The following is a 49742-nucleotide window of genomic DNA, read 5'->3' on the forward strand; positions in this document are numbered from 1 at the left end:
GTGGCCACGTTTTCGGGCGCGGCTTCCTTGGCAGCAGCTTCAACGGAGTCTCCTGAAGTCCTGCGCCAACGCGTCACCTCGAAAGGCGGCACCACCTACGCGGCCCTCACCGCCATGGAGGCCTCTGGCATGAAAGCCTCGTTTGTGAAGGCCATGCAAGCGGCCGAAGCGCGTGCGCGCGAACTGGGTGATGAGTTCGGCAAAGCCTGAGCCATGCTGCCCATCTGCGCCGCCAGATGGCTGCGCAGTCTTAGATATATGAGAGCGCGATACCCGCGAACACACTGAACCCGAGCCAATGGTTGAGTCGGAAAGCTTTGAAGCAACCCTCGCGGGTGCGGCCCCGAATCAGGGCGAAATGCCAGCCCACCTGCAAGGCAGCACCCCCCAAGCCCAGCCAGAACCACTGACCGCGCGTGGCTGCCTCCAGCAAAGCGGCCCAAATTGCCAAATACGCCCCATAAAAGCCCATGATGGCCGCCACATCCCAGCGGCCCAGCGTGATGGCCGAGGTCTTCATGCCGATGTTCAGGTCATCGTCGCGGTCCACCATCGCGTATTCGGTGTCGTAGGCCAACACCCAAAACAGGTTGCCAAGCAACAAACCCCAAGCCAATAGCGGCACCTCGCCCTGCACCGCCGCAAATGCCATCGGGATGCCAAAGCTGAAAGCCACGCCGAGCACAGCCTGTGGCATGGACACAAAACGCTTGGCATACGGGTAGACCAGCGTCACCGCCAGCGCCGCAAATGACCAGGCGATGGTGGCCGCATTGGTGGTCAACACCAGGCCAAACGCACACAGCGCCAGCACCACGCCCACGGCGAGCGCCTCTTTCACACCCAAGCGCCCACTGGTCACCGGGCGGTTGGCCGTGCGCTTGACGTGTTTGTCAAAGTCGCGATCGGCCACATCGTTGACGCAGCAACCGGCGCTGCGCATCAAAATGGTGCCCAGGGTGAACACCGCGATCAGGTGCCAGCCGGGAAAGCCGTCCGCGGCCACCCACAGCGCCGCCAAAGACGGCCAAAGCAACAGCAGCCAACCCGCAGGCCGGTTCCAGCGGATCAAATCCAGATACAACTTGAGCTTTGTGGTCACCCGGGGGCCTCAAGACAAACGGGTCACACCAGGCAAGGGGCAGGCATAAATCGCATTGCGCATGGCGGCAATCGCCTCATAGCGGGTGTAGCTGCGCCGCCAGGCCAGCACCACTCGGCGCGTGGGCGGCTTGCCGCCCGCAGGGTCCACGATGGGCAAGTAACGCACAGGCGAGTCATGGCGCCCGCCCGAGCGCTTGTGCACCGGCTTGAGGTCAGGCACCGACAAACGCGGCACCAGCGTCACACCCATGCCCGCCGCCACCATATGCTTGATGGTCTCCAGCGACGAGCCCTCAAAGGTCTTTCGGATGCCATCGGTCTGGCTGGCGTAGCGTGCAAACTCGGGACAGACCTCCAGCACATGGTCTCTGAAGCAATGGCCCGTGCCCAGCAGCAGCATGGTCTCGTTTTTCAGCTGATCGGGCGTGATGGAAGGCTGTGAGGCCAAGGGGTGGTTCAGCGGCAAAGCGGCCATGAAGGTTTCGTCGTAAAGCGGCGCAATGGCCAGACCCGACTCAGGGAAGGGCTCGGCCAAGATCGCGCAATCGATCTCGCCCGTGCGCAGCATCTCGAGCAGCCGCACGGTGAAGTTCTCTTGCAACATCAGCGGCATTTGCGGGATGTCGGTGATGATCTGCCGCACCAGATCGGGCAGCAAATAGGGGCCAATCGTGTAGATCACGCCCAACCGCATGGTGGCCGCCAGCGGGTCTTTGCCCCGCTTGGCGATCTCCTTGATCTCTGAGGCCTGCTCCAGCACGCTTTGCGCCTGGCGCACGATCTCTTCACCCAACAGCGTCACCGAAACCTCGCTGGCGCTGCGCTCAAAAAGCTTGACCTCCAGCTCTTCTTCCAGCTTCTTGATGGCCAGCGACAGCGTGGGCTGCGACACGAAGCACGCCTCGGCCGCCTTGCCAAAGTGCTTTTCGCGGGCCACAGCCACGATGTATTTGAGTTCGGTCAGGGTCATGGTCGGTATTGGAACATCAAGCCTTCAGATACTCGGATTTTCCACCCAGCCATCGGCCAATGTGGCGCTCGGCCAGCTGCGGGTGCCGGTCCAGCATGAGCGGGGCCAGCGCACGCGCCCAGTCCAGCAAGTGCGCGTCGGTCTCCAAGTCGGCAAAGCGCAGCAAAGGCGCGCCCGACTGGCGCGCCCCCAAAAACTCGCCCGGCCCGCGAATTTCCAGATCGCGCCGGGCAATCTCGAAGCCATCGTTGGTCTCCACCATGGCCCGCAGGCGCTCGCGGGCGGTTTCGCTGAGGCGCCCGCCTTCGGGCGTGCCGTACAGCAACACGCAAGCCGACGCCGCCGCGCCACGGCCTACACGGCCGCGCAGCTGGTGCAGCTGGCTCAGGCCAAAACGCTCGGCATGCTCGATCACCATCAGCGAGGCATTGGGCACATCCACCCCCACCTCGATCACCGTGGTGCTGACCAGCACGCCCATCTGCCCGCTGGTGAACAAATCCATCACCGCCTTCTTCTCGGCCACCGGCATGCGCGAATGCAGCAAGCCCACCATCACGCCCGGCAGCGCTTCGCTCAGGTCGGTGTGGGTTTGCGTGGCATTGGTCAGGTCCAGCGCTTCGCTTTCTTCGATCAACGGACACACCCAATACACCTGCCGCCCCTCTTGCAACTGCGCCCCAATGCGCGAGACCACTTCATGGCGGCGGTGGTCCGACACCACGCGGGTCACGATGGGCGTGCGCCCGGGGGGCAATTCGTCAATGACCGACACATCCAGATCGGCGTAATAGCTCATGGCCAGCGTGCGCGGAATGGGCGTGGCCGTCATCATCAGCATGTGCGGCTCCATGCCGGGGGCCTGCATCTTGCCGCGCAAGGCCAAGCGCTGCGCCACGCCAAAGCGGTGCTGCTCGTCAATGACCGCCAGCCCCAGGTTCTTGAACTTGACGTGTTCTTGAATCACCGCGTGCGTGCCCACCACCAGCGCGGCCTCGCCCGACTCGATCAGCGCCAGCATGGCGGCGCGCTCTTTCTTCTTTTGGCTGCCTATCAACCAGGCCACCTTCACGCCCAGCGGCTCCAGCCAGCCAACCAGCTTGGCAAAGTGCTGGGTGGCCAAAATTTCGGTCGGGGCCATCAGAGCGCATTGCCAACCCGCGTCAATCGCCACCATCGCCGCCAGCGCGGCCACCACCGTTTTGCCCGCGCCCACATCGCCTTGCAACAGTCGGTGCATGGGCACATGGCGCGCCAGGTCCTGGGCAATTTCGCGGCCCACGCGCTGCTGGGCATTCGTCAAGGCAAATGGCAAGGCTTTGAGCAACTGGTCGTGCAAAGCGCCGCGCTTCATCTTCAAAGCCGGGGCCCGCAACAAATCGCGCTCGCGCTTGGCGGTCAGCTGCGACAACTGTTGCGCCAGCAGCTCCTCACATTTGAGGCGCACCCAAGCCGGGTGGCTGCGGTCCTCTAGGGCGGCCAGCGACACATCGGGCGTGGGGTGGTGCAAAAACCGCAGCGCATCCCGCAGCGACCAAGCCCCACGCGGGTCGGGCCAAGCGATGCCCGCAGGCATGGTTTCGCTCAGGTCGGCATGGTTCAGGCCCGTGATCACGGCACGCCGCAAATACGCCTGCGCCAGCCCGGCCACCGTGGAATACACCGGGGTCAGCGCCTCGGCCAAATGCCCGCCCGCCGCCTTGAAAGTGGGGTGCATCATGGTCAGGCCCATGAAGCCGCCACGCACCTCGCCACGCGCCCGGATGCGGTTGCCCACCGCCAGCGCCTTTTGGTGCGACGGGTAAAAACTGAAAAACCGCATCACGCAGGTGTCTGAGCCATCGTCCACTGTCACCAAAAGCTGACGGCGCGGCCGCATCGTGATCTCGCAAGCCGTCACCGTCGCCTCGATCTGCGCCGTGTCGCCCTCGCGCGCATCGCGCAATTTGACGATGCGGGTCTCATCCTCGTAGCGCAGTGGCAGGTGCAGCGCCAAATCAATGTCGCGCTTCAGGCCCAGCTTGATCAGCGCTTTTTGGGGGGCGCTGAGGGTTTTGGCGGGCGTTTTGACGGCCGCTGGAACGGGCTGGTTTGGCATGGCGTGATTGTGCCGTGACACGGGCCATGCAGCAGCAGGTTTTCAAACGTATGCTTCGGGCACAATCGCCGTTTTCATTTCCACGGGCCTGTCAAGCCCAAGCACCATGTCCTCTTCCGCCTCCCCTCGCGCCTTCACGCTCAACGATTTCGACTTTGAGCTGCCCCCCGAACTGATTGCCCAACACCCTGCTGCCGAGCGCAGCGCCTCGCGCCTACTGGACGGCGCGCCCGGGGCGATCACCGACCGGATTTTTCGCGATCTGCCGGGCCTGCTCAACCCGGGCGACTTGCTGGTGTTCAACGACACCAAGGTGGTCAAGGCCCGCATCTTTGGCGAGAAGGCCAGCGGCGGCAAGCTGGAGCTGCTGATCGAGCGCGTGCTGCAGGGCCACCAGGTGGTGGCGCACATGAAGGTGAGCAAAAAACCTTTGGTGGGCGGCAAGATGCATCTGGCAGGCGGCGCGCGCCACGGTGGTTTTGATGCCGTGCTGCTGGGCCGCTGGCCCGATGAAAACGGGCAACTTTTCCATTTGCAGCTGAGCGACGAGCCGCACGCCTTGATGGAAAAGCACGGCGTGGTACCGCTGCCCCCGTATATTGAGCGCCCTGCGGGCTCGGGTGACCATGCCGACACCGAAGAAGACCAACAGCGTTACCAGACCGTGTTTGCGCGTGCACCCGGCGCGGTGGCGGCGCCCACGGCGGCGCTGCATTTTGACGAGGGGGTGTTGTCAGCCCTGGCGGCGCGTGGCGTGCAGACCGCCAGCGTCACGCTGCATGTCGGCGCGGGCACCTTCCAGCCGGTCAAGACCGAGAACATTGCCGAGCACACCATGCACAGCGAGTGGTACGAGGTGCCCGAAGCCACGCAGCAAGCCATTGCGGCCTGCAAGGCACGCGGTGGCCAGGTGGTGGCGGTGGGCACCACCACCGTGCGCACGCTGGAGTCGTGGGCCAAGTTTGGCCAGGCCAGCGGCGACACCGAGATTTTCATCACGCCGGGCTTTGAGTTCAAAGTGGTGGACCGCCTGATCACCAACTTCCACCTGCCCAAAAGCACGCTGATGATGCTGGTGAGCGCCTTTGCGGGTTACGAGCACATCATGGGCCTTTACCGGCACGCGATGGCGCAGAAGTACCGGTTTTTCAGCTACGGGGATTCGATGCTGCTGACGCGCACAGCGCCAGCATCTCAGGCCAGCTGAAGAAACACCCGCCCACCCTCCACCTTGACCGGCCAAGTCTTGGCCGGTTCGGTGGCGGGGCCACAGGCCACCGAGCCGTCACGCAGGCTGAACTGGGCCTGGTGAAAGGGGCATTCCACATGGTCGCCTTCGACAAATCCGTCGCACAGCTTGGCGTTGCCGTGGGTGCACAGGTTGTGGATGGCGAAGACTTCACCTTCCACGCTGAACAGGGCAATGTCTTGGCCCTCGGGGGCGACGGCGATGCCTGCGCCTTCAAACAAATCGGCCTCGGCGGCCACGTCAGTCCAGTGGGTCATGCTCATATCGGGTAAATGATGGCGTTGGGGATCATTTCGCTGTCGTACACGCACAGGCGCTCGGCGAACTTCAAGCCCTCTGGGGTGGGCACGATGGTGTCGATGTAGCGCCCCACATTGAACACGGTGCTTTCTTTGTCCAGCTTGGTGCGGAACACCGCGTAATTGGCTTCGCTGTGGATGATGCCGTTCTCGACCCGGCGCACCAGGGGGGCGCCCACCACATGGCGTTGGTAATACGGGTCGTGGTACAGCGTTTCCTGAATGCCGTAGACGCGGTCTTTCAACATGCCTTTGCTGGTGAACGACAAGGTGCACAGCGGAAAGCCGCGCTCATGGTTTTCTCGCGGGATGAGTTTGTAAACGCATTGCTCGGTAAAGAATTCGGGCCACAAATCCCATTGGCCGCTGTCCACGGCCAGGGCGTAATCGGCGTACAGGCGGCCCAGGGCCATGTGGGTTTCAAAACTCACCATGGGGATCGTGCTCATGGGGTTCATGCCTCCATCACTTTGCGCCAGTATTCGTACATGCCCCGAATCAGGGTCTCGGTCACCATGTGATCGGTCTCGCCCACATCGCGCCCACCCAGCTCCACCAGCATGCGGTGCTCGGGTTTGGTCTCGAAGGCTTGCTGCGAAAACTCGATCACCTCGCCGTCGTCTGCGCTCACAAAACCTGCAGGGCCAAACAGGTTGGACTGGCGAAGGCGGCGCTCGGTCATCTCGGGGGTGTCGTCTTCAAAGCCGAAGTGTGTCCACACAAAGTCAAACGCGCCATGCCCGTCGGGCTGGATGTGGCGGGTGGACACGCTGTTGACCTGCTGCTGAAAAATCACGCTGGGGAACAGCGTCATCATCACGGCCGTGGGCATCTGGTCTTCCATCTGCCACCAGCCCTCGGGCACGATGTCCAGAAAGCTGGCGTCGTGCAGCTTCATGCTTTCTTTGAAGCTGCTCACTTGTGTGACCTGCGAGGCCTGGCCCGTGGCCTGGCCCGCGCTGCCCCGGGTCGAGATCATGGCGGCGTGGCGGTGGTGCGCGTCCATGCGCAGCTCGCTCTTGTTGTCTGCGCGCCAAAGGCCAAAGGTCACAAACCAGGTGTGCAGCAAGCCGGGGTGATAAGGGTCTTTGATGTTTTCCTGCATCAGCTTCCAGTTGCCCGGGATGCGCTGGCGGTTGTAGCCCAGTACCACCAGCTTGCGGCCGTTGAACAGGCGGTCAAAGTATTTCAGAATGGTCGGGCCCATGAAGTCTTCGAGCGACTCCACGTTGTGGTCAAACGCCGCGAACACCACACCACCCCGGGTGGCGACTTTCAGGGCCGTGAGGCCGTGGTCTTTGGGGTCAAAGTCGGCGGGCATGCCGCCGTTGACTTTGCCGTCTTGGCGCACCCCGCGCCGAAACGGCACGCCCTGCAAATCGCCCTTGAGGCTGTAGCTCCACTGGTGATAAGGGCAGACAAACTCTTTTTTGTTGCCATGGCGTTCGCGGCAAAACTGCATGCCCCGGTGGGCGCAGACGTTTTCCACCACATGGATTCGTCCGTCGGTGGCCCGCGTCATGATGACCGAACGCTCGCCCACCACGGTGCGCTTGAAGTCCCCGGGGTTGGGCACTTCGGCCTCCAGGCCTACATAACTCCAGTGGCTGTTGTAAAAGAAGCGTTCCAGCTCCTTCTTGTGCAGCGCCTCGTCGGTGTACACGGCAAACGGGACGCGGCTGGTACCGGGCGTTTCCCAGTGGATGGGGTGTTCGGTCATGGTGAGCCCTCAAATTTCTTGATGCGGATCATGCGCAAAGCTTTGAATTTCGTAAATCGAATTTCAAAGATAATCATTATTCAAATTTCAAATACCACCGAAGATGGACCTCGCCCGCCTCGACTTGAACCTGCTGCTGGTGTTTCACCACCTGCTGCGCGAAAAACGCGTCTCGGCGGTGGCCACGGTGCTGGGCATGAGCCAGCCCGCCGTGAGCAGCGCATTGGGCCGGCTGCGCACCAGTCTGGACGACGACTTGTTTTTGCGCACCCAGGGCGGCATGGTGCCCACGCCCTATGCCTTGCAGCTGGCCGAGCCGGTGGCCGCAGCGCTCGACGGCCTGCAGCAAGCGCTGCAGGTGCGTGCTTCTTTTGACCCGACCACCAGCGCGCGCCGCTTCAGCTTGGCCATGACCGACGTGGGCGAGATGTATTTCCTGCCTGTGTTGATGGACGCACTGGCCCAAAGCGCACCCGGCGTCACGCTGAACGTGGTGGCGGTGACCAGCGCCAGCCTGGGCGATGACATGGCCACGGGCCGCACTGACCTGGCGCTGGGCCTGCTGCCGCAGTTGCAAGCAGGCTTCTTTCAGCAAGCGCTGTTTCGCCAGCCCTATGTCTGCCTGATGCGCGAAGGCCACCCACTGGCCAATGCGCCCAGCTTGGCACTCGCCGACTTTGCCGCTGCCGAGCATGTGCGGGTGATCGCTGCGGGCACGGGGCACGGACGGATCGACGAGGCCATTGCCGGAGCGCTGGAGCAAGAGAGCTTGCAAAGACGCATTCGCCTGACGGTGCCGAACTACGTGGCCTTGGGCGATGTGCTGGGACATTCCGATCTGATCGCCACCGTACCCGAGCGCTTTGCACAGCGCGTGACCCGCCCATTTGCGCTCACCACCCGGCCTTTGCCGCTGACGGTGGAAGGCAGCGTGATTCACCAGTTTTGGCACGCCCGCCTGCACAAAGACCCGGGGCACCAGTGGTTACGAGTGCTGGTGGCGCAATGCTTTGGTGATGGCAGCAAGGCCAGCGCAGAACAAATGGCCTGAGTTTTTTTGCAGAATCGCTCACAGGGTGAGCTCCTACAATTCAGGCCTTAGCTTTAGGCCTTACATGCTCCAATTCGACCTGCTCAAAACCGACCCGTCCAGCCATGCCCGCCGCGGCACATTGACCCTGAACCACGGCGTGGTGCAAACGCCCATCTTCATGCCCGTCGGAACCTACGGCACCGTCAAAGGCGTGATGCCCCGCAGCCTGCACGAAATGGGCGCGCAGATCATTTTGGGCAACACCTTTCACCTGTGGATGCGGCCGGGCCTGGACATCATGAAAGGCTTTGGGGGCCTGCACCCGTTTGAAAAATGGGACAAACCGATCCTCACCGACTCGGGCGGGTTTCAGGTCTGGTCGCTGGGCGAGATGCGCAAGATCACCGAAGAGGGCGTGACCTTTGCCAGCCCTGTGAACGGCGACAAGCTGTTCATGTCGCCGGAAGTGAGCATGCAGATCCAGACCGTCCTGAACTCGGACATCGTGATGCAGCTCGACGAGTGCACGCCTTACGAGACCAAAGGGCATCTCACGACCGAGGCCGAAGCCCGCAAGTCGATGGAGATGAGCCGCCGCTGGGCCGTGCGCTCCAAAGACGAGTTTGCGCGGCTGGAAAACCCCAACGCCCTGTTCGGCATCGTGCAAGGTGGCATGTTTGAAAACCTGCGCCAGGAATCGCTCGACGCACTGGTCGAGATGGATTTCCCCGGTTACGCGGTGGGCGGCGTGAGCGTGGGCGAGCCCAAAGACCTGATGCTGCAAATCATGGCCCACACGCCGCACCGCTTGCCTGCGCACAAACCGCGCTACCTGATGGGCGTGGGCACGCCCGAGGATTTGGTGCAGGGCGTGGCCGATGGGGTGGACATGTTCGACTGCGTGATGCCCACCCGCAACGCCCGCAACGGCACGGTGTTCACCCGCTTTGGCGACCTGAAACTGCGCAACGCCCGCCACAAAAATGACCCGCAACCACTCGACACCAGCTGCACCTGCCATGCTTGTGCAGGCGCATCCGGCGTGTCGTGGGACCAAGGCGGACGCGATGGGTTCAGCCGCGCTTACATGCACCACCTGGACCGCTGCGGCGAAATGCTCGGCCCCATGTTGACCACCATCCACAACCTGCACTACTACCTGAACCTGATGAGCGAAGTCCGCGCATCGCTCGAGGTTGGTCAGTTTTCAGCGTTCCGGGCGCAGTTCAAAACAGATCGGGCGCGGGGGGTCTGAGCCTCACACCCCATCCAGGCCCTGGCGGGTGGCGTCGGCTTGTTGCCGAATTTGCGCCTTGTCGTCTTCGCCCATCTTGCCCACGTGTTTGACCATGAGCGCGGTGCGCGGGTTGCCCGCAAAGTCTTTTTCGTGGCGAATCAAAAAGTCCCAGTACAACGTGGTCATGGGGCAGGCACTGGGGCCCGTGCGCACTTCAGGTTGGTAACAGCAGCCTTTGCAGTAATTGCTCATGCGGCTGATGTACTGGCCGCTGGCCACATAGGGTTTGCTGGTGAAACGCCCGCCGTTGGCGTGCAGGGCCATGCCCAGGGTGTTGGGCGTTTCCACCCACTCCACCGCGTCAATGTACATGGCGCGGTACCAAGCACTCACTTGCTGCGGTGACAAGCCGGCCAGCACCGCAAACTGCCCGGTGACCATGAGCCGCTGGATGTGGTGCGCATACCCGTGTTGCAGGCTTTGGCCGATGGTGGCTTGCATGCAGGCCATCTGGGTGTCCCCCGTCCAGTACCACTGGGGCAAATCGCGGGTGTGGCCGTAGTGGTTGGCCTCGGCCATGTGCGGCATGTCCAGCCAATACACGCCGCGAATGAACTCACGCCAGCCCAGCACTTGGCGAATAAAGCCCTCGACGCTGGCCAGCGGCAAGCCGCGTGCGTGGTATGCCTGCTCGGCCGCCACCACCACCTCACGCGGGTTGAGCAGGTGCAGGTTCAGGCTGCTGCCCACCAGGGCGTGCCAGCCAAAGGGCAGCGTGGTCCACATGGCGTCTTGCCATGCGCCAAAGTTCTCAAGGCGTTGGTCCACAAAATGCTGCAGTGCCACGAGCGCGTCTTCGCGGGTGACGGGCCAAGCAAAAGTGTCAAGCGTCCCGGGGTGCTCGGCAAAGCGTGTGTTGACCAGGTCGATCACATCTTGCGTGACGCGGTCGGGCGCAAAGCGGGCCGGCGGCGGCACCGTACCGGGGCCTTTGGCGCCAAAGCCTTTGCGGTTCTCGGCATCAAAATTCCATTGCCCGCCAATCGGCTCTTTGCCCTCCATCAAGATGCCGTGGCGTTTGCGCATCTCGCGGTAAAAGAACTCTAGGCGCAGCTCTTTCTTGTCGCCCGCCCACTTGGCAAATTGGGCACGACTGCACAAAAAGTGCGTGTCAGCCACCCAGCGCAACAGCACTTGGGCCTGCTCGGCAACGTCTTCGATGAGCCGTTCCATGCGCCAAGCCCCTGCCTCCATCACCACCAGCGCTTTGGGGCGTTGCTCTTGCAGCGCATGGGCCAAGCGACCGGCAAAGTCAGCGGGCAAGGCCTTGTCGTCGACCCTCATATAAGTACAGGGCATTTTGCGGCGGTGCGCTTCATTGGCAAAGTGCCGCATGCCCGACAAAAAAATGGCAATCCGCGCTTTGTGGTTCCAGACTTCGCCCGCTTCGCTGTCGGCTTCGATCATCAACAAGCGGTCTTGGTCAGGGTCAAAGTCGGTCAAGGCCGGGTTGTCCCAACCGAGCTGGTCGCCCAATACCAAGATCAGGTGACGTGTCATGAGGCGGCTTTCTTGCGCGGAGTGGGTGTAGGTGCGGAGGTTGATGAAACAGGACTCGCGTTGGCTGACTTGGGTTTGTCGGCCCGGCAGCGGTCGCTGCAGTACAGCACTTGGTCCCAGTTTTTGGCCCAGCTCTTGCGCCAGCTCATGGCGCGGCCGCAAACCACACAGGGTTTTTGCGGCAACTCCTGTTTGTTCCCCTTAAAACCAGAGGGTTTGGGCATCCATTTTTCCAATCGCGTTAGGCTGGCGTGACAATAAGGCCAAACAAGTTTAAACTGATCAGTCACAAAATGGAATTAAAAGTGCAAATGAATCACTCATGGGTCAAACAATGGGGCAGCAACCTCTTGCTGGCGCTGGTGGCAGCCGCGCTGGGCCTGGGCATGGAGGCCGCTTTGGCCAGCCCCAACACCGCCTCAAGCACCGAAAAAGTCGCGTGCCCGGCCATCTTGAACCACACATTTGACCGGCTCCAAGACGAAAAGCCCCAATCGCTGTGCCAGTACGCGGGCAAAGTGGTGTTGGTGGTCAACACCGCCAGTTTTTGCGGTTTCACCTCCCAATACAAGGGGCTTGAAAACCTGAACACCCAATACAAAGACCAAGGTTTGGTGGTTTTGGGCTTTCCGTCGAATGATTTTTCACAAGAAAAAGGCAGCAACAAAGAGATTGCCGCCTTTTGTGAAAGCACCTTCGGCGTGAAGTTTCCGATGTTCACCAAAACCCAGGTCACCGGCGATGGCGCGGCACCCTTTTTTAAACAGCTGACCGCGCAAACCGGCCAAAAGCCCCGCTGGAACTTTCACAAATACCTGATTGGCCGCGACGGCAAGGTGATTGACCAGTACAGCAGCATGACCGGCCCTGAGAGCAGGACCTTGGTATCGGCCATCGATAAAGCCCTGAAAGCCAAGCCATGAACCCCACACCGAAGCCACGCATGAAATTGGCGATTGTGGGCTCGGGCATTTCCGGCCTGGCCGTGGCCCACACCCTGAAAGACCACGCCGACATCACTGTGTTTGAGGCGGGCGACTATTTCGGTGGCCACACCCACACCGTGGACATCACGCTGCCCAAGCCGCAAGGCATGGTCACGCATGGCGTGGACACGGGTTTTTTGGTGTTCAACGAGCGCACCTACCCCAACCTGATCAACCTGTTTGCCGAGCTGCAGGTCGAGACCGCCCCGTCCGACATGTCGTTTTCAGTCAAAGTGCCGGGCGCGCTGAATGGCCGCACGCTGGAGTGGAGCGGCACCGATCTGAACAGCGTGTTCGCGCAGCGCGGCAACCTGCTCAACCCGCGTTTTTGGCGCATGTTGCTGGATGTGATGCGCTTCAACGCTCTGTGCACCCGCATTGCCAAAGAACAGCGCGAAAAAGAGCTGCAGCAGCCGCTTTCAGACTTTTTGCGCACGCACAAATTCAGCGAGCCGTTTCGTGATTGGTATTTCCTGCCCATGCTGGGCTGCATCTGGAGTTGCCCGACTGATCAAATGCTGCAGTTTCCGGTGGCGACCATGATCCGGTTCTGCCACAACCACGGCCTGATCCAAGTGACCAACCGCCCGCAGTGGTTCAGCGTGGTGGGCGGTGCCCGAAACTATGTCGAGAGAATTTTGGCGGGCGTGCACGACAAACGCCTGAATACGCCCGTGCGACTGATCGAGCGCGACGCGCATGGCGTGCGAGTCATCACCGATGGCCATGCCGAGCGCTTTGACCAGGTGGTCATCGCCACCCACACCGACCAGGCACTGGGCCTGCTGCGTGAGGCATCTGGCGAAGAGCGCAGCCTGCTGGGGGCCATTCGCTACCAAGACAACCGCGCCGTACTGCACACCGATGCCAGCGTGCTGCCTGCCAACCCCAAGACCTGGGCCGCTTGGAACTACGAGCGCGCCACCAGCAGCGAACGCGAATCCTCTCGGGTGTGTTTGCACTATTTGCTCAACCGTTTGCAACGCATCCCGTTTGAGCAGCCCGTGGTGGTCTCACTCAACCCAGTGCAACCGATCGACCCGTCCACCATCGTGGGCGAATACGACTATGCACACCCGGTGTTTGATTTGGCCGCCATCGAGGCACAAAAGCGCTTGCCCCTGTTGCAAGGCCAGCAGCACACCTGGTATGCCGGCGCCTGGACGGGTTATGGCTTCCACGAAGACGGCCTGAAATCGGGTCTGCAAGTGGGTCGCGCCTTGCTCAAAATCATCCACGAACAGGCCGGGCCTGTTCAGGACAAACTGGCCGCATGACGCCCACACCGGTCCAGGCCAACAATGCCCTCATCGGCTGGGGACAGGTGCGCCACACGCGCCGCCGCCCGGCTCACCACGCTTTCGCCTACACCACCGCGTTTTTGATGCTGCCCATGCGCAGTGTGCAAACCGGTCGTTGCCACACGGCATTGGCCATCAACCGCCGCGCCTGGTTTGCCTTTCACGATGCCGACCACGGCGATGGGCGTCCAGCAGAGACCGGCGGCGCCTTGGCTTGGCTCGATGCCTTGCTGACCAAAGAAGGCATCATGGATGCCACAGGCGAAGTTTGGCTACAGGCTTTTCCCCGCGTGCTGGGCCATGCCTTCAAGCCCGTGAGCTTTTGGTACGCGCACCGCGCCGATGGCGCTTTGGCCGCCATCGTGGCCGAAGTGAACAACACCTTTGGTGAACGCCACTGTTATCTGTTGCCCGAGCCGCAATACGGCCAAACGATCTTGGCCAACAAAGTTTTTCACGTCTCGCCCTTTTGCGATGTGCAAGGCGAGTACCGCTTTCGTTTCATGCGCACACAGCACAACGGACAAGACCGCATCGTGGCGCGTGTGGACCATGGCGATACAGATGGCCCTTTGATCGACACCAGCTGGAGCGGCGTGCTCGAGCCCGCCACTGCAGCCGCTTTGCGACGCGTGATGTGGCGCTTTCCGCTGCTGACCTTTGGCGTGGTGGCCCGCATCCACTGGCATGCGCTCTTGCTGTGGCTGAAAAAAGTACCGTTTTGGCGCAAGCCCGAACCGCCCCGCGATTTTGTGACCCGTTGAAGACTGGACCCCACCGGATGCCACCCTCCATGAAGACTGCCGACCACGCCCAAGCCTTGGGCCTCCGAACCGCCACCATTTCGCACGCCAGCCTGCCCAAAGCCGCTGCACGCTTGCTGCGCCTGTTGACGCGCCTGAAGATTGGCACGCTCACGGTGCACGCGCCCGACGGCAATCTTCAGGTCTTTGGCACGCACGAGGCCCCGTTTGCGGCTCTGCACATCCACCGTTGGGAGATGTGCGCCGAGGTGCTGAAATCGGGCGACATTGGTTTTGCCGAGGGCTACATGGCCGGCGACTGGACCACGCCCGACCTGGCCGCCCTGCTGCGCCTGACCATTGCCAACCGCGACCACATCGAGAGCGCGATTTATGGCCACTGGCTAGGGCGTTTGTTCTACCGCGTCAAGCACTTGCTCAACCGCAACAACCGCACCAACAGCCGCAAAAACATCCACGCCCACTACGACTTGGGCAATGCGTTTTACGAGCTGTGGCTGGACGGCACGATGAACTACTCCTCGGCCTGGTTCGAAGGCGACCACAGCCAAAACATGGCCGACGCCCAAAAAGCCAAGGTGCACCGCGCCTTGCGCATGGTCAATGCCAAGCCTGGCGACCGTGTGCTGGAAATCGGCTGCGGCTGGGGCGCCTTGGCCGAAGCGGCCACCACCGAGTTTGGCGCGCACATCACGGGGGTGACCTTGTCCACTGAGCAGCTGGCTTTTGCCAATGCCCGCATGCAATCGCATGGTGTGCAGCAACGCGCCGATTTGCGTTTGCAGGACTACCGCGACATCCAAGATGGGCCTTACGACGCGGTTTGCTCGATCGAGATGATCGAGGCGGTCGGCCAAGCGTACTGGCCCACCTATTTTCAAACCATCAGCCGAATGCTCAAGCCCGGTGGCCGTGCCTGCGTGCAGAGCATCACGATCGATGACCGATTTTTTGAGCGCTACTTGCAATCGACCGACTTCATCCAGCAATACATCTTTCCGGGGGGTTGCTTGCCCAGCCCGAGCGAGTTCCGCAAACAGGCGCAAGCGGCGGGGCTGCAGGTGGTGGACGAGCTGAACTTCGGCCCCGATTACGCCGAGACCCTGCGCCGCTGGCGCGAAAGTTTCATGTCCCAACTCGACACCGTGCGGACCCTGAAATTTGACGACCGCTTCATCCGCTTGTGGTCCTTTTATTTGGCGTACTGCGAAGCTGCATTCGATGAGGCCAACATCGACGTGGTGCAGTTCACCTTGGCCAAACCCGGGTAATGACCATGCACACCTCATTGACAAGCCGCGCCATGTCCTGGCTGCTGCAGCAAGGCTGGCGACACGGATTTTTTCTGGTCTTGTGGGGTGGCCTGTTGAGCGCAACGCAAGCGCAAAGCACCAATGTGACCAGCCCCAACGCCGGCTTCAGCCGCCCCGAAGTGGCGGGCTTGGGCGGGGTGGTGCCCACCGCGCCGGTGCGCCTGCGGGTATGGGGGTTTGAGGTGTACGACGCCAGGTTGTGGACACCCCGGGGTTTTCGGCACAGTCAGGCCATGCAACAAGCCTTTGCCCTGGAGCTGCAATACCTGCGCAAACTGGAAGGCTCAGCCATCGCCAGCCGTTCGATCGACGAAATGCGGCGCGTGGGCAGCTTCACCGATGCACAAGCACAAGCTTGGCTGGCGGCCATGCGCGAGCTGTTTCCCAATGTGAGCGCGGGTGACCGCATCACAGGCGTCAATCTGCCGGGTGAAGGGGCCGAATTTTGGGTCAATGGCCAACGCGTTGGCGCCGTCAAGGACGTCAATTTCGCACGTTTGTTTTTCGGCATCTGGCTCGATGAACGCACCTCTGAACCCAAGATGCGTGCGCAACTGTTGCAAGGCCTGCAACCATGAATGACATGGCCCCGGTGACCCCCAGCGCTGTGCAGCGCAAGACCTCGGCAGCTTATGGCGTGCTGGGCTTGCCTTTGGCGTTTGTGGCTTTGCCGGTTTATGTGCATTTGCCCAACCTGTATGCCCAGCAGTACGGCGTGCCTCTGGCGGCACTGGGTGCGGTGCTTTTGCTCAGCCGCAGCATCGATGCGGTGGTGGACCCTTGGTTGGGCCGCTTTGGCGACCGTTTGTACCGCCACTCTTGGCAAGCGGTCTGGGTGGCTGCCTTGCTGCTGGCCACGGTGGTGGCGCTGGGCTTTGCGGCACTGTTTTTTCCACCGGCTGCGTCTTTGTCGCCTGCTGGCTTGTTGTGGTGGGTGGGCTGCGCCTTGACGCTCAGCCATTTGGCCTACAGCGGTCTGGGCATCTTGCACCAGGCTTGGGCAGCGCGGCAAGGTGGCGGTGGCATCGCACAAAGCCGCTGGGTGGCGTGGCGCGAAGGTTTTGCTTTGGTGGGCGTGTTGCTGGCTTCGGCCCTGCCCGCCATCTGGGGCTGGGAGCTGACCACCGCATTGCTGGTGGTGATGTTGGCGCTGGGTTTGTTCACTTGGCAGCGCACCGCCCAAAAAGCAGAGCCAGCGATAGCCACGCTGGCCACCGGCCATGAAGCCAGTAGCCTTTGGCAACCTTGGAAGCACGCCGGTTTTCGTCGTCTTTTGTTGGTGTTCATGCTCAATGGCTTGGCGAGCGCTGTGCCCGCCACGTTGGTGCTGTTTTTCGTGCAAGACCTGTTGCAAGCACCCAAGGCCATGGAGCCGCTGTTTTTGGGCTTGTACTTTACCGCCGGGGCGCTGTCGTTTCCGCTGTGGCTCAAGGTGATTGACCGCATGGGCCTGTTGCGCACTTGGGCCACCGGCATGGCTTTGTCGGTGCTGGCTTTTGTGAGTGTCATCACGCTGGGCGCAGGCGATACCACCGGATTTTTGGTGGTGTGTGCCTTGTCGGGCATGGCGCTGGGCGCTGACCTCACGGTGCCCGGGGCTTTGCTCAACCAATTGATTGACCGCTGTGGCGAGCGCGGTCGCACAGATGGCGCTTTCATGGGCTGGTGGAATCTGGCCACCAAGCTCAATCTGGCTTTGGCCGCCGGGCTGTCGCTGCCTTTACTGGGTCTGTGGGGCTATGCGCCAGGCCAGCAAGATGCCGATGCCGTGATGGCGCTGGGCCTCGCTTATGGCTTGCTGCCCTGTGTGCTCAAGCTGTTGGCAGGGCTGGCTTTATACGCCAGCTTGATGCGTCAACCTGATTTGATTTTGGGGCCCGCACGGGCCCTCCCTTCGGCATGAGCCGCTTTGAATGTAGACAACGGGAGTTCTCCATGCGCCATCCAAACGCCATGATCCACCGCCGCACGGCTTTGACTCGCCTGGGCGCTTTGTCCGTGGTGGCAAGCACGCCCTTTTTGGCCAGCTGCGCCGGACCCCAAGTGCAAAACTACGCCCAGGAAAAACCTGTCCTAGATTTGCGCACTTATTTCACCGGCACCATCGACGCTTGGGGTGTGTTCACCGACCGCAGTGGCCAAGTGGTCAAACGCTTCACCGTGGTCATGGATTGCAGCTGGAATGGCGACGAGGGCGTGCTGGATGAAGCCTTTGTGTACTCAGACGGCACAACGCAGCGCCGCATCTGGAAGCTCAAAGCCGGACCCAACGGCACCTACACCGGCCGTGCCGACGATGTGGTGGGCGAGGCCCGGGGCCAAGTCAGTGGCAACGCGTTTCGCTGGGGCTATACCCTGGCATTGCCTGTCGATGGTCGGGTGTGGAACGTCGATTTTGACGACTGGATGTTCTTGATGGATGACCGCGTCATGCTCAACAAAGCGACCATGAGCAAATGGGGCGTGAAGCTGGGCGAGGTCACTTTGTCCTTCACGCGGCGCACGCCTTTGGCGGCCAAGCCGGGTTGATGCGCATGAATCCCAACCCCTCCAACACCGGACTGAACGCCATGGACGCGGTGCTGACGAGCGCCTCGCTGCAAACAGATATGGCCATACCCAAAGTCGGACCCCAAACGACAGGTGTCGCGCCATCGCAAGCCAAACCAGCGCCACGCAGCTGGCTGCAACTGAACACGCCCATGGCCGCTTGGCAAGGCCGCCGCGTCTGGTTGGTCGGCGCCTCCACTGGCATTGGCCTGGCTTGTGCCCAAGCACTGCGCATGGCAGGTGCCCACGTGATCGTCTCGGCTCGCAATCCACAAGGTGTGCTGGACTGGGCCAGGCAAGATGCGCATGTGCAGTGGCGTGCGCTCGATGTGAGCGACCCAGATCAAGTACAAGCCACCGCCAAAGCCCTGCAAGCCGAAGGACCGCTGGACCTGGTGGTCTATGCCGCAGGCTATTACCGCGCCCAACGCGCGACAGCCCTCGATCTGGACGACTTGCTGCAACACGACAAGGTCAACTACCAAGGCGCTTTGCAAGTCCTCGATGCGGTGCTGCCCGGCATGCTGGCACGCCAAAGCGGGCACATCAGTTTGCTCAGCAGTGTGGCCGGTTGGCGTGGCCTGCCTAATGGCTTAGCCTATGGCCCGACCAAGGCGGCCCTCACGCACTTGGCCGAGACCCTGTACATGGACTTGCAAGACCAAGGCATTGGCGTGAGCGTCGTCAACCCTGGCTTTGTGGCCACGCCGCTCACAGCACAAAACCAATTCACCATGCCCGCCTTGATCAGCCCAGAGCAAGCGGCCCAAGACATGCTCAAGGGCTGGGCCCAGGGCCAGTTCGACATCCACTTTCCCAAACGCTTCACGCTGTGGCTCAAGTTGCTGCGCTTGCTGCCTTACCGTTTGTATTTTCCGCTGGTGCGTAAATTCACCGGGCTGTGAATCCGAATTGAAAGCTGACCATGGACACCCGACAAGCCACGCAAGACCTGGCCACATTTTTTGAAACGCTGACGCCGCAAAGCATCTCGCGCTTGGGTGAGATTTACGCCCCCGAGGCCAGCTTCAAAGACCCGTTCAATGAAGTCCGGGGCTTGTCTGCCATCGAGGGCATTTTTCAGCACATGTATGTGGCGCTGGACAAGCCCCACTTTGTCGTCACGCATCAGGTGGTGGATGGGGATCAAGCCTTTTTGACCTGGGAGTTTCGCTTTCACTTCAAACGTTTTGACACCCAAACCCTGCAAGCCGTTCGGGGCGCCAGCCACGTGGTGTTCAACGGGCAAGGCTTGGTCACTTTGCACCGCGACTACTGGGACGCGGCCGAAGAGCTGTACGAAAAATTACCCGTAGTGGGCGGCTTGATGCGTTGGCTCAAAAAACGCGCCAACACCTGAGCCCTGGCCAAAGGCCAGTGGCATCAGAATTCAAAGCCACCTTGTCTGCGCACTGGTTTGGATGAGCTGCCGCTCAACAGAACTGATTTATCTCCTGTGCATCCAGTGCGTTTTAAATTGAACCCACTCAAAAATTTGAAGGGGCCCTATTGCTGGCTTTATTCCAACTTGATGCCTGCTTCTTTGACGACTTTGCCCCATTTCTCCATTTCAGAGACCATGAGTTGAGACATCGCGGCAGGGGTAGACAAACTGACTTCAACACCCGCGTCGAACATGGCTTTTTGTGTTTCGGGGGTGTTCATGATTTTGGCCACATCGCTGTTCAAACGATTGACGATGCTGGCAGGCGTTCCAGCAGGCGCCAACAGCGCCAGCCAAATGGTGGCATCAAAACCGGCCACACCCGCCTCTTGCATGGTGGGCACATTGGGCAACTGAGGAATGCGCTTGGCACTCGTCACAGCCAAGGCATTGAGGCGACCATTCGGGACTTGAGCCAAGGCATTGGGCACTCCCGCGAAACTGCTTTCCACCACACCAGCGACCAAGTCGGTTGCAGCCAAATTGCTGCTTCGATACGGTACGTGCTTGAGTTGGGTTTTGGTCATCGATGCAAACAAGCCGCCAATCAAATGCTGCGCACTGCCATTGCCGGACGAGGCGTAATGGATGCCGTCAGGCTGGGCCCTGGCCAGTGCAATGAACTCTTGCACGTTTTTGGCTGGCACCTTGGGGTTGGTCAGCAGCACATAGGGCGAGTCCACCAATTTGGTCACGGACACAAAGGCCTTGATGGGGTCATAAGGCACACTTTTGTAAATCCAAGGACTGATGACGTGCGTCGATGAAACAATCAACAGCGTATGGCCATCGGGTGCCGATTTGGCCACTTGGTCTGTACCGATCATCGAGCCCGCTCCGGGCCTGTTTTCGATCACGACCGGCTGCCCCAAGCTTTCGCTCAACTTGACGCCCAGAATTCGGGCCACCACATCGGTGAAACCACCTGGCCCGAAGGGCACCACAATTTTGACCGGCTTGGTCGGGTAGGTCTGGGCTTGGGCGGCACCCAAAGACAGGGCCAACAAGGCAGCAGCGCACACCGTGTTCAGTAGCTTTTTCATGTTTAACCTTTGTAGATGGGGTCTGGTTGAGAAAAGAAGCTGTGCAAAATTTGGTAAACCATCAGATGGTTTTTTTGCTGGAAACTGGCATGCGAGATGCCTTGCATGATGCTGAATTGTTTGTTGGTGCAGGGCAGCAACTTATAGAAGTTGATCAGATCGTCCAAGCTGGCAATACCGTCGTACTCACCGCGCATGATGAGCGTGGCGGCCTTGACTTGGGTGGGGTCTACCAAGGGCAATTTGGAACACATGTCCACATAGGTGCCCGTGGGCATGGATGAGTCCAAGGTGAGGATGGCATCGGCAAAGGCATCTTTGGTGGCCTCGTCAGCACACTCGGCATGGTCACGGTTGAAAATACTGTGCACAAAGGCGCGGTCAATCGAACGGCTGTTCTTGGCCAAAAATTCGGGTAATTTTTTGGCGCGCTCAGCCAAAGTTGGGCTGCCTTGCCCCGTCCAGACAAAGGCATCGAGCGCCAGCTTGGCTACGCGTTCAGGGTGCCGCTGTGCAAATAAGGCCGCCTTGAGTGCGCCAGACGATATGCCGTAGACCAGCAGTTGTTTTGCGCCCGTTTTTTGAAGGATGTATTCGCTGCCGGCTGACAGGTCATCGGCCCCGTTGCTGATGTCAAAGTTGATAGGGCGGTGTTTGTCCGAGCGGCCGTAACCCTCGTTGTCCATGCACCAAGTGTCAAAACCGCGCTCAGCAAACCAGTCCATGACCGACGAGTGCGGTCGACCTGGCACGTGCAAATCAAACGTGGGTTGTGAGGCCATGGACGAACCATGCACAAACAACACCGTGCCCGCATGCGGAACTTTGGGGGATGCGGCTTTTTGCCACAAGAAAAGACGGATGTCTTTTTTGTGCGTCCAGTGTTCTTGGCCACCAGACCATTCAACATTTGCCATGGTGCTTGTCTCCTTATTGGATTTTTAACTGCAAATCAAGCCTCTTGATGGGCTTTGAGGTTCATGCTGCGCCTATTGACGCCGCATAGTCAACGGAGCACTCAAAGAGGCGCTTTGAGGAAGTTCTCCAGTGCAAAGTGAAACTTATTTCGAACGACCCCCATCATCGGGTTGTGCGCAATGCCCGACAAAACCACAAATTGTTTGTCCTTGCTCGGCAACCGGGTGAAGAAATCCAACAAATCGGGCTCTGCGGCGATGCCATCGAACTCGCCACGGATCACCAGCGTGGGACAAGGGATGGCTTCAGGTTTGGCCAAAGGCAAGTTGGCACACATGTCCACATAGGTGCCTGTGGGCACTTCGCTGACCAAGGGCAGCTCGGCCGCCGCAATGGCTTTGGGTACGCTGTCTTCACTGGAGCCGGGTTTGTCGCGGTTGAACATGCCTTCATAAAAGGCCAAATCCACCTTGCGGCGTGGGCTGGCGCTGTATTCGGGCAGTTTTTTGCGGCGCTGCTCCAAGGTGGGCGAACCAGCACCGGTGTAAACCAGGGCCGAGAGGGCCAGGCGCGCCACGGTTTGGGGATGCGCTTCGGTGTACAGACAAGCGCGCAATGCACCGGAAGAAGACCCAAAAATATGGATCTTTTCAACGCCTGTCTCTTGCAAAACAAAGGGCACTACGGCCGCCAAGTCTTTGGCACCGGTGCGCACATCGCTGTTGCCACGGCCTGACCAACTGGATCGGCCGTAACCCTCATGATCCACGGTCCAAACGTCATAGCCGCGCTCAGCAAAAAAATCCATGACCGAGTAATCTTGGCCACCAGGCACTTGCAGGTCATAGGTATTGCGGCCCGAGACGGTCGAGCCGTGGACCAACAACAGCACGGGTTTGGCAACTTCACCCGCCACGGGGGCGTGTGCACGCTTGCGGTACACATACAGGCGAACGTCTTCGCGCTTAACAAAATACTCTTGACTCCAGTTCACAGGCGATCCTTGGTTTTGGTAAATAAAAATGGGGTTCAAAAGGCTGTGTCGACCTATCAGTCCACCTTGCCAATGCGCTTAACCAAAGCGCTCATGTCTTTCGCATCGGCCTGTACAAAACGCTCAAAGTCAGGGGCATCTTGGTACATGAACGAGGTTCCCGCAGAAGTCAGTGCGGCAACAGCACGCGCATCTTGCGCGGCAAAGCGAGCCGCTTGGCGCAAAGCGTCCACCACGGCGAGTGGCGTATCAGCAGGAACAAACATGCCGGACCATTGCGAGTACTGGATCGGCACACCCAACTCCTTGAGGCTGGGCACTTCGGGCATGCTGGCCAAACGACCCTCACCCCAATGCGCCAAAGCGCGCAAACGGCCAGAAGCAATGTGCTGTTTCACACTGGCAGGGCCGGTGGACAGCGCTTCAATTTGACCACCCAACAAAGACAGCACCGCAGGCCCCGCACCGGTGTACGGCACGTGCAACATGAATGAAGACGTTGCCGCTTTCAGCTGCTCCATGGGCACGTGCATCGTGCCGTAGTTGCCCGAGGAACCAAAGGATATTCGGCCCGGATTGGTCTTGGCAAAAGCGATGAACTCGGCATAGGTTTTCCACGGGCTGTCGGCACGCACGACCAACACAGTGGGGTCGGCTGTGAAACGCGCAATGGGCTTGAGCTGGCGAGTTTCATACAGCGGGGTTTGCTGCAGGATGCGAGCCGCTTCGGGCAACACCACCAAAGAAGACAGCGACATCAAGACCGTGTAGCCATCGCCTTTGGACTTGGCAACTTGAGCCATGCCAATGCCGCCGCCAGCGCCGCCTTTGTTCTCGACCACGACACTTTGCTTGAGGTGCCGCGCCATGGCTTCGGCCACAGGGCGGCCCACGGTATCGGCCACGCCACCCGGCGGAAAGGGCACCACCATGGTGATGGGTTTGGTCGGATAGGCTTGTGCCATCCCCGACATACCCGAACAGGCGATGGCCGCAACCATCACCACTTTGAGCCATTGTCTTGTTTTCATTTTTGTTTCCTCAAGGTGTTTCAAACGAAGCGGTTTTCGATGTGGCCCACGCCATCGATCTCAACGCGGATCACATCGCCCTTGGCGATGTAACGGGGTGGGCTCAGTCCCATGCCCACACCTGCAGGCGTGCCTGTGGCGATGATGTCGCCGGGGTAAAGGGTGATGCCGCGCGAAATGGTTTCAATCAAGGTGGGGATGTCGAAAATCATGTTCTCGGTCGGGCCGTCTTGGCGCAACTCACCGTTGACCCAGCAGCGCACGCGGGTTTGACGGCCGTCGACCTCGTCGGCGGTCACGATCCATGGGCCCATGGGGCAAAAGGTGTCGAAAGACTTGCCCATGTCCCATTGTTGGTGGCGCATCTGCACATCGCGTGCGGTCACGTCGTTGACCACGGTGTAACCAAACACATGCTTCATGGCATTGGCCTGGCTGATGTTTTTACCGCCTTGCCCGATGATCACGGCCAACTCGGCTTCATAATCAATCTGATCGGAAACTGCAGCGCCTGGCAGCTGCACATCGTCGGTCGGGCCCACCACGCATTCGGGCACCTTGGTGAACACGATGGGCCAGGCCTTGGTGTCAGCATTGCTGTCTTTGAAAACCGAAGCCTGCAGCTCTTTGGCGTGCGCATGGTAGTTCCGGCCGACGCACCAGACGTTGCGACGCGGGATTGGCAATGGAGATTCCAGCTTGACCGAGGACAGGGCCAAAGGGGTGCCACTCAAAGCGGGCAAAGCATGACCGGCCGTCATGGCATCAATCAGCCATTGGGCGCCATGGAGGGCCTGGGCTTCGGTCAGTGCATAGGGCGTGACCTGCAAGCCGTCAGCCGAAACCTGACCGACATGGCGTTTGTTGTTGAAAACAAAAGTGGCGATGCGCAAAATACTCTCCTGGGAACGGGCAGCACGCTGCCCCATGATGATGAGAATGGGCGCTGGAACAACCCATCTTTTCATCATAAAGAGCGAAGCAACTCGGGAGAGACGCGCACCGGACAAGGGGCTGCTTTTTGAAGCCCGCAACCCGTGCGCTCAGGCGGCAGACCGCCAATAGGCGGGTCAGCCTGGCTGTGTGTCTTGAAAACTGGAACGCTGCGCCAGCTTGTCGTAAAGCTTGTGCAGATTGGGGTAAGGCGTGCGCCAGTCAACTTGGGGGAAGCGGAAGTCCAAATAAGCGACAGCGCAACCCACAGCGATGTCCGACAGGCTCAAGTGAATGCCCGAACAAAATGCTTTGTCGCCCAACCCGTGACTCATGGCCTTCAGGGCATGTTGGATTTTGTCCAAATGGCGGTCAATCCAGGCTTGGCTGCGCTGGCCATCTTGCCGTCCTGTCCAAACCGCTTCCATGCGGGCCATCAAGGCCGCGTCCAACAAACCGTCGGCCAGCGCTTCCCAGGTTTTGACCTCAGCCCGCTCACGGCCAGCCACAGGGATCAGCTTGCCCACGGGCGACAAGGTGTCGAGGTACTCCACGATCACACGGGAATCGAACACCGCCTCACCACCTTCCATCACCAAGCAAGGGACCTTTCCCAGCGGATTGGAGGCGTGAATCACGGTTTGAGCTGACCACACGTCTTCGGTGACGAATTGGTAGTCCAATTTCTTCTCGGCCATAACAATGCGCACCTTGCGGACATAAGGACTGGTGACGGAGCCGATGAGTTTCATAAAAAATGGGGCAATGCCAATAAACGATGTCAGATTTTAGGTGAAACACTTCGTCAGCTCCGTGTCATTGTCCCAATTGGGCAGGTGAGAGGACAAGGCACAGCGGGAATTACAATCAAAGGATGAATTTCACTCCTGTGTCTGCCCTGTCACCGCTGGATGGTCGTTACGCCAGCAAACTCAATGCCCTTCGACCACTCATGAGTGAGCAAGGCTACATGCACCGTCGGGTACAGGTTGAAATTGCCTGGTTCATCGCTTTGTCGGATGCCGGTTTTGCAGAATTCAAACCCCTTACCCCCGGTGCAAGGCGCTACCTCACAGGCTTGGTGAAAAACTTCAACGAAGAAGACGCCATGGCCATCAAGGCGTTTGAGAAGACCACCAACCACGATGTGAAGGCGGTTGAGTACTGGATCAAATCCAAATTTGAAGACCGCCCCGAGCTGGAAAAAGCCGCTGAGTTCGTGCACTTTGCCTGCACCAGTGAAGACATCAACAACACCAGCCACGCCCTGCAGCTCAAGGGGGCCCGTGCTGAGGTGATCCTGCCGGGTCTCGATGGCCTGATCGCCAAACTGCGTGAAATGGCGCACGCTTTTGCCGACGTCCCCATGCTCAGTCGCACCCACGGGCAAACCGCCAGCCCCACCACCGTCGGCAAGGAAATGGCCAACGTGGTGATGCGCCTGAACGGATGCCGCAACAAGATCGCTGCCGTCCAGTTGATGGGCAAAATGAATGGCGCGGTGGGCAATTACAACGCTCACCTCTCTGCCTGGCCCGACTTCGACTGGGAAGCTTTTGCCCGCCAAGTGGTGGAAACCCCTGAAATTGGCGAGAGCAATTCAGACGCTTGGGGACTGGGCCTGTGCTTTCAGCCCTACAGCATTCAGATCGAGCCCCACGACTACATGGCCGAGTTGTTTGATGCCGTGGCCCGCAGCAACACCATCCTGATCGATTTGTCGCGTGACATCTGGGGATATGTGAGCCTGGGTTACTTCAAGCAACGCCTCAAAGCTGGTGAAATCGGCTCCAGCACCATGCCGCACAAAGTCAATCCGATCGACTTTGAAAATGCCGAGGGCAACCTGGGCTTGGCCAACGCCGTGCTCAAGCACCTGTCAGAAAAGCTGCCCATCAGCCGTTGGCAGCGCGACCTGACCGACTCGACCGTGCTGCGCAACATGGGCGTGGGTTTGGGTTACACCGCCTTGGCCTATGCCTCGCTCATGACGGGCTTGAACAAGCTGGAGCTGAACGAAGAGGCCTTGGCCGCAGACCTGGACGAAGCATGGGAAGTACTGGCCGAACCGATCCAGACGGTGATGCGCCGCCATGGCGTCCTGGGTGCCTACGAAAAACTCAAAGACGCCACACGGGGCAAAACCGTGACGGCCGCAGACTTGCATGGCTTGATCGCAACACTCGACATTCCGCAAGCCGACAAAGACCGTCTGTTGGCCATGACGCCGAGCAGCTACATCGGCAAAGCGGCCGAGCTGGCCAAGCGCGTCTGACACCATGGCCCTCAAATCCACCATCTACAAAGCCAACCTGTCGATCGCTGACATCGATCACAGCTATTACGAAGACCATCAGCTCACGCTGGCGCGTCACCCCAGCGAGACCGACGAGCGCATGATGATCCGCCTGCTGGCGCTGGCCATCAACGCCTACAAGCTGCAAGCGGTGTGCAAGGGTGACGGCAAGCTGGCCTTTGGTGCGGGCCTGTCCGACCCAGATGACCCGGATGTGAGCCTGCGCGACTTCACCGGCCAGACCCGCATGTGGATCGAAGTCGGCCAGCCTGAAGACAAGCCCATCATGAAAGCCTGTCAGAAAGCCGATGAGGTCTTGCTGTATTGCTTCAACCACGCGTCCGAAGTCTGGTGGAAAGGCATCGAGACCAAGCTCACCCGTTTGGACAAACTGCAGGTCTGGCGCGTGCCCACCGAAGGCTCACAAGAACTGGCCAAATTGGCCGAGCGCAGCATGCAACTTCAAGCCACCGTGCAAGAAGGCAGCGTCACCTTCAGCAGCGACAAGGGCAGCGTGCACATCGAGCTGATTCGCTGGAAGTGAAGTGAACGTCGCCATCATGGGCGAGGTTTTGGCCTCCAGTTGGCGTGATCACACCCCCAGCATGAGCTGGATGTTCTGCACCGCTGCGCCGCTGGCGCCTTTGCCCAGGTTGTCCAAGCGAGCGATCACAACAGCTTGGCGGGCGGCCTCGTTGGCGAACACGCGGATCTCGAGCTTGTTCGTGTCATTCAGGGCCGTGGCGTCCAGCTTCAAGTTGTCGGTGGCAGGCTCTACGCTCACCCAGCCGCCTTCGGAGCGGCTGACCGCGTAATGCGCGCGCAAAGCTTCGTGCAGGTCTGCGCCCCTCGGTTTACCGGGCAAAGTGTCCAGGTGCAGGGGCAGTTGCACCAGCATGCCTTGGCGGAAATTGCCTACAGAGGGCACAAACAAGGGACGGCCAGTGAGGCCGGTGTAGCGCATGATTTCCGGAACGTGCTTGTGCTGCAAGCCCAGGGCGTAGGCTTCAAAAAGCGGGGCCTTGCCCGCTTCATAGTCTTCAATCATGGTCCTGCCGCCACCGGAGTAACCACTCACTGAAGGCAAGCAGACTGGAAAGTCTTTGGCCATGAGCCCCGCATCGACCAAAGGCCGCAAAATGGCAATCGCACCCGTGGCGTAGCAGCCGGGGTTGGCCACCCGCTGCGCTTGGCGCACGGCAGCGGCCTGATCAGCGGCCAACTCTGGAAAACCGAACACCCAATCGGGGTGGCAACGGTGGGCCGTAGATGCGTCCACGATGCGTGGCTTGGCACCCGGCAGGCTGTCGACCATGGCGACCGATTCGATCGCGGCATCGTCGTGCAGGCACAGCACCACCAAATCGGCAGCCGCCATCAATTCGCGCTTGGCTTCGGGGTCTTTTCGGCGGGCCGGATCGATGCTCATCACCTGCACTTGGGGCATCAGCGCCAAGCGCTCGCGGATCTGTAAGCCGGTGGTACCGGCTTCGCCGTCGATAAAAATTTTAGCCATGGGTATTACTTTCACTGGGAATCGAGTTCACAACGTCATGTCAGCGTAAGACGCGTGGCTCAGGATTGGTGCATTGCAGCATGATACAGTCGCTGTTTGCAGTGTCCAGCGCACGCTGGCAGGTCTTTCTTGCAATGTAAGGCCGCAGCGGACCGGTCGAAATTACCCACCCCTCTGAGAGAAGACCTCATGAAGATTCACGAGTACCAAGGCAAGGAAATCTTGCGTCAATTCGGTGTGCCCGTTCCACGCGGCATCCCGGCGTTCACGGTTCAAGAGGCGGTCGAAGCCGCTCAAAAATTGGGTGGGCCCGTTTGGGTGGTCAAGGCTCAGATTCACGCCGGTGGCCGTGGCAAGGGCGGCGGCGTCAAAGTGGCCAAGAGCATTGAAGACGTCAAGCGCATCGCTGGCGAGATCCTGGGCATGCAACTCAAGACGCACCAGACGGGTCCTGAAGGCCAAAAAGTGCGTCGTCTGTACATCGAAGACGGCGCCGACATTCACAAAGAATATTACGTATCCGTGGTCACCGACCGCGCCTCACAAAAAATCGCTTTCATCGCTTCCAGCGAAGGCGGCATGGACATCGAGGAAGTGGCCCATTCCACCCCCGAGAAAATCATCACCGAGTTCATCGATCCTCTGACGGGTTTGGGCGATGCACAAGCCAAGAAAATCTCAGACGCCATCGGCATGCCGGCCGCCTCCACCGCCCAGGCCGTGGACATTTTCAAGAAGCTGTACCAGTGCTACATGGACACCGACGCGTCCTTGGTGGAAATCAACCCACTGAACCGCGACAGCAAAGGCAATGTGATGGCTTTGGACGCGAAGTTCAACTTCGATGCCAACGCTTTGTTCCGTCACCCCGAAATCGTGGCTTACCGCGATCTGGACGAAGAAGACCCCGCTGAAGTGGAAGCTTCCAAGTTTGACTTGGCCTACATCTCCTTGGACGGCAACATCGGTTGCTTGGTTAACGGGGCTGGTTTGGCCATGGCCACCATGGACACCATCAAGTTGTTTGGCGGCGAGCCAGCGAACTTCCTGGACGTGGGCGGCGGCGCAACGGCTGAGAAAGTCACCGAAGCCTTCAAGATCATGTTGGCCAACAAGAATGTCAAAGGCATTTTGGTCAACATCTTTGGCGGCATCATGAAGTGCGACACCATCGCCACCGGTGTGATCACTGCCTGCAAGGCCGTGAACCTGTCCGTGCCTTTGGTCGTGCGCATGAAGGGCACCAACGACGAGCTGGGCCGGAAAATGCTGGCCGAATCCGGTCTGCCCATCATCTCGGCCGACACCATGGCCGAAGCCGCGACCGCCATTGTGGCCGCTGTTAAGTAAATGTCTTTGTGGGACAGATCTTCAGCTCTGTCCCCAACTGATTAACTTTGCGGGACAGATCTTCAGCTCTGCCCCAACTGATTAGGAACAAACATGTCCATCTACATCAACAAAGACACCAAAGTCATCACCCAAGGCATCACCGGTAAAACCGGTCAGTTCCACACGGAAAAGTGCCAGGAATACGCGAACGGCAAAAACTGTTTTGTCGCGGGCGTGAACCCCAAGAAAGCTGGCGAGTCCATCTTCAACATCCCGATCTTCGCATCGGTCAAAGAAGCGGCTCAGAACACAGGCGCTACCGTGTCGGTGATTTATGTGCCCCCAGCAGGCGCAGCCGCTGCGATCTGGGAGGCCGTTGAAGCCGACCTCGACTTGGCCATTTGCATCACCGAAGGCATTCCGGTCAAGGACATGCTGGAAGTGCGCAACAAGATGAAAGCCAAGGAAGCGGCTGGCGGCAAGCGCACTTTGTTGCTGGGCCCCAACTGCCCAGGCCTCATCACCCCTGAAGAAATCAAGATCGGCATCATGCCCGGGCACATCCACCGCAAAGGCCGCATTGGCGTGGTGTCTCGTTCGGGCACTTTGACCTATGAAGCCGTGGCCATGTTGACCGAAGTGGGTCTCGGCCAGTCCAGCGCTGTGGGCATTGGTGGCGACCCGATCAACGGTTTGAAGCACATCGATGTGATGAAGGCGTTTAACGACGATCCCGACACCGACGCGGTCATCATGATCGGTGAAATCGGTGGTCCGGACGAAGCCGAAGCTGCTCAGTGGTGCAAGGCCAACATGAAGAAGCCCATTGTGGGCTTCATCGCCGGTGTGACGGCCCCTCCCGGCAAGCGCATGGGCCATGCCGGTGCTTTGATCTCTGGTGGCGCCGACACGGCCGATGCCAAGCTGGCCATCATGGAAGAGTGCGGCTTCATCGTTACGCGCAACCCCTCTGAATTGGGCAAGTTGCTCAAAGCTCAGCTGAAATAAAAACGTTTCTTCTGTACCCAAATGCCCTGCTTTTGGCAGGGATGTGGTTTGCCACAATATATAAGCCGGATTTTCTGAGGGAGAATCCGGCTTTATTTTTCTTTGCATACAAGCGCCCGCTCCAACGGGCAAAAGGACCACCGTGGAAGAATTTCTGACCGCTTCGTTCTGGGTTGCTGTCGCCCAGATCATCATGATTGACATCCTGCTGGGCGGCGACAACGCCGTCGTGATCGCTCTGGCTTGCCGCCAGTTGCCCGAGCACCAGCGCAGACAAGGCATCCTGTGGGGCACAGCAGGTGCCATCATCTTGCGGGTCATCCTGATCTTTTTTGCGCTCACATTGTTGGCGATTCCGTTCCTCAAATTTGTGGGTGCGATTTTGCTGCTTTGGATTGGCGTGAAACTGCTGACCCCCGATGCCGACGACGACCACAGCAACATCCAAGGCAGTGACAAGCTCTGGGGTGCGGTCAAAACCGTCATCATTGCCGACTTGGTCATGAGCGTGGACAACGTGATCGCCATCGCAGGCGCCGCTCAAGGCTCTGGCAACCCTGATCACCAAATGCCTTTGGTCATCTTTGGCTTGCTGGTCAGCATCCCGATCATCGTTTGGGGCAGCCAACTGGTGCTCAAATTGATGGACCGCTTCCCGATGATCATCACCGCTGGCGGCATGCTGCTGGGCTGGATCGCCGGCACCATGATGCAAACCGACCCAGGTTTGGTCGACTACATCCCACAAGACAAGGTGTGGGGCTATGCCATGGGCCTGGCAGGTGCATTGTTGGTACTGGCTTTGGGCAAAATCATCATGGCGCGACGCCCAACCCAAGAAGCCGTCTGAGCCCCCATGGCATGCTGGCCATGACCAGCATCCCTCTTGGGGCAGCAAGAGCCCGCCTAGAGCTCTAGAAATTGGGTGTTGTATGGATTACCATCGACACCCATTCTTCAGGGGGTAAATGCCATGCAAAAAAGGCAGCAAGGTCTGACATTGATTGAACTGATGATCGTGATTGCGATCATCGGCATTTTGGGTGCCTTGGCGCTCCCAGCCTATCAAGACTACAGCATACGGGCCAAGGTTTCCGAGATGCTTTTGGCCGCCAGCGGCTGCAAAACTGCCGTGAACGAAGCCATTGTTTCAGCTTCAGAATCGGATGTGTCAGCCGTATTGCCCAAAGCTTGTGACCCCCAAGTGAGCAAATATGTCAGCAGCATCGCTGCAGATGCCAATGGCGTGATCACCGTGGTGGGCAACCACCAAGCTTTGCGTGGCAACACCAGCACCACAGCCAACAGCCTGTCTCTGACGCCGCTTCAAACGGGCACCACCGCCATCAATGGCAGCACCGATGGGGGCAAACCTGTGGCGGCATGGCGGTGCGGACCCGCCGCCAACAACGGACTGGCTGCCAAGTACCTCCCGGCCTCGTGCAAAGCGTCTTGATGACGACCGACCGCAATGTGGCGGTGCTGCCTGTGCCGGCCGAAGGCCTGGTTTCAGCCTTGGCCAAGCAACTGCGCAAAGCGGCCCAAATCCACGTTGCCGCCGCTCACGATGATACCCACGCGCTGACCATGAAGCTGCTCGCTGGCCTGAATGGCCGCTGCCAGTGACAAACAACCCGTGGGCTCCACCACCATCTTCATGCGTTCGGCATAAAAGCGCATGGCCTGCACAAGTTGCGCATCGGTCACGGTGTGCACAGCGTCCACCAGCCGGCGAATGATCTCGAAGGTGATTTCGCCGACCATGGGCGTTTGCGCGCCATCGGCAATCGTCACCGGGGTCGCGATGCGCACCCGTTGGCCCTGTTGCAAGGACTGCTGCACATCGTTGCCCGCTTCGGGCTCCACGCCGTAAATTTTGCAGGCTGGGGACAGGGCCTTGGCAGACAGGGCGCTGCCGCTGAGCAGGCCGCCGCCGCCCAGACACACAAACAAGGCGTCGAGCTCGCCCACTTCCTGAAACAACTCCAGCGCCGCCGTGCCTTGGCCGCTCAGCACGTCCGGGTGGTCAAACGGCGGAATGAAGCGCCTGCCCTGTGCGGCGGCAATGCCTTGGGCAATGGCCAGCGCATCGTCCTTGTAACGGTCGTAGCCCACCACCTGCGCGCCGTAGCCGCGTGTAGCCGCCAGCTTGGCGGGCGAGGCGTCGTGCGGCATGACGATCGTGGCCGGGATGTCCAGAATTTGCGCCGACAAGGCCACGGCCTGGGCGTGGTTGCCCGATGAATAAGCCACCACCCCGGCTTGGCGCTCGGCAGGTGTCAGCCGCGACAGGGCATTGAAGCCGCCGCGGAACTTGAAAGCCCCCATGCGCTGAAAGTTTTCGCACTTGATGAAGGCCTGGGCACCCAGTTGCGCGTTGAGCGTGCGCGACTGCAGCACCGGCGTGCGGTGCGCATGCCCTTGCAACCGCGCGGCGGCGGCCAGTACGTCTTCAAAAGTAGGTAGGGCGCTGGCATCCTGCATGGGTGATCCTTGAATGGTGACGACAAAGTGGACATGTTGACATGACTGGCGGTTTGAAAAAGCACCGGCTTGCCACTTGTGAGACAAAGCCAGCCTCAGGCGCTGGCTAACATCGGTCATGCACCTGACTGTTTCATCTCCCGTTCAAAGCCTGGCCGACATCCACCGCATCGAGGTCACGCCCTTGGCAGAGGCCATACCTTGGGCCAGCACCTATGCGCTGATCCGTGCCAGCGCCCAGGTTCATGCCAAGCAGCCTGCGCTGAGCTTTTTGCACACGGGCCAGCCCGGCGGCGCCTCCACCACCTGGACCTACCGCAGCTTGCTGCAAGGCATTCACCAAACCGCCAATTTGCTGCACCAGTTGGGTGTGGGCCCCCAGGATGCCGTGGGCGTTCTCTTACCCGGCGGCTTGGCCTACCACCTGGCGCTTTGGGGCGGCGAAGCGGCGGGCATTGTGCAGCCGCTCAACCCTTTGCTCAGTGACGAAAAACTGCTGTCGCTGCTGCGGGCCAGCCAAGCCAAAGTGCTGATCGCGCATGGCGTCGAAGACGACAGCCAACTGAGGGCCAAAGCCTTGCGCCTGCAAACCCAATTGCCCAGTTTGAAGACGGTGTTGCTGGTCAACCCGGACGGAGGTCCAATTCAAGAAGCTGACGCGTTGCCTGCAGGTACCCAAGACTTCCACGCCTTGCGGGCCACACAAGTGGCCGACCACCTGGTCAGCCAACGGGTGTTTCAGCCCGAGGACATCGCGGCTTACTTTCACACGGGCGGCACCACCGGAGCGCCCAAACTGGCCAGGCACAGCCATGGCGCGCAGGTGTTCACTGCTTGGGCCAATGCCAGCATGCAGGGCTTTCGCGCAAGCGATGTGACGATCAACGGCTACCCGCTGTTCCATGTGGCGGGCGTGTTGCCCGGAGCCTTGTGTTCGCTGGCCGTCGGCATGCATGTGATCATTCCCACCGAAGCCTTGTTTCGCAACCGCGAGGTGGTGCAAAACTACTGGCGGCTGGTGGCCCACCACCGTTGCACGCTCATGTCGGGGGTGCCCACGGTTTTGGCTGCCCTTGCGGGTGTGCCGCTGCAGGGGGCCGACATTTCAAGCCTGCGTGCTGTGCGCACGGGCGCGGCGCCGCTGCCGCCCGAGCTGGCTCACCGCTTTGAACAAGCCTTCGGTTTGCAGATCAACGAAAGCCTGGGCATGACCGAAACCGCAGGCCTGAGCACCGTGGCCCCGCCGGCCTTAAGCGCACCCGCAGGCTGCGTGGGTTGGCCTTTGCCGCATGCGCGTGTGCGCATCGTGGCGCTGAACAGCGATGACCAGGCCACAACGCAGACCCTGCCCACAGGCGAAAAAGGCATGGTGCTTTACCAAGGGCCGAATTTGTTTTCCGGCTATCTGGATGCCGCTGAGACGGCGCGCAGCTTCACGCCGGACGGCTGGCTCATCACGGGCGATGTAGGCTTTTTGGACGCGCAAGGTCGCCTGCACCTGTCGGGGCGGGCCAAGGACCTGATCATCCGCAGCGGCCACAACATTGACCCCAAAGTGATTGAAGACGCCTTGGGGGCGCATCCGGCGGTGGCCTTGTGCGCGGCAGTTGGTGCACCCGATGCGTACGCGGGCGAGGTGCCTGTCGCCTTTGCCACCCTCAAAGCCGGCAGCCATGTGACCGAAGCCGAGTTGCTCGCCTTCACGGCCGAACGTGTGGACGAAGGCCCCGCCAAACCCAAGTCGGTCACGGTGCTCCAGGCCATGCCGGTGACCAACGTCGGCAAAATTTACAAACCCGAATTGCGCACCCTGGCCACAGCGGCCGTGGCGCAGAAAGTGATTCAAAACACCTTAGCACCCTTGCAGCTTGAGACCGCGCTATGGCCGCAGGTGCAAGCGGCTGGCGATGCGCTGGTTGAGGTGGACGCCCGTGCCACGCCTGCCGATGCCTGGAAGGCCCTCAAGCCCCTGCTGGACGCTTTGCCCGTGAAGCTGGTGCTGCACGCACCGTGAGGAGTTGCCCCTCTCAGCTCAGGTGTTTGCCGATGATCCCGGCCAGCTCGAACATGGTGGCCTGGTCTTTGCCAAACACCGCTTGCAGTTTGCCGTCGGCCTTGATGGAGCGCTTGTCGGCCGGGTCTTGCAGGCCGTTGGCCTTGATGTAGTCCCAGATTTTTTTGACCACCTCGGTGCGTGCATAAGTGCCGTCACCGATCACGGCGGCCAATGAAGCGCTGGGCTTCAAGGTGCCCACTGCGGCTTTGCGCGGCGCCTTCGCGGCAGCAGGCTTGGTGGTTTTTTTGGCTGCCGGGGCTTTGGTGGTTTTGACAGCCGTCTTTTTGGCTGCCGCTTTGCCAAATGGCGTCTTGGTCGCCGCCGTCTTGCGCGGTGGGTATTTCTTGCCGCCTTCGCGCGGCTCGAACTCGAACGTCACCTTGCCCTCTTCAGGGTTCCAGGCCAGCATGGCCTTGAAGCTGCGGCGCGTGCGGTTGCTGACGAACTTGTCGAGCACATCGGTTTTACCGGTGGTCAACAGTTTGATGACCTGCTCACGCTCGATCGGCTGCTGCAAGATGAGTTTGCCCGTCTTGAAGTCGCAACTCGGAGTGGGCTGTTCGTTGGTGGGTACGGCTTTGCTGCACACGTAGTTGCTGCCATGCTCGTGCACCGGGCTGCCGCACTTGGGGCAAGCGCCCAAGGCCTCGTCGCTGAACTCGACGATCTCGCCGCTCTCTTCGTTTTTCTTGTCGTCACCAAAGTCGAATTCGAGCTTCCAGTTCTTTTCTTCTTCGTTGTACTTGAGCGCCATCTCGGCCACGAAGGGCCAACCGGCCTTGGATCGGAAGCCTTCCAACGGGCCGATTTTCTTGTCGCGCATGAACTGTTCGACCTCTGCTTGTTCAAAGGTACGGCCCGCAGGCGATTTGCCAAACGAGAAGCCGCAGCCGTCGCTCGCGCCGTCTGCACCCGTGCAGGTGTAGCGGCGGTAGTTTTCCTTGACCACGCCGCCGCAATTGGGGCAGGGCGTGCTGACGGTGGCATAGTCGCCGGGCACGGTGTCGCGGTCGTACTCTTTGGCCTTCTTGACGATGTGCTCGGTCATGGCCGCGATCTCGGCCATGAAAGTGGCGCGGCTCAATTTGCCTTGTTCCATTTGGGCCAGCTTGTATTCCCACTCGCCCGTCAACTCGGGTTTGGACAGTTCCTCCACCTGCAGGCCGCGCAGCAGCGTCATCAGCTGGAAGGCTTTGGCCGTGGGGATCATCTCGCGGCCTTCGCGCAGCATGTATTTTTCGTTGATCAGACCTTCAATCGTGGCGGCCCGGGTGGCAGGCGTGCCCAGCCCTTTTTCCTGCATGGCCTCGCGCAGCTCGTCGTCGTCGACCATCTTGCCCGCGCCTTCCATGGCGCCCAGCAAGGTGGCTTCTGAATAGCGGGCAGGGGGGCGGGTTTTCAGGCCCTTGGCTTCGACCGAGTCCACACCCACTTGTTCACCTGCTCGCACCGGCACCAGGTTCTGGCCTTTGTCGCCGTCCTTAGCGTCTTCCACTTCTTCTGCCGCTTCTTTGCCATAAATGGCCAACCAGCCGGGTTTGACCAGCACCTTGCCCACGGTCTTGAAGCTGTGGCCTGCGGCCACGCTGATGCGGGTGGTCACTTGGTATTCGGCGCTGGGGAAGAAGACCGCCATGAAGCGGCGCACCACCAAGTCATAAAGTTTTTGCTCGGCCTCGGACAAGCCACTGGGCGCTTGCAGCGTGGGGATGATGGCAAAGTGGTCCGAGACCTTTTTGTTGTCGAACACGCGCGGGATTTTGCGCACGTAGTTGTTGTTCAGCGCCGTGAGCGCGTGCGGGGCCAGGTGGCGCATGCCGCTGTCGGCCAGCATTTCAAAGGTTTGTTTGGCCACGGGCACGTAGTCCTCGGGCAGGTGGCGCGAATCGGTACGCGGATAGGTCAGGGCCTTGTGGCGCTCGTACAGGCTTTGGGCCAAGGCCAGTGTGGTCTTTGCCGAGAAGCCAAACTTGCCGTTGGCCTCGCGCTGCAGACTGGTCAGGTCAAAGAGGCCGGGGCTCGCTTGGGTGGTGGGCGTGGCCTCTTCGGTCACGCTGGCAGACTTGCCGCGCACCGCGTCAACAATGGCTTGTGCCTCGGCCGCGGTCCATTTCCGGTCGGCTTTCTTTTCAGCGTCCTCGTCCTTTTTCCAAGCGGGGTCGAACCACTTGCCCAGATACGTGCCCGCGGCGGCGGCGAACTCGGCGTGGATTTCCCAATAGTCGCGGCTGATGAACTTGCGGATCTGTTCTTCGCGCTCGACCACCACGGCCAAGGTGGGCGTCTGCACCCGGCCCACGGTGGTCAAGAAAAATCCGCCATCGCGCGAGTTGAACGCGGTCATGGCGCGGGTGCCGTTGATGCCCACCAGCCAATCGGCTTCAGACCGGCTGCGGGCGGCATCGGCCAAGCCCTGCATTTGTTGCTCGCTGCGCAGGCTCTCAAAGCCTTCACGGATGGCCTGGGGCGTCATCGACTGCAGCCACAGGCGCTTGACCGGCTTGTTCAGCGGTTTGGTGCCGCCTGCGTACTGCTCGATCAAGCGGAAGATCAATTCGCCCTCGCGGCCTGCGTCACAAGCGTTGATCAGGGCGCTCACGTCCTTGCGTTTGGCTTGTTTGACCACGGCGCTCAAACGGCTTTTGGTCTTGTCGACGGGCTTCAAGTCAAAGTGGGGTGGGATGACGGGCAGATTGGCAAAGCTCCACTTGCCGCGTTTCACGTCGTATTGCTCGGGGGCTTGGATCTCCACCAGGTGACCCACCGCGCTGGTCACAACATAGGTATCGTTTTCAAAGTGGTCATCGTGTTTTTCGAACTTGCCCGCCGTCGGGGTCAAAGCCTTCACGATGTCTTGGGCCACTGAAGGCTTCTCTGCAATTACCAGTGTCTTCATGTCATTACAATCCGTTGTCTCGCGTGTGCGCACGCGCCCGGGCACGCGCTCACGCACGCGCCCACATGAATTCACCATAACAAATTTTTTGACGTCGTGGCCAAAACCCCTGTTTCCTCCCCCAGCCACCCCATCCCAGTCGCGTCCGGCAAGCGCATACAGACCCGCCGCTCTGGCGTGCATGGCAAAGGCGTCTTCGCTTTGCAGGACATCGCCGAGGGCGAGACCCTGATCGAGTATGTGGGCGAAGTCATCAGCTGGGACGAGGCGCAAGACCGACACCCACACGACCCCCATGACCCGAACCACACGTTTTTTTTTCATGTGAACGAAGACCGTGTGATCGATGCGCTGCACGGCGGCAACTCGTCCCGCTGGATCAACCACAGCTGCGACCCCAACTGCGAAGCCGATGAAGTCAATGACCGCATCTTCATCAAAGCCATCCGCAACATCCAAGCGGGCGAAGAGCTCCATTACGACTACGGTCTGATCATCGACGAGCCCTACACCAAGAAGCTCAAAGCCGAATACCCCTGCTGGTGCGGCAGCGCCAATTGCCGGGGCACGCTGCTGTCGCCCAAAGACCGCAAAGACACGCCCAAAACGCCAAAGCAGAAAAAAAACAAAATCGATAAGGTGAAAGCCAAGGCCAAGGCTGAGTCCAAAGGCAAAACCCAAACCAAAACTCCGCCCAAAGCCATCAAGGCTGACAAAGCCGACAAGGCAGTCAAAGCCTCCAGCGGCAAAAAGCGCTGAGCCATGCCACTGGACAGCCCGGCCCACCCTTGGCCCACCGAAACGATCTGGTCGCAGGTGTACCCCCTGCTGCCCGATTTCACGGTGGAGGTGCTGCCCGAAATCGACTCCAGCAACAGCGAACTCATGCGCAGAGCCCGCGCAGGGCAACATGAAGCCACCTTGCTGGTGGCCGAGCGCCAAACTGCGGGACGGGGCCGTCAAGGCCGTGTCTGGCAAAGCCACGCCGGTGACTCGCTCACTTTCTCCATCAGCCTGGCTTTGAGCCCGCAAGATTGGTCTGGCTTGTCTTTGGCCGTAGGTTTGAGCCTGGCCGAAAGTCTGCACCCCGATGTGCGCCTGAAATGGCCCAATGATTTGTGGTTTGAAGACCGCAAATTGGGCGGCATCTTGGTCGAAGCGGCCAGCATGGGCGGGCGCAGCCAAGTGGTGGTCGGTGTCGGCCTGAACATTCGCCCCCGCCCCTCTGAAGGCTTGAGCACCGCACCTGCCGCCTTGTCAGAGTTGCTGCCCGATTGCAGTGCGGCCGATGCCTTGGCCCGGGTGGCTTCACCCTTGATTCAAATGCTACTGGCCTTTGAAACTTCGGGCTTTGGGCTCCTGCAAAAGCGCTTCGAGGACCGCGATGCGCTCAAAGGCCGCCGGGTGCACACCAGCGATGGCCAGCAAGGCCTGGCCCTGGGTGTCAGCCGTGGGGGTGCGTTACGATTGCAGACCGAATTGGGCGTGCAAGACATCCACAGCGCCGAAATCAGCGTACGACCTTTGATCTGACTGGACACTGAACCATGTTGAAATACTGGGTGGCCCTTTTGCTGGTGCTCAACGCCCTGGCACTGGCATGGCAATGGGATGCGCTGGCCCCTTGGGGCTGGGGCCCGCAGCAGCACCAAGAACCTGAACGGCTCAAACAACAGCTGCGCCCCGAAGCCATTCAACCGGTGCGTGCACCCAGCGCTGAAGATGCGGCCCCTGCGCAAGACCCCTCACCCTCCGACAACCCTGCAGGCGTTGCAGCACCGGGGGCACCCACTGCGCTGCAACCGGGCTCTGCGCCTGTCTTACCTTCTTCGCCTGTTGCCGCTCCCGCCGCGGCCACGGCACCTCGCTGAGCCCCATCAACCCAAGGACCACTGCCATGTCTCTGCAACTTTACTTTGCCCCAGGCGCCTGTTCATTTGTGCCCCACGTCTTGCTGGAGCTGAGCGGCGCCGAGTTCGAACCCAGCATGGTCAAACTGCACAAAGGCGAACAAAACAGCGCCGACTACAAAGCCATCAATCCGCGCGGCCAAGTGCCTGTGCTGGTGCACGACGGCCAAGTGGTGACGCAGATTGTGGCCATCGTGCTGCACCTGGACCAGTTGTTTCCAAAGCTAGGCTTTTTGCCGGCCGAGCCCATGGCCCGCGCCCGCGCTTTGTCCACGCTGGCATGGATGAACAACACCGTGCACCCGACGTTCACGCACATTTTCATGCCACAAAAATTTTCGGATCAAGCCGAAGTGCAGGCAGCGCTCAAGCCCTACAACACGCAGTTGTTTCGGGGCATGTTGGGTGAGTTGCAAACTTTGGTGCAAGCCGCTGAAAACCAAGGCCAAGCTTGGCTCAGTGGTGAGCGCTTGGGCGCACTGGACGCTTACAGCCTGACCTTGGCCCGCTGGGGCACGATCGCCGGCATCGCGGCCAGCGAACACCCCATTTTGTGGCGCTTTGTTGAAAAAGTAGCGGCCGATCCGGCCGTGTCACGTGTGATCGCGCGTGAGCGTTTGCAGCTCAACATGGCCCCGCAAGCCTGAAGAACCCAGCCCTCAGGCCAGCCCAAAACGCACGGTGAAACACGCGCCCGGCATGGCGGCGCTTGAAGAGGCCGCATCGATGCTGACCGTGGCACCATGCTGCTGTGCGATTTCCTTGACGATCGGCAAGCCCAAGCCGGAACCATCCACGTTGGTGCCCAGCGCCCGGAAAAACGGCTGAAACACCAACTCACGTTCATGGGGCGCGATACCCGGTCCGTTGTCTTCCACCTGCAGAACCAACACTTTGCTGTAAGGGTCCACCAACACACGCACGGTGATGACCCCTTGGCGCTCGGGCGTGCTGGGCGTGTAGTGGATGGCGTTTTCCACCAAATTGCGCAGCATCTCCTTGAGCAAGGTCAGATTGCCTTGTACTTGGCCGCCGTTCGCCCCCGGCTGCACCCCCTCATAGCCCAGGTCGATGCCTTTGTCCATGGCGCGGGGCAGGCAGTCTTGCAAGACTTCGCTGCACAAAGCCGCCATGTCACAGCGCTGCTGCGGCAAATGATGGCCTCCCCCTTCGGCGCGGGCCAATGACAAGAGCTGGTTCACCGTGTGCGTGGCCTGCACGCTCGCACGCCCAATCTGCTGCAAGGATTTTTTCAGATCGTCTTCACTGGAGCCCGAGCGCTGGGCCAAATCGGCCTGCATGCGCAGCCCTGCCAACGGCGTCTTGAGCTGGTGCGCGGCATCGGCCAAAAATCTTTTCTGCGTGACGATCGAGTCCTTCAGCCGCTCCAACAGATCGTTCACCGACACCACCAAAGGCGCCACCTCCATCGGCACCGCCTTGTCGTCCAAAGGGCTCAGGTCATCGGATTTGCGGGCACGGATTCGCTCCTCCAGCTGCGACAAGGGTTTGATGCCGCGCACCAGGGCCAACCACACCAACAGCACCGCCAAGGGCAACAAGGCGAACTGGGGCAGCATCACGCCCTTGATGATTTCGGCGGCCAGCACAGAGCGCTTTTCCCGCGTCTCGGCCACCTGCACCAAGGCGGGCCGTTTGCCCTCAGCATCGAGTCGGATCCAGGTGTAGGCCACCCGCACCTCCAAGCCGCGCATTTCGTCGTCGCGGATGTGCACTTCGTAACTGCTGCCCTTGGGTTCGTTGGGTTGGGGCAAGGGCAAGTCACGCTCACCGCTCAAGTGCTCATTGCGGGCACCGCGCACCTGGTAATAAACCAAATCGGTCTCATCGGCGCGCAGCAGTTCGCTGGCCGGTTGAGGCAAATTGAATTCAACCGTTTTGTCTGGCCCCAGCTTGACCTGCTGCGCCAGTGCATGCACGTTGTGCACCAAGGCCCTGTCAAACGGCTTGTTGGCCAAGCCTTGCGCCACCAACCAGGTCAGCGCCAAACTGATGGGCCAAAGCAAAAGCAAAGGCGTGAGCATCCAATCGAGGATTTCGCCAAACAGCGAGCGTTGCTCGCGTTTGAAGACCCGCAGGTTCCAGCCTTTGGATTTCATGGCTCAAGGCACCTGCGGCATCGATGCGGGGTCGGTTCAGCCAGGGATTTTTTCGAGGCAATAACCCAAGCCACGCACAGTGGCGATGCGGATCGGGCCCTTCTCGATTTTCTTGCGCAAGCGGTGGATGTACACCTCGATCGCGTTGTTGCTGACCTCTTCGCCCCATTCGCACAAGCGCTCCACCAACTGGTCTTTGCTCACCAAGCGGCCTGCGCGCTGCAACAAGACTTCGAGCAAGCCCAGCTCTCGGGCCGACAACTCGACCATCTTGCCGTCGATGGTGGCCACGCGGCCAGATTGGTCATAGACCAAGGGGCCGTGTTTGATTTGCGATGTGGCACCACCCATACCGCGCCGGGTGAGGGCGCGCACGCGGGCTTCGAGCTCTTGCAGGCTAAAAGGCTTGGCCATGTAATCGTCCGCGCCGTAATCCAAGCCTTTCACACGTTCCTCTACGCTGTCTGCTGCCGTGAGGATCAACACCGGCAAAACAGAGCCCCGAGAGCGTAAGCGCTTGAGCACCTCCAGGCCATGCATTTTGGGCAGCCCCAGATCCAGGATCAGCAAATCGAATTCGCTGTTGGTCATCAAAGCCGCATCGGCCTCGCTGCCACTGGCCACATGGTCCACTGCGGCGCCTGCGCTGCGCAAAGTGCGCAACAAACCGTCCGCAAGCACTTGATCGTCTTCGGCTATCAGAATGCGCATGGCTGTCTCCTGTTGTTGTGACTGCGGCACGTGGCCGTCTCTGAGCTGTCTGATTTTAGTGTCACGTTGGTGCCTTGCACGGCGCTGAATGCAGTCGTCCCGTCAATGCGCATAGGCTTCCAGCCCCAAAGCCACCACCGTGGCCACGTCTTTGCCCACCGCGTCGCGAAACTCGGCCTCGGCTTTGGCCACAGCGTCCTTGAAGGCTTGCAACCAGGCCAGGCCAATCGGTGTGAACACCACGCGCCTTGCGCGCGCATCCAAAGGGTCTGGCTCACGTTGCACCAAGCCCCATGCCGTGCATTGGTCCACCAGATCGCCCATGGCCTGCTTGCTCATGCCCGCTGCGCGGGCCAAGTCGGTCAAGCGCGACCCTTTCAGGCCCAAATGCCGCGTGATGTGCACATGCGCGGCGCTGATCTGGTCACGTGAGGCCAAGTTGGCCAAGGCCAAGGGCACCCCTTCGTTGCCCGCCATCAGGTGCAGCACACGCTCGTCAAAGCGCCGCATGGCATGGCCCAGCAGGCGACCTAAATGGGTTTGCCGCCAGCGATCATCCTCGATGACCGGTCTGTCGGAAAGGCTGTTTTCTAAGGCTAAAAGGACAGGATTGGGGGTCTGCATCATGGTGCAAATGATAAGGCAAACTGACCAAAAATAGTGTTTACAGATTTATACAGCTCGTTTACAGTACTGTTCACGCATCCAGTAAACAGCACATCACTGCTGAGCCCGGTGCCCCAACCCATTGATATTCAAGGAGATTTCCATGAGCGACGACAACAGCGAAAAGTCCAAAGCCCTGCAAGCCGCCCTGGCCCAGATTGAAAAGCAATTCGGCAAAGGCACCATCATGCGCCTGGGCGAAGGCGAAGTGATCGCTGACATCCAGGTGGTGTCCACTGGTTCTTTGGGCCTGGACATCGCTTTGGGCGTGGGCGGCTTGCCCCGTGGCCGCGTGATCGAGATTTACGGCCCAGAATCTTCCGGCAAAACCACCCTCACCCTGCAAGTCATCTCCGAAATGCAGCGCCTGGGCGGCACCTGCGCCTTTGTCGACGCCGAGCACGCGCTGGACGTGCAGTACGCCCAAAACCTGGGCGTCAACCTGCAAGAGTTGCTGGTCAGCCAGCCCGACACCGGCGAGCAAGCCCTGGAAATCGTGGACAGCCTGGTGCGCTCCGGCGCGGTGGACTTGGTTGTCATCGACTCGGTCGCGGCCCTCACCCCCAAAGCCGAAATCGAAGGCGACATGGGCGACAGCCTACCCGGCCTGCAAGCCCGCTTGATGAGTCAGGCCCTGCGCAAACTGACCGCCACCATCAAGAAAACCAACTGCACCGTCATCTTCATCAACCAGATCCGCATCAAGATCGGCGTCATGTTCGGCAGCCCCGAAACCACCACCGGCGGCAACGCGCTCAAGTTCTACGCCTCGGTGCGCCTCGATATCCGCCGCACCGGCACCATCAAGAAGGGTGACGACGCGATCGGCAACGAGACCAAAGTCAAAGTGGTCAAAAACAAAGTCGCGCCGCCCTTCAAGACCGCCGAGTTCGACATCCTGTTTGGCGAAGGCATCAGCCGCGAAGGCGAGGTCATCGACATGGGCGTCACCGCCAAAATCGTCGACAAATCCGGTGCCTGGTACGCCTACCAAGGCGAAAAAATCGGCCAAGGCCGCGACAACGCCCGCGAGTTTTTGCGTGAGAACCCAGCTTTGGCCCGCGAGATTGAAAACAAGGTCCGCGAATCACTGGGCATCCGCCTGCTCGAGTCAGCCATTGCCGAACCCAAGGGTGACTGAGCTTGAACAAGCCCGGTTTTCAGCCCTCGCTCAAAGGCCGCGCCCTGCGGCTTTTGAGCCAGCGTGAACACTCTCGCACCGAGCTGGAACGCAAACTGGCCCAGCACGAAGAGGTCCCGGGCGAGCTGGCCAAGGCGCTCGACGAACTCCAGGCACGGGACTTCATCAACGACGGTCGCGCCGTGGACTCGCTGGTCAACCGCCGCTCGGGCAAGTTGGGCAGCGCACGCATCAAGCAAGAGTTGGCCGCCAAGGGCCTGTCGGGCGAGGCGGTGGCGGAAGCCATGGCGAGCCTCAAAGACACCGAACTCGGCCGAGCACAAGAGGTTTGGCGCAAAAAATTCGGCACAGCGCCTCAAGATCCGCAAGGACGAGCCAAACAAATGCGCTTTTTACTCAGCCGCGGTTTTCCATCCGAGGTGGTCAGGCGGATCGTGCCCGACATCGACTGAGCACCTGCCAACACCTCAGGCCGCCTCTTGTTGCGGCTTGGAGATTTTGGCTTAGGCTTGGGGCCTGAGCTCAGGGCTTCAGGTCGAGTGGCACTTGGGCATCTGCCGCTGCCTTGGCCCAATGGCGGTCTTCAGCGGCCCGCTCGGCATACCGGTTGAAACGCCAAGAAGTCCCGTCGACGGTGATGCGACGCCAAATGGCACGCTTTTCACCGGGGCTCAACTCAATCCACATCTGCACTTCTTCAAAACTGCGCCCACAGCCCTTGCAGCTCTCATCCCCTTGGCTGGTGGAACAAATGGCAATACAAGGCGTGTCGGGCGTGCTGGCGTACCAGTCTTGCCAAGCTTGAGCAGCGGCCAAGGGCAAGCTGAACTCGTCCGCCAAGTCCTGCCGGTGGTACACCATCAGGCCATACACCTCGGCCAAGGCCCGCAATTCTGGGGGCAGCGCCACGCCGTCCGCAGACGGATTCTTGCTGCGCCAATGGTTGATGGCAGCTTCAATGTCGGTGATGTGGATGCCGGCCATGCTGGGTTGGTGAAGTCAGGGAGGGCGATCATAGCCCCAATGGCTGCGCTCAGCGTTCGGGGGCCTGCAACCCCCGCAAACGCTCTCGGGCATGGCGCAAGCGAACGTCCACAATCGACGCTTCAATATGCTCCCCCGGCTGCAATCGGCCTTTCAGGGCCAACTCTTGTGCCGCCCTGAAACGGTCAACGGCACCCGGCCAATCGAGTCGTGCGGCCTGGGCTTCGCCAGCCGCTCGCAAAGAGGCCAAGGCCTGGCCTTGCACCGACAACATAGCCGACAACCGGTCCCAAGCCTGTGCATCCCATGGGGTTTGCTGCACCACTTGGCGCAACTGGGCCATCACCGTCGGCACCAAAGCGTGTTCTGGCAAACGCTGCAACACCTGCGCCAAAGCCATCAACTCGGGGCGTTGCCAAGTCTGCTGGCCAGCTTCTGGCGTCAATACTCGCACCGCCTGCGCCGGCTTATCTTGCCGTTCCGCCACTTCAGCCTGCAGCAAACGCCACCACCGCTGCGCTGCCGCGTAAGAGGGCAGGTGGCGCTGCGACTGGATCAAAACACCCAAGGCCTGCACATGGCGCTGGGTGGCCGCAGCATCGCGCAACAACAGATGGGACAAACTGGCCGCATACAAGGCCGCCGCTTGGTCGGCGGCCGAGGCGCTTGCAGCCAAAGACGCTGGGCCCTGGATCCAAGCCTTGAGCGCATCCGGGCTGCTTTGCGACAGCACCCGGGCTCTGGCCGCCATCATGGCATGGGCCATGTCGGGCAAGGGCTTGGGCACGGTCAGGTTCAACTGCTGGCGCGACTGCATGTCGGCCATGCGTTCGGTCGTCAACGGGTGGCTGCGCAGGTAGGGGAATGCCCCGCTGTCATTCAGCCCCGCCGCTTGTTGCAGCTTGGCAAACATGCTGACGAAACCACCGGGGTCGTAGCCTGCGTCCACCAAAATGCCATAGCCCACCCGATCGGCCTCTCGTTCCATGTCGCGGGTGTAACTCAATTGGTTTTGAATCGCAGCAGCCTGTCCCCCCACGATCAAAGCTTGTGCCGCTTGCGGACTTTTGCTGGCCGCCAAAGCGCCCAAAATCATCGACCCCACCACCCAAGGCGTCATCTTGGACTGATCGCTCATGCCGCGTGCAATGTGCCGCTGCGTCACATGACTCAGCTCATGGGCCAGCACCGACGCCAACTCGTCGGCCGTGCTCACCACCGCCATCAAGCCCAAGTGCACCCCCAAATACCCCCCCGGCAGCGCAAAGGCATTCACCGAACGGTCTCGGCCCAACAAAATGCGCCAAGCAAAGCGCTCTTGCAACTCTGCGGACAACTCGCCGCGGGCCACAGCAGCACGCACCAAGGGCGTCCAAAGCTGCTGGACGTACTCATCCAGCACCGCATCTTCCAGGTAATCCGGGTCACGGAACAGCTCGCGCGCGATGCGGTCGCCCAACTGGCGCTCCGCACTCAGGGAAATGCTGTCACCATCCCCCAAGGCCGGAAGGCCGGTGTTTTGTGCCCAAGAAGCACCCGTGCTCACAGACATGGCCAAAGCCAAGCCGAGTGCCCACTGATATCGACGGTCTGGGAGTTTCAAAGCGATCCATGTCATTGACAAGACCCGTATGATGCACGCTTGTGAAGAACCTGTCGCCCACCCCGAAATCACGCGCATGACCCACGATGCTCTGACCCATTTTGATGCCCAAGGCCAAGCCCACATGGTCGATGTCGGCCACAAAGTGACCACCCGGCGTGTGGCCGTGGCCCGGGGCCGAATCACCATGCTGCCCGGCACCTTGGAGCTGATCACCTCCGGCTCCGCCAAAAAGGGCGATGTGCTGGGGATCGCCCGCATCGCCGGCATCCAGGGCGCCAAAAAAACCAGCGACCTGATTCCCTTGTGCCACCCGATCGGCTTGACGCGGGTGGCGGTTGACTTCGACATTGAACCCACCACATTCAGCGTGGCCTGCACCGCCACCGCCGAAGTCAATGGCCAGACCGGGGTGGAAATGGAAGCCCTCACCGCCGTGCAAGTCGCCCTGCTCACCATCTACGACATGTGCAAGGCCGTCGACCGCGGCATGACTATCAGCGATGTGCACCTGCTGGAGAAGCACGGCGGCAAGAGTGGGAGTTGGGTGGCGGTGAAGTGATCGCCAACCAATCAACGACTTAGAAGCACGGAAAACCGTCGTTTGTCCAAGTCCTGTCCAACTGAGGAACAGGAAATGGCTTCTTTTAGGCAACGTGGCGGCAAGTGGCAGGCGCGGGTTCTGCGCAATGGATACCCAGACCAAACCAAGACGTTTGAAACGAAGGTCGACGCCGAGAAATGGGCGCGGGCGCTTGAGTCCGAGATAGACAAAGGGCAGTTCGTTAACGTCAGCGAAGCGCAGCGAACAACTTTAGGCGATGTGATCGCACGGTATCTCGCAGAGGTCACGCCCTCCATGAAGGGGGCATCGGAGGACACGATCCGGCTCAAAGCCATCATGCGTAGACCTATCGCACGGTGGAGCATGGTTAACCTTAGTGCAGCCCGAATTGCTACGTACAGGGACGAGCGGCTCAAGGAGGTCAGCTCGGGAACAGTCATTCGAGAACTGGCGTATCTGTCGGCGATCATCAACCACGCTCGCAAAGAATGGGGAGTCAACGTACCCAACCCTGTACAGATGGTACGCAAACCACCCAGCCCGCAGGCACGGTCACGGGTACTGACCGACGAAGAAGCCGTAAGACTGCTTCAAGCACTGGAGCCAACAGGCCGAAGAAGCCACTGGACCAAGCCAGTAGTCCAGCTTGCGCTGGCTACAGCGATGCGTCGGGGGGAGCTGTTGTCCCTTCGCTGGGAACATGTCGACTTGCAAAACCGAACAGCTTTCTTGCCGGATACCAAGAACGGAGATTCGCGGACTGTGCCGCTTTCGACGGCGGCAGTACAGGTGCTGGCTGAGTTGCCTCGGCACATCAGCGGTGTGGTTTTCCCGCTCAAGACCTTCACATTGGACGCGGCGTTCAAACGCGGCCTTCGGCGGGCTGGTTTAGAAGGTATCCGATTCCATGATCTGCGGCGTACTGCCATCACCCGTATGGCGGAGAAACTACCCAACGTGATCGAGTTGGCAGCAGTCAGTGGGCACAAAAGCGTGATGGTCTTGAAACGGTACTACCGGCCATCGGCCGTGGAGCTGGCACAGAAGCTTGGGTAAGGCTTGTAAAAAAATTTCTGCTCTTTAAAATACGCGTCGTGGGCAGTCAACTGTCCATGACCGTCGTAAGGGGTGGCTGTTCCATTTTCATAGAACAAGCCAGATCGCCGCGCGCTTTCGAGCCAGATGGCAGTTACAAATTGATGGTCTCCAACTAAGTTGGGGGCTGCGCTTTTTGTAAGAGGCCTCCAACGTTTTTCAACAAACTTGGAGCGCCACATGTCCAATCTGAAATTCTCCCAAGGTCGTGACACATACGACAACAAACCCGTGCAGCGTACTGCTGCCGATTTCGAAGACTTCGTCGCCCAGATCAGCCAGACAGGTAGCACCCGCAAAGGCGAGGTGTTCGTATGCGCCCCACTGACTCAGGGAGCGCACAATGATCCGGCGAGATACCCGGGCATCGCGCACTGGCGTATCCACCAACTGGCACAGCCGCGCGAGTTTCTCGCGCTCGATGGCGACTACTTTGCCAATGCAGCGGTCTTCACCGATTTCCAGCAACAAGTTGCTCAATGGTCTTGCGTCGTTTACACCACTGCATCGCATATCCCGACTGCACCTCGTGCGAGGGCCATCATCGAATTGGACCGCGCGGTTCACCGCGCGGAGGGAATCGCTCTGGGAGAGGCCGTGGAGCGCCTGCTCATATCGGTACTGGGCGCTGGCAGCATCAAGTTGGACCCGAGTGTTTACCGCGCAGAGCAGCCGATTTACACCCCCTTAATCGGTTCGCAAATCCATCGGCACTACGGGCAGCCCTTGAACGTTGACGCGGTGTTGTCGGCATATCCTGTTGTTTGGCTTTGAAAACTGAGCCACTTTGATGGGAATTTGCATCCAAATTT

51 protein-coding genes (1 of these 51 only partly in view) are annotated in these 49742 nt (G+C 60.2%); 29 read left to right on the forward strand and 22 right to left on the reverse strand.

Features of this window, described 5'->3' with window-relative positions; genetic code table 11:
• A protein-coding gene (gene proC / locus ABWQ00_RS07490) for a pyrroline-5-carboxylate reductase (protein ID WP_353238043.1) crosses the window boundary here: on the forward strand, positions 1–210 show its 3' portion. The gene continues 615 nt to the left of window position 1, outside the view; 210 of the gene's 825 nt are visible here — the last part of the coding sequence; its start codon lies beyond the left edge, outside the window; its stop codon occupies positions 208–210.
• A 40-nt stretch (positions 211–250) separates the two neighbouring features.
• On the opposite strand, the gene ubiA is transcribed toward proC, so the two are convergent.
• Genes ubiA through recG form a run of 3 tightly spaced genes read right to left on the reverse strand, consistent with a single transcriptional unit; the run spans position 251 to position 4172 of the window.
• Positions 251–1102, reverse strand: coding sequence for a 4-hydroxybenzoate octaprenyltransferase (gene ubiA, locus ABWQ00_RS07495; protein WP_353238044.1), 852 nt, complete (start codon positions 1100–1102; stop codon positions 251–253).
• A 9-nt stretch (positions 1103–1111) separates the two neighbouring features.
• Positions 1112–2074, reverse strand: coding sequence for a LysR substrate-binding domain-containing protein (locus ABWQ00_RS07500; RefSeq protein ID WP_353238045.1), 963 nt, complete (start codon positions 2072–2074; stop codon positions 1112–1114).
• A gap of 16 nt (positions 2075–2090) precedes the next feature.
• Positions 2091–4172 carry an ATP-dependent DNA helicase RecG gene (gene recG, locus ABWQ00_RS07505; protein ID WP_353238046.1) on the reverse strand — a complete coding sequence of 694 codons (2082 nt, stop codon included), beginning with the start codon at positions 4170–4172 and terminating at the stop codon, positions 2091–2093.
• Between the two features lie 106 nt (positions 4173–4278).
• Here recG and queA point away from each other — a divergent pair, with 106 nt between their 5' ends.
• The gene (gene queA, locus ABWQ00_RS07510) at positions 4279–5379 is read left to right on the forward strand and encodes a tRNA preQ1(34) S-adenosylmethionine ribosyltransferase-isomerase QueA (protein ID WP_353238047.1); all 1101 of its coding nucleotides are present in this window, start codon (positions 4279–4281) and stop codon (positions 5377–5379) included.
• On the opposite strand, the gene ABWQ00_RS07515 is transcribed toward queA, so the two are convergent.
• From ABWQ00_RS07515 to ABWQ00_RS07525, 3 genes are read right to left on the reverse strand one after another with little or no spacing between them, the layout of a single operon-like run.
• Entirely contained in the window at positions 5367–5684 is a 318-nt protein-coding gene (locus ABWQ00_RS07515) for a non-heme iron oxygenase ferredoxin subunit (protein WP_353238048.1), read from the reverse strand. The two genes, queA and ABWQ00_RS07515, sit on opposite strands and share 13 nt — an antisense overlap.
• Positions 5681–6169 (reverse strand): aromatic-ring-hydroxylating dioxygenase subunit beta, encoded by a 489-nt coding sequence (locus ABWQ00_RS07520; RefSeq protein ID WP_353238049.1) that lies wholly within the window; start codon positions 6167–6169, stop codon positions 5681–5683. Before ABWQ00_RS07520 ends, ABWQ00_RS07515 begins: the two co-directional genes overlap by 4 nt.
• Before the next feature lie 5 nt (positions 6170–6174).
• Complete coding sequence (locus ABWQ00_RS07525) at positions 6175–7440, reverse strand: aromatic ring-hydroxylating dioxygenase subunit alpha (RefSeq protein ID WP_353238050.1); 1266 nt, start codon at positions 7438–7440, stop codon at positions 6175–6177.
• Between the two features lie 103 nt (positions 7441–7543).
• Between ABWQ00_RS07525 and ABWQ00_RS07530 the strand changes: the two genes are divergently transcribed.
• Positions 7544–8491 carry a LysR family transcriptional regulator gene (locus tag ABWQ00_RS07530; protein WP_353238051.1) on the forward strand — a complete coding sequence of 316 codons (948 nt, stop codon included), beginning with the start codon at positions 7544–7546 and terminating at the stop codon, positions 8489–8491.
• A 64-nt stretch (positions 8492–8555) separates the two neighbouring features.
• Complete coding sequence (gene tgt / locus ABWQ00_RS07535) at positions 8556–9728, forward strand: tRNA guanosine(34) transglycosylase Tgt (protein ID WP_353238052.1); 1173 nt, start codon at positions 8556–8558, stop codon at positions 9726–9728.
• A gap of 3 nt (positions 9729–9731) precedes the next feature.
• Here tgt and ABWQ00_RS07540 read toward each other — a convergent pair whose 3' ends face one another.
• Entirely contained in the window at positions 9732–11270 is a 1539-nt protein-coding gene (locus ABWQ00_RS07540; protein WP_353238053.1) for a cryptochrome/photolyase family protein, read from the reverse strand.
• On the reverse strand, positions 11267–11494 hold the full coding sequence (locus tag ABWQ00_RS07545) for a DUF2256 domain-containing protein (RefSeq protein WP_353238054.1): 228 nt from the start codon (positions 11492–11494) through the stop codon (positions 11267–11269). Before ABWQ00_RS07545 ends, ABWQ00_RS07540 begins: the two co-directional genes overlap by 4 nt.
• An 87-nt stretch (positions 11495–11581) precedes the next feature.
• On the opposite strand from ABWQ00_RS07545, the gene ABWQ00_RS07550 reads away from it, so the two are divergent.
• The 9 genes from ABWQ00_RS07550 (at position 11582) to ABWQ00_RS07590 (ending at position 19544) form a co-directional block, all read left to right on the forward strand.
• Positions 11582–12193: a glutathione peroxidase gene (locus ABWQ00_RS07550; RefSeq protein ID WP_502908097.1), complete on the forward strand. Its 612-nt coding sequence runs from the start codon at positions 11582–11584 to the stop codon at positions 12191–12193.
• A gap of 20 nt (positions 12194–12213) precedes the next feature.
• Positions 12214–13533, forward strand: coding sequence for an NAD(P)/FAD-dependent oxidoreductase (locus ABWQ00_RS07555; protein ID WP_353238093.1), 1320 nt, complete (start codon positions 12214–12216; stop codon positions 13531–13533).
• Positions 13530–14321 carry a DUF1365 domain-containing protein gene (locus ABWQ00_RS07560; protein WP_353238055.1) on the forward strand — a complete coding sequence of 264 codons (792 nt, stop codon included), beginning with the start codon at positions 13530–13532 and terminating at the stop codon, positions 14319–14321. The genes ABWQ00_RS07555 and ABWQ00_RS07560 overlap by 4 nt, the downstream gene beginning before the upstream one ends.
• Positions 14322–14350: 29 nt before the next feature.
• The gene (locus ABWQ00_RS07565) at positions 14351–15592 is read left to right on the forward strand and encodes a class I SAM-dependent methyltransferase (protein ID WP_353238056.1); all 1242 of its coding nucleotides are present in this window, start codon (positions 14351–14353) and stop codon (positions 15590–15592) included.
• Between the two features lie 5 nt (positions 15593–15597).
• Entirely contained in the window at positions 15598–16212 is a 615-nt protein-coding gene (locus ABWQ00_RS07570; protein WP_353238057.1) for a chalcone isomerase family protein, read from the forward strand.
• Positions 16209–17537 (forward strand): MFS transporter, encoded by a 1329-nt coding sequence (locus ABWQ00_RS07575; protein WP_353238058.1) that lies wholly within the window; start codon positions 16209–16211, stop codon positions 17535–17537. The genes ABWQ00_RS07570 and ABWQ00_RS07575 overlap by 4 nt, the downstream gene beginning before the upstream one ends.
• Before the next feature lie 32 nt (positions 17538–17569).
• Positions 17570–18163 carry a DUF3833 domain-containing protein gene (locus tag ABWQ00_RS07580; protein WP_353238059.1) on the forward strand — a complete coding sequence of 198 codons (594 nt, stop codon included), beginning with the start codon at positions 17570–17572 and terminating at the stop codon, positions 18161–18163.
• A gap of 155 nt (positions 18164–18318) precedes the next feature.
• Positions 18319–19089, forward strand: a complete 771-nt coding sequence (locus ABWQ00_RS07585; protein WP_502908098.1) for an SDR family NAD(P)-dependent oxidoreductase — start codon at positions 18319–18321, stop codon at positions 19087–19089.
• 20 nt (positions 19090–19109) lie between these two features.
• Positions 19110–19544, forward strand: coding sequence for a nuclear transport factor 2 family protein (locus ABWQ00_RS07590; RefSeq protein WP_353238060.1), 435 nt, complete (start codon positions 19110–19112; stop codon positions 19542–19544).
• Between the two features lie 158 nt (positions 19545–19702).
• Here the strand turns inward: ABWQ00_RS07590 and ABWQ00_RS07595 are convergent, their stop codons facing one another.
• The 6 genes from ABWQ00_RS07595 to ABWQ00_RS07620 all read right to left on the reverse strand — a co-directional run bounded on the left by ABWQ00_RS07595 (position 19703) and on the right by ABWQ00_RS07620 (position 25299).
• A complete protein-coding gene (locus tag ABWQ00_RS07595) occupies positions 19703–20671 on the reverse strand; it encodes a tripartite tricarboxylate transporter substrate binding protein (RefSeq protein WP_353238061.1) in 969 nt (322 codons plus the stop codon).
• A gap of 2 nt (positions 20672–20673) precedes the next feature.
• Positions 20674–21588, reverse strand: coding sequence for an alpha/beta hydrolase (locus ABWQ00_RS07600; protein ID WP_353238062.1), 915 nt, complete (start codon positions 21586–21588; stop codon positions 20674–20676).
• Positions 21589–21689: 101 nt separating this feature from the next.
• On the reverse strand, positions 21690–22583 hold the full coding sequence (locus ABWQ00_RS07605) for an alpha/beta hydrolase (protein WP_353238063.1): 894 nt from the start codon (positions 22581–22583) through the stop codon (positions 21690–21692).
• 56 nt (positions 22584–22639) lie between these two features.
• Positions 22640–23614, reverse strand: coding sequence for a Bug family tripartite tricarboxylate transporter substrate binding protein (locus ABWQ00_RS07610; RefSeq protein WP_353238064.1), 975 nt, complete (start codon positions 23612–23614; stop codon positions 22640–22642).
• 20 nt (positions 23615–23634) lie between these two features.
• Positions 23635–24507 (reverse strand): fumarylacetoacetate hydrolase family protein, encoded by an 873-nt coding sequence (locus ABWQ00_RS07615; RefSeq protein WP_353238065.1) that lies wholly within the window; start codon positions 24505–24507, stop codon positions 23635–23637.
• 177 nt (positions 24508–24684) lie between these two features.
• The gene (locus ABWQ00_RS07620; RefSeq protein WP_353238066.1) at positions 24685–25299 is read right to left on the reverse strand and encodes a glutathione S-transferase N-terminal domain-containing protein; all 615 of its coding nucleotides are present in this window, start codon (positions 25297–25299) and stop codon (positions 24685–24687) included.
• A gap of 122 nt (positions 25300–25421) precedes the next feature.
• Here ABWQ00_RS07620 and purB point away from each other — a divergent pair, with 122 nt between their 5' ends.
• Both purB and ABWQ00_RS07630 read left to right on the forward strand, forming a co-directional pair.
• Positions 25422–26822: an adenylosuccinate lyase gene (gene purB, locus ABWQ00_RS07625; RefSeq protein ID WP_353238067.1), complete on the forward strand. Its 1401-nt coding sequence runs from the start codon at positions 25422–25424 to the stop codon at positions 26820–26822.
• Between the two features lie 4 nt (positions 26823–26826).
• Positions 26827–27387 (forward strand): YaeQ family protein, encoded by a 561-nt coding sequence (locus tag ABWQ00_RS07630; RefSeq protein WP_353238068.1) that lies wholly within the window; start codon positions 26827–26829, stop codon positions 27385–27387.
• A 48-nt stretch (positions 27388–27435) separates the two neighbouring features.
• Here the strand turns inward: ABWQ00_RS07630 and argC are convergent, their stop codons facing one another.
• Positions 27436–28359 carry an N-acetyl-gamma-glutamyl-phosphate reductase gene (argC, locus tag ABWQ00_RS07635; RefSeq protein ID WP_353238069.1) on the reverse strand — a complete coding sequence of 308 codons (924 nt, stop codon included), beginning with the start codon at positions 28357–28359 and terminating at the stop codon, positions 27436–27438.
• A gap of 189 nt (positions 28360–28548) precedes the next feature.
• Here argC and sucC point away from each other — a divergent pair, with 189 nt between their 5' ends.
• From sucC to ABWQ00_RS07655, 4 genes are all read left to right on the forward strand, one after another.
• Entirely contained in the window at positions 28549–29709 is a 1161-nt protein-coding gene (gene sucC / locus ABWQ00_RS07640) for an ADP-forming succinate--CoA ligase subunit beta (protein WP_353238070.1), read from the forward strand.
• Positions 29710–29802: 93 nt separating this feature from the next.
• On the forward strand, positions 29803–30699 hold the full coding sequence (sucD, locus tag ABWQ00_RS07645) for a succinate--CoA ligase subunit alpha (protein ID WP_353238071.1): 897 nt from the start codon (positions 29803–29805) through the stop codon (positions 30697–30699).
• A gap of 142 nt (positions 30700–30841) precedes the next feature.
• Positions 30842–31549, forward strand: coding sequence for a TerC family protein (locus ABWQ00_RS07650; protein ID WP_353238072.1), 708 nt, complete (start codon positions 30842–30844; stop codon positions 31547–31549).
• Positions 31550–31672: 123 nt separating this feature from the next.
• On the forward strand, positions 31673–32155 hold the full coding sequence (locus ABWQ00_RS07655) for a pilin (RefSeq protein WP_353238073.1): 483 nt from the start codon (positions 31673–31675) through the stop codon (positions 32153–32155).
• Positions 32156–32208: 53 nt separating this feature from the next.
• On the opposite strand, the gene ABWQ00_RS07660 is transcribed toward ABWQ00_RS07655, so the two are convergent.
• A complete protein-coding gene (locus ABWQ00_RS07660; protein ID WP_353238074.1) occupies positions 32209–33183 on the reverse strand; it encodes a threo-3-hydroxy-L-aspartate ammonia-lyase in 975 nt (324 codons plus the stop codon).
• A gap of 118 nt (positions 33184–33301) precedes the next feature.
• Here ABWQ00_RS07660 and ABWQ00_RS07665 point away from each other — a divergent pair, with 118 nt between their 5' ends.
• Positions 33302–35197 (forward strand): acyl-CoA synthetase, encoded by a 1896-nt coding sequence (locus tag ABWQ00_RS07665; protein WP_353238075.1) that lies wholly within the window; start codon positions 33302–33304, stop codon positions 35195–35197.
• A 13-nt stretch (positions 35198–35210) separates the two neighbouring features.
• Here the strand turns inward: ABWQ00_RS07665 and ABWQ00_RS07670 are convergent, their stop codons facing one another.
• Positions 35211–38135, reverse strand: coding sequence for a DNA topoisomerase III (locus tag ABWQ00_RS07670; RefSeq protein ID WP_353238076.1), 2925 nt, complete (start codon positions 38133–38135; stop codon positions 35211–35213).
• A gap of 96 nt (positions 38136–38231) precedes the next feature.
• Between ABWQ00_RS07670 and ABWQ00_RS07675 the strand changes: the two genes are divergently transcribed.
• From ABWQ00_RS07675 to ABWQ00_RS07690, 4 genes are read left to right on the forward strand one after another with little or no spacing between them, the layout of a single operon-like run.
• Positions 38232–38894, forward strand: coding sequence for an SET domain-containing protein (locus ABWQ00_RS07675; RefSeq protein ID WP_353238077.1), 663 nt, complete (start codon positions 38232–38234; stop codon positions 38892–38894).
• A 3-nt stretch (positions 38895–38897) separates the two neighbouring features.
• Positions 38898–39668, forward strand: coding sequence for a biotin--[acetyl-CoA-carboxylase] ligase (locus ABWQ00_RS07680; RefSeq protein WP_353238078.1), 771 nt, complete (start codon positions 38898–38900; stop codon positions 39666–39668).
• Positions 39669–39682: 14 nt separating this feature from the next.
• Entirely contained in the window at positions 39683–40006 is a 324-nt protein-coding gene (locus ABWQ00_RS07685) for a hypothetical protein (RefSeq protein ID WP_353238079.1), read from the forward strand.
• 26 nt (positions 40007–40032) lie between these two features.
• The gene (locus ABWQ00_RS07690) at positions 40033–40692 is read left to right on the forward strand and encodes a glutathione S-transferase family protein (protein ID WP_353238080.1); all 660 of its coding nucleotides are present in this window, start codon (positions 40033–40035) and stop codon (positions 40690–40692) included.
• Positions 40693–40704: 12 nt separating this feature from the next.
• On the opposite strand, the gene ABWQ00_RS07695 is transcribed toward ABWQ00_RS07690, so the two are convergent.
• From ABWQ00_RS07695 to ABWQ00_RS07705, 3 genes are all read right to left on the reverse strand, one after another.
• Positions 40705–42165 carry a sensor histidine kinase gene (locus ABWQ00_RS07695; protein WP_353238081.1) on the reverse strand — a complete coding sequence of 487 codons (1461 nt, stop codon included), beginning with the start codon at positions 42163–42165 and terminating at the stop codon, positions 40705–40707.
• Positions 42166–42201: 36 nt separating this feature from the next.
• Positions 42202–42876, reverse strand: a complete 675-nt coding sequence (locus tag ABWQ00_RS07700; RefSeq protein ID WP_019427393.1) for a response regulator — start codon at positions 42874–42876, stop codon at positions 42202–42204.
• Positions 42877–42978: 102 nt separating this feature from the next.
• Positions 42979–43500 carry a MarR family winged helix-turn-helix transcriptional regulator gene (locus ABWQ00_RS07705; RefSeq protein WP_353238095.1) on the reverse strand — a complete coding sequence of 174 codons (522 nt, stop codon included), beginning with the start codon at positions 43498–43500 and terminating at the stop codon, positions 42979–42981.
• A 145-nt stretch (positions 43501–43645) separates the two neighbouring features.
• Between ABWQ00_RS07705 and recA the strand changes: the two genes are divergently transcribed.
• Both recA and recX read left to right on the forward strand, forming a co-directional pair.
• Positions 43646–44683, forward strand: a complete 1038-nt coding sequence (gene recA / locus ABWQ00_RS07710) for a recombinase RecA (RefSeq protein WP_353238082.1) — start codon at positions 43646–43648, stop codon at positions 44681–44683.
• A 2-nt stretch (positions 44684–44685) separates the two neighbouring features.
• The gene (gene recX, locus ABWQ00_RS07715) at positions 44686–45135 is read left to right on the forward strand and encodes a recombination regulator RecX (RefSeq protein WP_353238083.1); all 450 of its coding nucleotides are present in this window, start codon (positions 44686–44688) and stop codon (positions 45133–45135) included.
• A gap of 70 nt (positions 45136–45205) precedes the next feature.
• On the opposite strand, the gene ABWQ00_RS07720 is transcribed toward recX, so the two are convergent.
• Together ABWQ00_RS07720 and ABWQ00_RS07725 are read right to left on the reverse strand one after the other, a co-directional pair.
• Positions 45206–45667 carry a DUF3717 domain-containing protein gene (locus ABWQ00_RS07720; RefSeq protein ID WP_353238084.1) on the reverse strand — a complete coding sequence of 154 codons (462 nt, stop codon included), beginning with the start codon at positions 45665–45667 and terminating at the stop codon, positions 45206–45208.
• 49 nt (positions 45668–45716) lie between these two features.
• Positions 45717–47219, reverse strand: a complete 1503-nt coding sequence (locus tag ABWQ00_RS07725) for a M48 family metalloprotease (protein ID WP_353238085.1) — start codon at positions 47217–47219, stop codon at positions 45717–45719.
• 127 nt (positions 47220–47346) lie between these two features.
• Here ABWQ00_RS07725 and moaC point away from each other — a divergent pair, with 127 nt between their 5' ends.
• The 3 genes from moaC (at position 47347) to ABWQ00_RS07740 (ending at position 49704) form a co-directional block, all read left to right on the forward strand.
• Positions 47347–47832 carry a cyclic pyranopterin monophosphate synthase MoaC gene (gene moaC, locus ABWQ00_RS07730; RefSeq protein ID WP_353238086.1) on the forward strand — a complete coding sequence of 162 codons (486 nt, stop codon included), beginning with the start codon at positions 47347–47349 and terminating at the stop codon, positions 47830–47832.
• Between the two features lie 75 nt (positions 47833–47907).
• The gene (locus ABWQ00_RS07735; RefSeq protein WP_353238087.1) at positions 47908–48891 is read left to right on the forward strand and encodes a tyrosine-type recombinase/integrase; all 984 of its coding nucleotides are present in this window, start codon (positions 47908–47910) and stop codon (positions 48889–48891) included.
• A 219-nt stretch (positions 48892–49110) separates the two neighbouring features.
• On the forward strand, positions 49111–49704 hold the full coding sequence (locus ABWQ00_RS07740) for a hypothetical protein (protein WP_353238088.1): 594 nt from the start codon (positions 49111–49113) through the stop codon (positions 49702–49704).
• Positions 49705–49742 lie beyond the last annotated feature (38 nt).

The organism is Limnohabitans sp. (genome assembly GCF_040400975.1).
Taxonomy (GTDB): Bacteria; Pseudomonadota; Gammaproteobacteria; order Burkholderiales; family Burkholderiaceae_C; genus Limnohabitans_A.

What these genes read in the sequence shown, in the direction of transcription:
- ABWQ00_RS07500 (WP_353238045.1), bottom strand. Translation starts at nt 2,074, where the DNA reads ATGACCCTGACCGAACTCAAATACATCGTGGCTGTGGCCCGCGAAAAG.
- recG (WP_353238046.1), bottom strand. Translation starts at nt 4,172, where the DNA reads ATGCCAAACCAGCCCGTTCCAGCGGCCGTCAAAACGCCCGCCAAAACC.
- queA (WP_353238047.1), top strand. Translation starts at nt 4,279, where the DNA reads ATGTCCTCTTCCGCCTCCCCTCGCGCCTTCACGCTCAACGATTTCGAC.
- ABWQ00_RS07515 (WP_353238048.1), bottom strand. Translation starts at nt 5,684, where the DNA reads ATGAGCATGACCCACTGGACTGACGTGGCCGCCGAGGCCGATTTGTTT.
- ABWQ00_RS07520 (WP_353238049.1), bottom strand. Translation starts at nt 6,169, where the DNA reads ATGAGCACGATCCCCATGGTGAGTTTTGAAACCCACATGGCCCTGGGC.
- ABWQ00_RS07525 (WP_353238050.1), bottom strand. Translation starts at nt 7,440, where the DNA reads ATGACCGAACACCCCATCCACTGGGAAACGCCCGGTACCAGCCGCGTC.
- ABWQ00_RS07530 (WP_353238051.1), top strand. Translation starts at nt 7,544, where the DNA reads ATGGACCTCGCCCGCCTCGACTTGAACCTGCTGCTGGTGTTTCACCAC.
- tgt (WP_353238052.1), top strand. Translation starts at nt 8,556, where the DNA reads ATGCTCCAATTCGACCTGCTCAAAACCGACCCGTCCAGCCATGCCCGC.
- ABWQ00_RS07540 (WP_353238053.1), bottom strand. Translation starts at nt 11,270, where the DNA reads ATGACACGTCACCTGATCTTGGTATTGGGCGACCAGCTCGGTTGGGAC.
- ABWQ00_RS07545 (WP_353238054.1), bottom strand. Translation starts at nt 11,494, where the DNA reads ATGCCCAAACCCTCTGGTTTTAAGGGGAACAAACAGGAGTTGCCGCAA.
- ABWQ00_RS07550 (WP_502908097.1), top strand. Translation starts at nt 11,582, where the DNA reads ATGAATCACTCATGGGTCAAACAATGGGGCAGCAACCTCTTGCTGGCG.
- ABWQ00_RS07555 (WP_353238093.1), top strand. Translation starts at nt 12,214, where the DNA reads ATGAAATTGGCGATTGTGGGCTCGGGCATTTCCGGCCTGGCCGTGGCC.
- ABWQ00_RS07560 (WP_353238055.1), top strand. Translation starts at nt 13,530, where the DNA reads ATGACGCCCACACCGGTCCAGGCCAACAATGCCCTCATCGGCTGGGGA.
- ABWQ00_RS07565 (WP_353238056.1), top strand. Translation starts at nt 14,351, where the DNA reads ATGAAGACTGCCGACCACGCCCAAGCCTTGGGCCTCCGAACCGCCACC.
- ABWQ00_RS07570 (WP_353238057.1), top strand. Translation starts at nt 15,598, where the DNA reads ATGCACACCTCATTGACAAGCCGCGCCATGTCCTGGCTGCTGCAGCAA.
- ABWQ00_RS07575 (WP_353238058.1), top strand. Translation starts at nt 16,209, where the DNA reads ATGAATGACATGGCCCCGGTGACCCCCAGCGCTGTGCAGCGCAAGACC.
- ABWQ00_RS07580 (WP_353238059.1), top strand. Translation starts at nt 17,570, where the DNA reads ATGCGCCATCCAAACGCCATGATCCACCGCCGCACGGCTTTGACTCGC.
- ABWQ00_RS07590 (WP_353238060.1), top strand. Translation starts at nt 19,110, where the DNA reads ATGGACACCCGACAAGCCACGCAAGACCTGGCCACATTTTTTGAAACG.
- ABWQ00_RS07595 (WP_353238061.1), bottom strand. Translation starts at nt 20,671, where the DNA reads ATGAAAAAGCTACTGAACACGGTGTGCGCTGCTGCCTTGTTGGCCCTG.
- ABWQ00_RS07600 (WP_353238062.1), bottom strand. Translation starts at nt 21,588, where the DNA reads ATGGCAAATGTTGAATGGTCTGGTGGCCAAGAACACTGGACGCACAAA.
- ABWQ00_RS07610 (WP_353238064.1), bottom strand. Translation starts at nt 23,614, where the DNA reads ATGAAAACAAGACAATGGCTCAAAGTGGTGATGGTTGCGGCCATCGCC.
- ABWQ00_RS07620 (WP_353238066.1), bottom strand. Translation starts at nt 25,299, where the DNA reads ATGAAACTCATCGGCTCCGTCACCAGTCCTTATGTCCGCAAGGTGCGC.
- purB (WP_353238067.1), top strand. Translation starts at nt 25,422, where the DNA reads ATGAATTTCACTCCTGTGTCTGCCCTGTCACCGCTGGATGGTCGTTAC.
- ABWQ00_RS07630 (WP_353238068.1), top strand. Translation starts at nt 26,827, where the DNA reads ATGGCCCTCAAATCCACCATCTACAAAGCCAACCTGTCGATCGCTGAC.
- argC (WP_353238069.1), bottom strand. Translation starts at nt 28,359, where the DNA reads ATGGCTAAAATTTTTATCGACGGCGAAGCCGGTACCACCGGCTTACAG.
- sucC (WP_353238070.1), top strand. Translation starts at nt 28,549, where the DNA reads ATGAAGATTCACGAGTACCAAGGCAAGGAAATCTTGCGTCAATTCGGT.
- sucD (WP_353238071.1), top strand. Translation starts at nt 29,803, where the DNA reads ATGTCCATCTACATCAACAAAGACACCAAAGTCATCACCCAAGGCATC.
- ABWQ00_RS07655 (WP_353238073.1), top strand. Translation starts at nt 31,673, where the DNA reads ATGCAAAAAAGGCAGCAAGGTCTGACATTGATTGAACTGATGATCGTG.
- ABWQ00_RS07660 (WP_353238074.1), bottom strand. Translation starts at nt 33,183, where the DNA reads ATGCAGGATGCCAGCGCCCTACCTACTTTTGAAGACGTACTGGCCGCC.
- ABWQ00_RS07665 (WP_353238075.1), top strand. Translation starts at nt 33,302, where the DNA reads ATGCACCTGACTGTTTCATCTCCCGTTCAAAGCCTGGCCGACATCCAC.
- ABWQ00_RS07670 (WP_353238076.1), bottom strand. Translation starts at nt 38,135, where the DNA reads ATGAAGACACTGGTAATTGCAGAGAAGCCTTCAGTGGCCCAAGACATC.
- ABWQ00_RS07680 (WP_353238078.1), top strand. Translation starts at nt 38,898, where the DNA reads ATGCCACTGGACAGCCCGGCCCACCCTTGGCCCACCGAAACGATCTGG.
- ABWQ00_RS07685 (WP_353238079.1), top strand. Translation starts at nt 39,683, where the DNA reads ATGTTGAAATACTGGGTGGCCCTTTTGCTGGTGCTCAACGCCCTGGCA.
- ABWQ00_RS07690 (WP_353238080.1), top strand. Translation starts at nt 40,033, where the DNA reads ATGTCTCTGCAACTTTACTTTGCCCCAGGCGCCTGTTCATTTGTGCCC.
- ABWQ00_RS07695 (WP_353238081.1), bottom strand. Translation starts at nt 42,165, where the DNA reads ATGAAATCCAAAGGCTGGAACCTGCGGGTCTTCAAACGCGAGCAACGC.
- ABWQ00_RS07700 (WP_019427393.1), bottom strand. Translation starts at nt 42,876, where the DNA reads ATGCGCATTCTGATAGCCGAAGACGATCAAGTGCTTGCGGACGGTTTG.
- ABWQ00_RS07705 (WP_353238095.1), bottom strand. Translation starts at nt 43,500, where the DNA reads ATGCAGACCCCCAATCCTGTCCTTTTAGCCTTAGAAAACAGCCTTTCC.
- recA (WP_353238082.1), top strand. Translation starts at nt 43,646, where the DNA reads ATGAGCGACGACAACAGCGAAAAGTCCAAAGCCCTGCAAGCCGCCCTG.
- ABWQ00_RS07720 (WP_353238084.1), bottom strand. Translation starts at nt 45,667, where the DNA reads ATGGCCGGCATCCACATCACCGACATTGAAGCTGCCATCAACCATTGG.
- ABWQ00_RS07725 (WP_353238085.1), bottom strand. Translation starts at nt 47,219, where the DNA reads ATGTCTGTGAGCACGGGTGCTTCTTGGGCACAAAACACCGGCCTTCCG.
- moaC (WP_353238086.1), top strand. Translation starts at nt 47,347, where the DNA reads ATGACCCACGATGCTCTGACCCATTTTGATGCCCAAGGCCAAGCCCAC.
- ABWQ00_RS07735 (WP_353238087.1), top strand. Translation starts at nt 47,908, where the DNA reads ATGGCTTCTTTTAGGCAACGTGGCGGCAAGTGGCAGGCGCGGGTTCTG.
- ABWQ00_RS07740 (WP_353238088.1), top strand. Translation starts at nt 49,111, where the DNA reads ATGTCCAATCTGAAATTCTCCCAAGGTCGTGACACATACGACAACAAA.